The sequence below is a fragment of the Anaeromassilibacillus sp. An172 genome (assembly GCF_002160515.1).
GTDB lineage: Bacteria > Bacillota > Clostridia > Oscillospirales > Acutalibacteraceae > Limousia > Limousia pullorum.
Window position 1 is genome coordinate 1 of sequence record NZ_NFKS01000026.1, and the last position, 43,934, is coordinate 43,934.

The window sequence follows — 43,934 nt, forward strand, 5'->3', positions numbered from 1 at the left end:
CTCTGTTTTTTCTGTTTTTCTCTATCATTTTTATCACCTGCTTCTATTTTACCACTTTTATCGAAAAAAGCCCAGCGAAAGCTGAGCTTTTTCGACAGGCTGAAGCCGTTCCTTAATTGGAGCGGCTTATTTTTATGCGACATTTGAAATGTTTGTGAAAGATTAAAAAAATTATGGTAAATTTAAGACTTCTGTGTTAATATATAAAACAATGAATTTTTTGACAGGAGTTTTGGTTTATGAAATACGGCAAATTTATGAGAAGAATAATTTCTCTGGTAATGTGTATTTTTATGGCGGCGGCTTTTGCCGGATGTTCCACCGATGAAACCACTGAAACAACTCAGGAAAGCACAGAGCCTGTAACAATCACCGGTGAAACCGAAGAAGTTGATCCTGCAACTGTCACTGCTTTGAGAATTTACGATTCTTCAATAGAAAATGTTCTCTATACAGCTACCTGGGCTGACACAGAGGTTACAGACGCTTTCCAGAAGCTTGTTGACAACTATGTGGGTGTTGAAGGTGAGAGAACCGACCCGGCAACATATGTTGTTGAATACGTAGGATACGATGCATATTCAACACGCTGGTATGACTTTTGGTTTGAAGAGGACGGAACAATACAGTTTGCTCAGAACAGAATAAAATCTATGAGCTTTGATGGTTCAGGTACAAGACAGACAAATGTTATGACAGTGGAGGAATTTTACAACCTTACAGGCATTACCCCTGAGGAATAAAATTTGAGAGGTATTATTATGAAATTTAAGATGATTCATGAAAACTACAATGTGTTTGATTTGGATAAGTCAAAGGCTTTTTACAAAGAAGCATTGGGGCTTGAGGAAAAGAGCAGAATTACCGCTGAGGACGGTTCTTTTATAATCATCTATCTTGGAAATGATGAAAGCGATTTCCTTTTGGAGCTTACATGGCTTAGAGATATGGACAGACCATATAATCTGGGTGACTGCGAGTTCCACTTGGCTTTTGAAACAGATGATATGGAAAAATCTCATGAGCTTCACGAGAAAATGGGATGTATCTGTTACGAAAACCCTTCAATGGGAATTTACTTTATCAAAGACCCGGACGGCTACTGGATTGAGATAGTTCCGGCAAAATAAGTTTAATAAAAACACGCTCTGTAAGCGAAAAGCTCTCAGGGCGTGTTTTGTTTTAAATGAGAATTTTAATATCTTGACATTTCGTTTATCTCTTCAGTGCATTGGCGTATGCTTCTGTTTTGAGGAAATTTACTGCTGAGATTTTTTAGAATGGTTTTGGCGTCGATACTTTCTTTTTTAGGGAATAATCCGGTACCAACGGAGTAGGTCAGATTGGTTTTTCTCTGAAGCTTGCAGATATTGCTGAGATTCATAGCATATATAACTGCGATTTCCTCGCTGTCTTTGAATATGTCGTAAATGCCTTTAATTTCCAAAAGAGTTGTTTGACGTTCGGTTATGCTTTGGTCACGGCTTAGATTTCTAAGCCCCTGAACATAAAAGAGTGCAAATGTTTCATTTCTAAAACGTAAATACAGTGCTTTGAGATGTTTTACAGTGTCCTGTTTATCGGAGTAGTCCTGTGTTGTTGAAAGCAAGCTAAGACCAAGGGCATAGTATTCGGCTATTTCACTGTTATATGTGAATTGCTTGTACAGCTTTTCCAGTTCCGAGATAATTTTTTCTTTTCCCTCTGATTTTTGAGTGCTGATAAAGCATGCTAAACACAGGGCATATTTTTTAGCGATTTTACTGTTAAAGGGAAACTGTTCAAAAAGTGTTTTGAGTTTGATTATGGTTTCGGACTTTGCTTCATAGCTTTGCTTTGGGTATAGTTCAAGAAGCTTGCCCGCTTCCTGAACAGCCTGTTCAACGGTGTATTGTTTTGTTGTTGCCTCTTCGCTGTTATGGGGATGAGATTTGCTTTCATATCTTCCGTCTATGGGGTTAAGACATTCTGAACACAGGATACCGCCTGATTCGATATCAATGTAAAAAGTTCTTCCGCCGCAGTTTTTACAGGAGATATATTTTTTCTGTTTGTTTTCATAAGTTTCTTTAAGATTTGATATTCCTAAAGCTTGGCTGCTCACTTCTGACAATGTGGGGTAATTCTCAAAGTCACAGCTTTTGTCAAAGCCGCAGGCAGAGCAGATTGTATTTTCTATTTCCTTTCCGCAAACAGGGCATAAATACATGATGTTCACTTCCTCTCTTGATTTGTAACAGGATTGTTGAATATATTATATCATATTGCATAAAAAAAAACATATATTCAATAAAAATTTTACAGTCTATTTTCTGGATTTTTTAAAGGGATTTCTGAAAAAACTTGATTTTTTTCTTGGGTTATGATAAAATACTAAGGCAAAACGCACGTCGCAGCATGCCGCTGAGGTGATTTGAAAGAATTTCGGGGCGGTAAATTCCGGTCTGTGACGGAGGTTTAACCTAAGGAGGAAATTAAAATGGCAGTAGTATCAATGAAACAGCTTTTGGAAGCAGGCGTACATTTCGGACATCAGACAAGAAGATGGAACCCTAAGATGGCAGAGTACATCTTCACAGAGCGTAACGGAATCTACATCATCGACCTTCAGAAGACAGTAAAGAAGCTTGACGAGGCTTACAACTTTGTTCGTGACCTTTCAACAGAGGGCAAGACAGTTCTCTTCGTCGGCACAAAGAAGCAGGCTCAGGAGTCCGTTAAGGAAGAGGCAGAGCGTGCAGGTGCTTACTATGTAAACGCAAGATGGCTCGGCGGAATGCTCACAAACTTCACAACAATCAAGAGAAGAATTGCAAGACTTAAGCAGCTCCGTGCTATGGAAGCTGACGGCACATTCGATCTCCTTCCAAAGAAGGAAGTTATCAAGCTCAACCTCGAGATCGAGAAGCTTGAGAAGTTCATGGGCGGTATTAAGGATATGCCAGGCGTTCCTGGATGTCTCTTCATCGTTGACCCAAGAAAAGAGAAGATTGCTGTTTCTGAGGCTAAGAAGCTCGGTATCCCAGTTGTTGCTATCGTAGACACAAACTGCGATCCTGACGATGTTGATTATGTAATCCCAGGCAACGACGACGCTATCCGTGCTGTTAAGCTCATCGCAGGCGCAATGGCTAACGCTATCATCGAAGGCAGAGAGGGCGCAATGGGCGCAGCAGCTGCTGAGGCTGAGGAAGCTGAGGAGACAACAGAGGAGTAATTCTCTGATTTGATTAAAAGAAAAGAGATATAAGAATATAAATATAAACATCTTATCTGAAAGGATTGATTAAAATGGCATTTACAGCTCAGGACGTAAAGGCATTGAGAGAGAAGACAGGCTGCGGCATGATGGATTGCAAAAAGGCTTTGACACAGGCTAACGGCGATATGGATGCAGCTATCGACTTTTTGAGAGAGCAGGGTCTTGCAAAGCAGGCGAAGAAGGCTAGCAGAATTGCTGCTGAGGGTATGGCTTATGCTGCAACAAACGATACAAACGACATCGGTGTTGTTATCGAAGTAAATGCTGAGACAGACTTCGTTGCTAAGAACGAGGAGTTCCAGGCATTCGTTAAGACTTGTGCAGCTACAGTTATGGAGAAAAATCCTGCTGATGTTGAGGCTCTTCTTGCTGAGACAGCAGTTGGTTCTGATAAAACAATCGGCGAGCTTCTCCAGGAGAAGGTTCTCGTTATCGGCGAAAACATCAAAGTTAGAAGATTTGAGAGAGTTGAAGGTCCTTGCGTTGCTTACGTTCACGCAGGCGGCAAGATCGGCGTTATCGTAACATTTGAGACAGACTTGGCTTCAAAGCCAGAGTTCGTTGCTTACGGTAAAGACCTCGCTATGCAGATTGCTGCTCTTAACACAGCTTACCTCTGCAAAGAGGACGTTCCTGCTGAGGTTTTGGAGCATGAGAAGAAGATCATGACAGAGCAGGTTATCAACGAGGGTAAGCCAGCTAACATCGCTGAGAAAATCGTTATGGGTAAAATCGGCAAGTACTACAAGGAGAACTGCCTCCTCGATCAGGAGTTCGTTAAGGACAACAAGCAGAACATCCAGCAGTATACAAACGCTACAGCTAAGGCTCTCGGCGGCTCTATCAAGGTAACAGGCTTCATACGTTACGAGAAGGGCGACGGCATCGAGAAGCGTCAGGACGACTTCGCAGCAGAAGTTGCAAGCATGGTAAAATAATTTCCGAATTTCCACGGAAATAACTATAATAAATATCAACCGCAGACTTGTTTTAGGTCTGCGGTTTTTATTTTGGGTGAAATAAACATAAATATTTTTGTATTTTAGTAAAAACACAGAATTTTAAAAAACTGTTGATATTTTTATAGATGTTTGCTAAAATAAAGTTAAATAAATAGTGTTATTTAATAATATAAAAAGTTATTTTTAAAGAAAGAGAGGCGATATTTATGAAGAAAAAAGGCGGTATTTTAGTTGTTATAGTGGTGGTTATCGCTATTATTGCCTTTGGTATATGGATAACCAGCGAGCCGTCAATGCATGAGGAAAATGTGGAGATAAACCTCAAAGGTCTTTCCTTTGATAAAGACACCGGTGCAGGGGGCGAACCATGCGAAATAAAGCTTGTGGGCAAAACCTATATAAGCGGAAATTCTAAACATTTCGACATATGGCTTGCCGGATATCAGACAGACCCGGACAGGGGCGGAGTCTTTATTGACGGAGAAAAATCAGACATAGAACGCTTGTTTCTTTCTGACGATGACAGTGAGTTTTTAATTGTCGGATACAATAGAAATTCTGATAATAATAGCGACGGGACAACAGAATATGAAATTTGCGCAGATGCAGAACTTGAATTTCTCATCATATGCAGCTATGATGAAAACGACGAAATCGATAGACTTATTGTGACTCCTGCTGAAACCAAGGAGGACGCCTTAAAGCTCATAAATGAACTGCTTCCAAAGGTTATTGGAGAGGGAAGCATTCAGGCTGTGGAGGAATGGAAAGCTCTCCTTGAATAATTTGTGTTGTATTTTTTGATGATATATAGTATAGTATAATCAGACACATGAAAGTCACTATAAGGCTTTCATGTGTTTTTTGTAATATGAGGTTTATGTTTCTAAAATAAAAAATACAATAAAAGAGGTGATTGTTTGAAAAAAATTCTGATTGCTGAGGACGAAAAGGAGATTATAGGTCTTTTGTCACTGTATCTGGAAAGCGAGGGATTTTCCGTTATTTCAGCCGAAGACGGGCAAGAGGCTTATGAGCTTTTTAACAGAGAAAGTCCCGACTTGCTTATTGCAGATATTATGATGCCTAAGAAAAACGGATACGACCTGATTCGTGAGATAAGAAAAACAAGTCAGATTCCCATTATAGTTTTATCAGCAAAAAATCTGGGAAACGACAAGGTGCTGGGTCTTAATATAGGCGCCGACGTCTATATAACAAAGCCCTTTGACCCGCTGGAGGTTGTGGCTTATGTTAAGGCAAGCTTGAGAAGGCAAACCTATAAAGGCGAAGAGAAAGAAAGCGGAGCTGTTATAAACTGCGGCAGGCTGTCACTGGATACGGAAAAGCTTATTTTGACAAAGGATGGGGAGATTGTAAATCTTACATCTACAGAGCTAAAAATACTTATGATTTTGATGAAGCATCCCCAGAGAATTTACACGAAAAATCAGCTTTACCAGCAGATTAACGGTGATTACTACGAAAGCGACGACAACACAATGATGGTGCATATTTCAAATCTCCGCTGTAAAATTGAGGACGACCCGGTAAAGCCGGCATATATTAAGACGGTAAGGGGGTTGGGTTATAAATTTGAAAAGAATGTTTAAAGGTAAGAAAAGAAGCATTGTCAGGTTTTGTATTTTTAACTTTGTATTTTATTCCGTTATCGTATTGCTTTTGTTTCTTGTCTTAAATTCCTTGGTTATTCAAAAGCTTAACCGAACTTTTCCCTCAATAAACAATATTCTGGAATATAGGGCTGAGCTTGAAAATGATGACTTTTCATCAATTCCGAAGAATGAATATGAAAACTGCGGATTTTTGGTTTTTGATATTGAGGGAAATCTGCTTTTTACCACCGATGAAGACCTTTCAGAAAGCGTTACAGGTGATGATATCTGGCTTATCAACAGCTATGATTCAGGAACACATTATCAGGTTTCTCAGGTAGAGCTGAATGATGGAAGTATGGGCTATTTTGTAACCTTAAATTTTCGTGATAAGTCTGATGGAACTGAGGAATTGCTGGGTTTCTCTCTGTTGGATGGGAATTACAATATAATTTACGGTGACCTTTTTGAAAACAGCGAAAAGCTTACATATAAAGAATTTGAGTTTATAAACGGAAATTACAACGAGAAAAAAGAGGTTGTAAAGTACGATTATTATAACTCTCAAAGTGATTACAGAACCTTGGTATTTGTTTCAAATCTTTTTACTGAGCAGGCCTACGGAGAAGCTGTGTCCCAGGCAAATCTGATATGGATTGCGGCTTTTCCTGTACTTGGAATTTGTATTGCAATTCAGGTTTTCCTGTTTAGACGTGATATTAAGCGTTCGATTATGCCAATAGAAAAAGCCATAACAGCTTATGGGGAACAGAAAGACCCGGATTTGAATTTGGAGGATATACCGTCGGAATTTAAAAATACAGCTTCAAAATTTCTTGAAATGCATAAAAATCTGGAACAGGAAAAAGAGGAAAAGGAAGAGGCTTACGGAGAAATCAGAAGGCTGATGACAGATATTTCCCACGACATTAAAACTCCCATTACAGTAATACAGGGATATGCCCAGGCTTTTCTAAACGGAAAAATTCCCGATGAGGAAAGAGAAAAATATGCTGAAATGATTTACAGAAAATCAAATGACGCTGTAAAGCTTATGGAATCACTTTTTGAATATATCCGTATGGAGCATCCTCAGTATTCTGTATCACTTTCGGATGTGGATATATGCGAGTATACAAGGGAATATCTGGCTGAAAGATATGAGGAAATACTCAATAAGGAATTTGAACTGGAACCGGATATACCGGAAGAAAAAATTGTTTGCAGAATTGACGAACTGCTTTTTGCAAGGGTTTACGACAACTTGGTAAACAACATTTTAAGATACAATCCGCCGGGAACCTGCATTTATTTCAGTGTAAAAAATTCCGAAAATAAAGTTCTAATTGAGGTTGGCGACAACGGAAAGGGTATTCCGGAAAATTTACGTGACAAGATTTTCCGTCCTTATGTAACCGAGAACAGTGCACGAACAGGCGGAGGCGGCACAGGTCTTGGTCTGTCAATAGCCAAAAAGATAACGGAGCTTCACGGGGGAAACATAACTCTTCAGGAGAAACCGCCTAAAGGCATAAAAACTTTATTTACAATAGAACTTAACCAAAAGGAGAAGGGCTGAGGCTTTTCTCCTTTTCTTTATAAAATAAAAAAGAAACCTTAATAAATCTTAAGATTGTCTGAAGCGGAGTTTAATAAAAGGCATGTATTATATGTACATCGGAGGGAACAAAACTCCGAAAATCTTAAAAAGGATGATTGATATATGATTTTTAACGGTAAAAAAACAGCTAAAGGAGCCGCTGTAATTGTTTTGGCTCTCGTAATGTCAATGACTGCTCTTACAGGCTGCGGTGCATTGAAAAAAACACAGACAAACTCAGTGACACAGACTCAAAAAGAGAATAAAAAGGACGATAAAACTCCTGTGGAAACAGCTGCTCCAACAGAAAATATGAGTTCTGAAGCAAAAGACGGTAAAACAGAAAGCGCAACAGAAGTTAAAAAAGAGAATACAGACGCAAAGAAAAAAACAGTAAAAAAGAAAGCTGCAAAAAAGAAGAGCAGTAACAAAAAGTCAATTTCACTTGGCAAACTTCCCTCATCTAAAAAAGCAAGCAAGTAAATTTATATAGATTTTTCTTTTGCGAACCGTTTATATAGATTGAGTTTTCGCAGTTTTCATTCAACAATACCTTTCATTAAATATACCTCTAATTATACCTATTTGTTAACCTTTCCTTACTAAAATAGTTGTTCTGTTGGTTCGCTTAAAAGAACAGCAAATCCCCCAAAGAATTGTGATTATTGACGCAATTTCTTCGGGGGATTGTTGCTTTAGGACGATTTTTATTTATAAAATACGTAAATCTTTACCAATGGTGAAAAATATCCACATTTATATGTATTTTTACAGAAATAATGTATAATTATAAGAAGTTAATTATTATTATTTATAAAATGTGGCGTACTAAAATGAAAAGAAAATTTCAAATAGCATTGTCGGTAATTTTTATTATCATTATATTTATAGGAATAGACATAAGACCTGACTTTGTTACAGCGGCGGAAATATATGATTATTCCGGATTCTGGAATTGCGGAAACGCAAAAATTTCTGTGGATTCGGCAATTTATTCCTGCGCTTTTTCGGGTACCACGGGTTACGGCGGCGTTGTGTTTCCTTACGGTTCTTCCTTTACTATTTCCTGTGATTATAAGATTTTTGCCGCATGTGCCGCAGGCGGCAGGTTTTACTATTTTACTCAGGTTTCAAATGAAATCACAGACTGCAATATAGTTGTTTACGATTCTAACAGCGGACTTACAGACACTTTTGCTGTTGCTGATATCTCTGTAAGCTCTAATGATATGGTTGCGGCTGACAGCTACGGGAATATCTATTTTGTCAACTCCAATAACGGCAGCTTGGTGAAATGCTTTGCCATGAGCGGACGTCCCTGCACTGAAATATCTCTGGGAGGTTCTGTTTTAAGGCTTACAACAGCAGGAAACGGAAATGTGCTTGCGGTCTGCACAAACGGAAATTATCTTATAAACAGTTCCGGAGGATGTTCCTATGTGGGCGGAGGAAGCGATGTTTTTCCAAGCGGCAACGGATATTTTTCCGATAACTCAGGCGGTGTTTACAACAGCTCTTTAAATATTGTTTACGGAGGCGGTGGAATGTCTGCCTGTGCTTCGAGCGGCTATGTTGTACATAATTCCGGTGTACTACAGCGTGTGGACTCTTCGGGAAAGGCATATGAGCAGGCGGACTGTGTTGATGGAGTCAGCAAGGTTTTTGCCATAGGTGATACGATTATTACCTTTAACGGAGGAGGGGTATTTGATGTTTACACTGTCAATGATTTCTATAAAATACAGGAGGAAACCACCGCTCCCACAACTCAGGTTGTAACAGAGGAAATAACAAGGCCTACGGAAGCCACCCAGGAGGACACGGAAGAAACAGAAATCGAAAGCACGGACACAGAAAGCTTTGTGATGTCATCAGTATACACTATGGACGAAGAAAGGAAATATGTTCTCGGTGTTTTGCCATCCACAAAGGAGGAAGAGTTCATAGGAAACTTTTCCATTAAAAATATTGAATATGATTTACAGCGCAGCAACAATACAAACCAATACATATCAAACGGTGACGTTATAAGCTTTATATCAGAAAATGATACGAATACATACAGGATTCTTGTGAACCGTGACTTTAACTGCGACGGAAAGTTTAATAACGACGATATCGACGCAATGGCGTATCTGCTTTTAAAGGGCGGAAGCATACATCAATGGCAGCAAATGTCTGTAGATGTAAATGAAAACGGAAATGTGGATTTAAGCGACTTGTATGACAGTTATCTCAACAGGTAAAAATCAATTCATTTTTTGTTGCATAAATGACCTTTGGGTGTTATAATACTAAGTAAAGCTGTATTTTTTAGGGAATGAAAAAGTGAAAATATAGAGAAAAGAGGAATTATCATGGCAATTGACATTCTGCACAGCATAGATTTTGTAAACAAGTACGACCCTGAAGTGGGCGAAGCTATGCTTTTGGAACAGAAAAGACAGAAGAGAAACTTGGAGCTTATCGCCAGTGAGAACATCGTTTCTCCTGCTGTTATGGCAGCTATGGGAAGCTTGCTTACAAACAAGTATGCTGAAGGTTATCCGGGTAAGCGTTATTACGGCGGATGCCAGTATGTTGACATTGTTGAGGATATTGCAAGAAAGAGAGCTTGTGAGCTCTTCGGCGCAGAACACGCAAATGTTCAGCCACACTCAGGCGCACAGGCTAACATGGCTGTATATTTCGCAATGCTTAAGCCGGGCGATACTGTAATGGGAATGAACCTTGCAGAGGGCGGACATCTTACACACGGTTCACCTGTAAATATGTCAGGTTCTTATTTCCACTTTGTACCATACGGTGTTGACCCTGTAACACATATTATAGATTTTGACAACGTAAGAAAGATTGCACAGGAATGCAAGCCTAAAATGATTGTATGCGGCGCAAGCGCATATCCAAGAATTATCGACTTTGCAAAGTTCAGAGAGATTGCAGACGAGGTTGGCGCATATCTTATGGTTGATATGGCTCACATTGCAGGTCTTGTTGCAGCAGGCGTTCATCCAAACCCAGTTCCATATGCTGACTTTGTTACAACAACAACTCATAAGACATTGAGAGGCCCAAGAGGCGGCCTTATTCTCTGCCGTGAGGAGTATGCAAAGGCTATAGACAAGGCTATTTTCCCTGGAACACAGGGCGGCCCTCTTATGCACATTATCGCTGCAAAGGCAGTATGCCTGGGCGAGGCTTTGAAGCCTGAGTTTAAGGAGTACGGCAAAAAGGTTGTTTCCAACTGTAAGGCTTTGGCAGACGGACTTTTGAAGAGAGGCTGCAAGCTTGTAAGCGGCGGCACAGACAACCATGTGCTTTTGCTTAACCTTATCGACAGCGATATCACAGGTAAAGAGCTTGAGCATCGTCTTGATGAGGTTTACATCACAGCAAACAAGAACACAGTTCCTAACGAGCCAAGAAGCCCGTTTGTTACAAGCGGTGTTCGTATGGGTACTGCCGCAGTAACCACAAGAGGACTTCAGGAAGAGGATATGGACAAGATTGCAGAGTATGTTGCTCTTGCAATGAACGATTTCGAGAACAGCGCAGACAAGATCAGAGCAGGCGTAGAGGAAATCTGCAAAAAGTATCCCCTTTACGAATAATATAGAAATAACTTAATAAAGTTAAATGGAAAGGTATTTCGCTTTGCGGGATACCTTTCTGTGGTATTAAATCCATAATTAGAGGTGATAAAAATGTCAACTCCGCTTGCCGACAGGCTTCGCCCTCAGAGCCTTGATGATATTGTGGGACAAAAACATCTTTTAGCTCCTGGTAAGCCTTTGAGAAAAATAATCGAAAGCGGCAAAATTCCAAACCTGATTTTTTACGGCCCGTCAGGTGTGGGAAAAACAACCCTTGCCACCTATATCGCCAAAAAGACCGACAGAACCTTGAAAAAATTAAACGGTACAACTGCGTCAACAGCCGATATAAAGGAGATTTTTGCTCAGCTTGACACTTTCTCAGGAGTAAAGGGAATTTTGCTGTATCTTGACGAAATTCAGTATTTTAATAAAAAGCAACAGCAGACATTGCTGGAATACATAGAAAACGGACGTATAACACTTATCGCCTCTACCACTGAAAATCCGTATTTTTATGTTTATAACGCTATTTTAAGCCGCTGTACGGTTTTTGAATTTAAGTCGGTGGAAAAGGATGAAATAAAAAAGGCCGTTTTGCGTGCGGCTAAAATTTTATCGGAGGAGTCCGAATATCCCGTGGATTTTCCCGATGAGGCGGCGGAGATAATTTCAAGGTCCTGCGGCGGTGATGTGCGAAAAGCCATGAACAGTGTGGAGCTTTGCTTTGCTTCCGCAGAGCTTGCGGATGGAGTTCTGCATATAAAACCCGAGGACGCCGCAGAGCTTTCCCAGAAAAGCGCAATGAAGTACGACCGTGACGGCGATGAACATTACGACATAGTTTCAGCTTATCAGAAGAGTATGAGAGGCTCAGACCCCGACGCCGCTTTGCATTATCTTGCAAGACTTTTGGAGGCGGGCGACCTTATAAGCGCCTGCCGCAGACTTATGGTGTGCGCCGCCGAGGATGTGGGACTTGCTTATCCTCAGATTATTCCTATTGTTAATGCCTGCACCGATATGGCAATGAAGCTGGGTTTGCCGGAGGCGAGAATTCCCCTTGCTGACGCCGTTGTGCTTGTGAGCACTGCACCGAAATCAAATTCCGCTTACATGGGAATAAACGGAGCAATAGCGGACATAAGGGCGGGAAATATAGGACCTATACCACGTCAGCTTCAAAATATGCATTACGACGGTGAGGATAATCAGAACAAGGGACAGTTTTATAAATACGCCCATGATTTTGAAAACCACTATGTGGAACAGCAGTATCTGCCCGATGTGCTGAAAAATAGAGTCTACTATAAGTTCGGCGACAACAAAAATGAGCAGGCATATAAGCAGTACTGGGAAAGAGTAAAGGGAAAGAAATTGCCGGGGTGATTTGGTGGATTGTTTTTTAATAGGTAAATTCAGCCTTGATAATGGTGAAAAGAGAAAAACACAACATTCTAAAGGTATGGAACTGCTTTATAAGGGCTTGAGGGAGTTTTATGCAGAACCTGAGCCTGAGAAGTTTTTAATTGAGAAAACCGAAACAGGAAAACCATTTTTTTCTGATAAGCCGGAGTATAACTTTAATATTTCCCACAGCGGTGAACACTGCGCCGTTATGATAAGTGATAAAATATGCGGGGCGGATGTTGAGGAGATAAGAAATTTTCCAAAAAGAGTGTTGAAAAGAATCTGCACCGATGAGGAACTGGAGTATCTTTCCTCATTGCCTGAAGAGGAACAAAAAGCCGCCCGGTGGATGCTGTGGACGCTGAAAGAAAGCTATGTAAAAGCTGTGGGAAAGGGTCTGTCATTTGGTATGAAAAATATTTCCTTTGAAGCTTTGCCGGAGATAACAGCTTCAATCTGTAAAGCTGAAAAATCATTTTATCTTAAAAGGGAAGATATGGAGCATATAGAACACAATCTGGGAGATTTTTATATATTTTTCGACGGAGATATTTGTGTTTCTTTTTGCCTGGCGAATTTTTCAATGGATTGTTAACAACTTTACGATACGCATATGTCGGTTTAATTTAATAAAAAATCAGAATGAAAAGCCCCGTTGTGTCAATACTAAGATTAAAGTATTGATGCAAAGGGGCTGTAATTTTGCAGTACAACAAGGTTGAAATTTGCGGGGTTAACACATCTTCTCTTAAAGTTTTAAAGGAAAGCGAAAAGCTTGAGCTTTTGAAAATTATGAAAACAGGCTCGAAAAAAGAAGCCAAGGCGGCAAGGGAAAAGCTGATAAACGGAAATCTGCGTCTTGTTTTGTCGGTTATACAGAGATTTGCAAACCGTGGGGAAAATGCCGACGATTTATTTCAGGTTGGCGTTATAGGGCTTATAAAAGCCATTGATAATTTTGACCCCACTTTGGACGTAAGGTTTTCAACATACGGTGTTCCAATGATTATAGGTGAGCTTAGACGGCATCTCAGGGATTACAACTGTATAAGGGTTTCACGCTCTGTCCGTGACACGGCTTACCACGCTATGCAGGTTAAAGAAAAGCTTACACTTAAAAACAACAGAGAACCTACGGTGGAGGAGATTGCCAAGGAACTGAATATTCCCAAGGAAAATGTGGTTTTGGCTTTGGAAGCCATTGTGGAGCCTGTTTCCCTTTACGAGCCGGTTTTTAACGACGGTGCGGACACGGTTTATGTTATGGACCAAATAGGTGACAAAAACGACGATACATCATGGCTTGACGAAATATCAATGAAAGAAGCCATGAAAAATCTCTCCGACAGAGAAAAGAGAATTTTAGGTTTGCGGTTCTTTAAGGGGAAAACACAGACTGAGGTGGCAAAGGAAATAGGAATTTCTCAGGCTCAGGTCAGCAGGATTGAAAAGGGCGCTGTGAACCAAATAAAAAGCAGTCTGTTTTAAATTTAATATTTTGTAAAGGCGGCAGAATTCTTATTTGCCGCCTTTTCTTATTATGTGCTTTGATGTTATAATTAAATAAAAATCATAGGGAAGTGAAAATATGACTTTGGAAAATTTTTGCAGGGGAATAGGACTTGAAAAAGCGGCTTTTGAAGAGCTTAAAAAGATATCTATTACGGAGGAAGAATATTCCCTTTATAAAAAGCTTTATTTTGATGACAGGGAAAAGTTTTTCTCTGATTTAGAGGGCAAAGAAAATTTCCGCCTGTTGTTTTTGTACTGCTATTGCAGGCTGGCGGCGGAGGATTTTGAAAAATATGTTGAGAAAAATATACCGGAGCAGGTTTACTGGGATACATTTTCTGATATTTCAATCTGGTGCATGAACTGCTTTAATCAGTTTGGTGAGTACGGATTGCAGGAATACCGCTGGCTTTACCGACACATAGACTTAACTCTGTTTCGACTTGGCAGGCTTCAGTTTGAAAAGGCTGAATCTCCAAAAGCCATTGAAACAGAAAATATTAAAAAAGGCGATAGGGTTATAAACATCCATATACCACAGGGTGAAAAGCTAAGTTTTGAAGCTTCTAAAAAATCTTTGAAATGGGCGTTTGAGGTTTTCGGAAAGGATATTCCGTATTTGTGCTGTTCATGGCTTTTATGTCCCGACCTTAAAAATGTTTTGGATGAAAATTCAAATATTCTTAAATTTCAAAGCCTTTTCAGCATAATTGAAACAAATTACGAAAGCAGAGAGAGCGAGAAACGAATTTTCGGAAACATAAAGGACAATGCATGCGAATATCCAGAAAACACATCTTTGCAGAGAAATGCAAAGTCATATTTGCTTTCGGGAGGCAGATTCGGCGACAGCTTGGGAATTATAAAAAAGGATTTGTTCTAAAAAATACATGATTTTATCAAATCTTTCCATTTGTAATGTTGAATATGCATGAAATGGCTCTTGTTAAAACAGTGCTTATATGATAAAATAATACCAAGTAGTATAATTTTTTCGGAGGTGTATTGTAGATGCTTACAGATATTGAAATTGCAACCAGAGCAAAACTTGTTCCGATTGCGGAAATCGCAAAAAATCTGGGTATTACAGAAGAAGAGCTTGAGCCTTATGGTCGTTTTAAGGCAAAACTCAATGATGAACTTTTTGAGAGATTGAAGGATAAGCCGGACGGTAAACTTATTCTTGTTACAGCTATCAATCCAACACCGGCTGGCGAGGGAAAAACCACAACCACCGCAGGTCTTGGACAGGCTATGGCTAAAATAGGAAAAAATGCCGTTATCGCTTTGAGAGAGCCGTCACTTGGCCCTGTGTTCGGAATTAAGGGCGGAGCTGCCGGCGGCGGTTATGCTCAGGTACTTCCTATGGAGGACATTAACCTGCACTTTACAGGCGATATGCACGCAATCACAGCGGCAAACAACCTGCTTTGCGCAATGCTTGACAACCACATGCAGCAGGGAAACGCTTTGGGCATTGACCAGAGAAGAATTCTCATAAAGAGATGCCTTGACATGAACGACCGTGCTTTAAGAAATGTGGTTGTTGGTCTTGGCGGAAAAGTAAACGGTATCCCACGTGAGGACGGATTTATCATTACCGTTGCTTCCGAGGTTATGGCTATTCTTTGTCTTGCCAACGATATTAAAGACCTTAAAAAGCGTCTTGGTAATATTTTAGTTGCCTATAAATATGACGGAACTCCGGTTTATGCAAAGGATTTGAAAGCTGACGGAGCTATGACCGTGCTTTTGAAGGACGCTATTAAGCCTAACCTTGTTCAGACTCTTGAGGGAACTCCGGCTATCATGCACGGCGGCCCATTTGCAAATATTGCCCACGGATGCAACTCTGTAAGAGCTACAAAGCTTGCAATGAAGCTTGGCGATTACTGCATCACAGAGGCAGGCTTCGGTTCTGACTTGGGCGCAGAGAAGTTCCTGGACATCAAGTGCAGATATGCAGGCCTTAAACCATCTGCAATAGTTGTTGTTGCCACATGCCGTGCTCTCAAATACAACGGCGGCGTGCCAAAGGCAATGGTAGGCGAGGAAAACATGGAGGCTTTGAAAGCCGGTATTGTAAACCTTGGCGTACATATTGACAACATGAGAAAATACGGTGTTTCTGTTGTAGTTGCAATTAACAAGTTCGGCACCGACAGTGAGGAAGAGCTTAAATTTATTGAGGAATACTGCATTTCCAAGGGCGCAGACTTTGCACTTTCAGAGGTATTTGAAAAAGGCGGAGAAGGCGGCGTAGAGCTTGCAAAGAAAGTTTGCGAAGCTGTTGAGAAGCCATCAGATTTCTCTGTTATCTATCCTCTTGACATTTCCTTAAAGGAGAAAATCCTGACTGTTGCACAGAAGATTTACGGAGCAAAGGATGTTGTTTACACAACTGCCGCAGAAAAAGCGATAAAAGAGGTTGAAAGTCTCGGAGGTTCTGAGCTTCCTATATGCGTAGCAAAGACACAGTACAGCCTTTCAGATAACCCTGCACTTTTGGGCGCTCCTAAGGACTTCACCATCACTGTAAGAGACGTAAGACTTTCAAACGGCGCAGGCTTTGTGGTTGTATTTACAGGGGATATTATGACTATGCCCGGACTTCCTAAGGTTCCTGCCGCAGAGAAAATAGATTTAAACGACGACGGTACAATAACAGGATTATTCTGATATGACAAAATTCACATCTAAAAATATATGCGAAACTGAACGAATCGGAGAAGAGATAGGAAAAAAGCTTAAAGGCACTGAGGTAATTGCTCTTTACGGCGGTTTGGGAATGGGAAAAACCGCTTTGACGAGAGGAATTGCCAAGGGCGCCGGATGCGGGGATTGTGTTTCAAGTCCTACATTCGCCATTGTAAACGAATACAGAGGCAGATTTAAAATTTATCACTTTGATATGTACCGTATTGATGGCTGGGATGACCTGTATTCTATCGGATTTTTTGACTATCTTGAAAACGGTGTGCTTATTATTGAATGGAGCGAAAATATTGAAGCTGTTCTTCCTGAGAATTGCATTAGAATAAAAATCCAAGAGGGAAGCACGGAAAACTCAAGAATTTTTACCATAGAAGGGGAGGACTTTCTTGAAAGTTCTTGCAATTGATACATCGGCGTCGCCTGCATCTGCGGCGCTGGTTGAAAACCAAAAAATTATAGGCGAATTTTTTATAAACACAAAACTTACCCACAGTCAGACTATTATGCCTATGGTTGAGTCACTTTTAAACTGCTGTGAAACCAAGCTTGAGGATGTTGATGTTTTGGCGGTTTCCGCAGGCCCCGGCTCATTTACAGGAATAAGAATCGGAATTGCGGCAATTAAGGGAATGGCTTATGGTGCAGAGAAAAAATGCGTGCCTGTTTCAACCCTTGAGGCTATGGCATATTGCCACCTTTATCACAACGGCATTGTATGCTCTGTTATGGATGCAAGGTGCAATCAGGTTTATAATGGTTTGTTTCGTGTGGAAAACGGCAAGGTTATAAGACTTTGTCCGGACAGGGCGATTTCCATTGACGACCTTATAAAGGAACTGGAAAACGTCCATGAAAATATTATACTTGTAGGCGACGGAGCAGAACTTTGCAATAAGGCCATGGCGCAGACGCCGGTGTGCGCACAGCTTGCTCCATTTAATGTAAGATTTCAAAATGCTTCGGCTGTTGCTTTTGCCGCAGAAATTCAGGCACTTGAGGGTAAAACAATAAGCTCAAAGGAGCTTATGCCTGTTTATCTGAGATTACCTCAGGCAGAAAGAGAGCTGAAAAAGAAGCAGGAAGCTAAAAATAGCTGAAATTTTAAATTTTAAAATCAGCAGGAGGAAAAAATGAAGCAGGACATGATTGTTATTTTGGATTTGGGCAGCACAAAAAACACAAACCTTGCACGTGATATCCGTGCTCTCGGTGTTTACAGCGAGATTTATCCGCACGATATCACAGCGGCAGAGCTTAAAGCCCTTCCAAATGTTAAAGGCGTTATCATCAACGGCGGTGTAAACAATGTAGTTGACGGCGTAGCTATTGATGTAAACAAAGAGATTTATTCAGTAGATGTACCTTTCCTGGCAGTTGACCACATCAAAGCAGACTGTTCAAAGCTTGATAAGTGGCCTGAGGACGAAGCAGAGTATCAGAAAATTCTTAAGGATTTTGTATTCGATATCTGCGGAGCAGCTAAGAATTGGAATATGAAAAACTTTATCGACGACCAGGTTGAGCTTATCAGACGTCAGGTTGGCGATAAAAAGGTATTGCTTGCACTTTCCGGCGGCGTTGACAGCTCTGTTGTTGCCGCTTTGCTTATAAAGGCTATAGGCAATAATCTGGTTTGCGTTCATGTAAACCACGGACTTATGAGAAAGAACGAGTCTGAAAGCGTTGTTTCAGTATTTAAAGACCAGATGAAAGCAAACCTCATCTATGTTGATGCAACTGAAAGATTTTTAACAAAGCTTGAAAACGTTGCTGACCCTGAGCAGAAGAGAAAGATTATCGGTGCAGAGTTCATCAGAGTTTTTGAGGAAGAGGCAAGAAAGCTTTCCGATATCGACTTCTTGGGACAGGGTACAATCTATCCTGATATCATCGAAAGCGGAACTAAGACAGTTAAGGCTGTTAAATCCCACCACAATGTTGGAGGTTTGCCGGAGGATTTGAAGTTTGAGCTTGTAGAGCCATTGAAGCAGCTCTTTAAGGACGAGGTTCGTGCCTGCGGCGTTGAGCTTGGACTTCCACACAATATGGTTTATCGTCAGCCATTCCCAGGCCCGGGACTTGGCGTAAGATGCCTCGGAGCTATCACAAGAGAACGTCTTGAGGCTGTTAGAGAGTCAGACGCAATTTTGAGAGAAGAATTTGAAAAGGCTGGCCTTGACAAGAAGGTATGGCAGTACTTTACAATCGTTCCTGACTTCAAGTCAGTAGGCGTAAGAGATAACGCAAGATGCTTTGACTATCCGGTTATCATCAGAGCTGTAAACACAGTTGACGCAATGAGCGCAACAATAGAAGAGCTGGACTGGCCTATTCTCCACAAGATTACAGACAGAATTTTGAAGGAAGTAAAGAACGTAAACAGAGTATGCTACGACCTCTCACCGAAGCCAACAGCTACTATTGAATGGGAATAATATTAAATAAAAGTTAATATTTAAAGGTAAAAGGATGTTATTAACTGTGATGTTAATAGCATCCTTTTTATTTTGGAATAATTATAATAAAACGTAAGTAAAATAAAACATGATATAAAAATTTGATTTGATATTAAAGATTAAATTTAAAGTACAGTTAAATAAGCGTTTTATCGGGATTTTATGAATTATATGTATGAAAAAATTATATATTGTAAAATTCTTAGTGGCTAATTAAAAGTATTGATAATAAAATTTGAAATATTAAGTTTGATTTTTTGAATATATTTATATTTTATAGTTATGTTATATTGCTTTTTAAGCTTAAAATCTAAAACACAAATAAAACAATAGTTATGACAATTGTTATTTACAAAGTGATTTTTCTGTGATAAACTGGTAATCACCGTAAAATTACAGGAATTATTAGATGAGGAGCAAAATTATGGGGTTTACTACGCAAATATTTTTATTTGTATTTTTTCCGATATGTTTATTGCCCTATATTATTATAGACAGAATTTCTGCTATAAAAAGTATTAGTTGGATATTTGAAAAGTTGCGTGTAAAGGATATAATTATTATTGTTTTTAGTTTAGGATTTTATATGTGGTCATCTGTTAATGACCTATTTAGATTGCTATTGTATATTTTTATTGTTTATTTATTTGGATATTTGATTCAAGCAATAAAAACGAAAAAAGTAAATCTCAGAAAAAGTATCTCCTTAGGCATAATTCCTTTGGTAATTGCAGTTTTATTTGTAATATTTAATTTGGTTTATTTTAACTATATGACTTTCCTTGTGGATTGCTGGAATATGATGTCCGGAAGCTATGTGCTTGTAAACTCTTTGGTTGCTCCTATCGGCATATCGTTTATCACATTTTCGGCGATTTCGTATTTTACCGACATTTATCGAGGACATGCAACATCAGGAAGTCTTATTGACTGTTTGTTATATATATCATTTTTCCCTAAGGTTATTTCCGGTCCTATTGTTTTGTGGAAAGATTTTCAGGGACAAATTAAAACCAGAGCTATGTCATTAAATTTAAGCACAGACGGATTAAATAGAATAATGATAGGATTTGCTAAAAAGGTTATTTTAGCTGATTCTTTCGGAGCATGTTTAAACGAAATTCCCATAGATAAAATGGATCAAATTACCGCTTTCGGTACCTTGATTTTATATATGCTTCAAATTTATTACGATTTTTCCGGATACTCCGATATTGCAATAGGTATTGCTAAAATCTTTGGTTTTGAGTTTAAAGAAAACTTTAACTTCCCTTATCGCTCTACTTCAATTTCAGAATTTTGGAGACGCTGGCATATTTCCTTGGGTACATGGTTTAGAGAATACGTGTATATTCCAATGGGAGGAAGCCGCAGAGGACAGTGGAGAACACTGCGCAATTTAGCAGTTGTTTTTGCTCTTACCGGTATTTGGCATGGCGCAGGCTGGAATTATATACTTTGGGGAGGAATAAACGCTGCATTTGCCGTGGTGGAACGTGTGATTCAGAAAAAGAAATTCTATATCAAGACGCCTAAGGCTATTAAATATATAATAACTATGATAGTTGTACTGATGTTTTGGCAGTTGTTTAAATTCCAGGATTTTGCAGATATCGGAATGGTATTTAACGCATTGTTTGGAAATGTTCCGGCGGATACCCTTTCCTATAACTGGATGTACTACTTCGATACCCAGATTATTTTCTTTACTGTAATAGGAATTTTAGGCTCAACCTTGCTGGGTTCTCCAAAAATAATTGCATGGTATAATAAAGCAGTTTCTACAAAAACCGGATATTTGATTCAGGAGCTTGTATTGCTTGCTGTTTTTGTTGTTGCGATTTTATTTATGGTGAATTCCACATATAGTCCGTTTATTTATTTTCAGTACTGATTGTAAAGGAGACGCCGATGAATTTAATAAAGATTTTTACAGCAATTATTTTTTCTCTTATTATACTTGTTCCTGCCGTTACTTTTAATTTTACACCAAATACGGCTTCTGTTATTGACAATAGAATGTTGGCGGAAAATCCTTTTTCACAGGGTCCCTATGAAGACAGCGATGAATTTACAGCGGCTGTGGAAAGTTATGTAAATGATAGAATCGGACTTCGTGACGAAATGATACTTGCTTATACTGTGTTAAACGATAAATTATTCGGAAAGATGGTGCATCCTAATTACACATATGGAAAGGACGGTTATGTATTCGGACAGGGTCTTTCCACTGTAGAGGACGGATATTATCTTTACCATGAGGCTTTTGCCGATATGATAGAGGATCTTCAGGAGTATTGCGAAGCGAGAGATATACCTTTCCTTTTTGTTTTAAATCCTGCAAAACCTGCCGTACTGACAGAATACATTCCAAGCGGAATAAATTACGGCCGCTCATGGCTGGATGAATTTTTTGATGCTTTGGATGAGCGTGGCATAAGATACTTAGACAACACCGTAACCCTTAGAGAAAAAACAGAAGAGGGAGAGGTTGTTTTTAATCAAAAGTATGACGCAAACCACTGGAATGATTTGGGTGCATATTACGGTACAAATGCAATTTTACAGGAATTACAGGAGGATTTTCCGGAAATAGAGTTAAATGATATTGAGGACTTTACCGTTTCGGAAGTGCTTCAAACATCATTGCCTGTTTCACAGTTTCCTATAGACGAACTGATTCCCGAAATTGAAATAGACTTAGATAAGCTGATAAATAATACTGAACTGTTTAAAGAGGAAATTGAAATGGACCCATCTTATCAAACTTTTGGATATTATGAAAACCCCGAGAAAATCGAAGATGGTTCCCCCAGCGCACTTGTTTTCCAGGGCAGCTATATGAATAATTACGGCTATAAGTATCTGGAAAATGCCTTTGGTGAATATGTATACGTACACGACTATCAGAATGTTTTTGATTTGGATTATTACTTTAATATCTTTAAACCTGACTGCGTAATTTTTGAAATGGCGGAGTACACTTTTTCAGATATTTATTTTGAGTATGATAAGATGATGGAACTGGACATGAACCCTACAATTTCTGAAATAGAGTCTTGGGGACTGTCTGAAGATTGGCAGGTATTAGATACTGAAGATATATATGTTGAAAACAAAGAGGAGCTTACAAGAATTTTCTGGGATACCGACGATGTATTCCAATATGTTTGGATTACATTAGACGGTAAAGAATACGATATGATAGAAACAGAAACCGGCTATGAGCTAACGCTGTTGACAGAAAATTATAGTTCAGATATGAATATAGAAATAATAGCCTACGACGGAAGCTCAATAATTATTTATCAATAATCGTAAAGAAGATGTTGTCTGAATATTACAGACAGCATCTTTTTTGTTTTTATGAATACATTTTGTCTATTGAAGCCTAAAATTAAATATGATAAAATCGTATTATAATTTGATTCGTTTTATCGATTTTGTGTACAGGTAATAAAGGTGATTTTTATGGTCGAAGTTGTGTTTAGTGAGAGTGCAGGGGGAAGCCTTGGGTTTGCTGCTATCAATAACAAACATATGGGCGGCGTCAGCACTGCTATAATTGCAGACGAGCAGGATAGCTTGCCGAATCAGGAGAAAATAGAAAAGATAATCAGGGAACAGGAAGAAAAAGAACGGATAAACTGGGAGAGCGCTGTTCCTCTCAACATAAAGCAAAGAGATATTCTTTGTTTTCCTCTGGCTCTCAGTTTTGGCAATATTGATGAGGGTGGAATTGGAAAGCAAAGGGAAGAGGCTCTAAACAGGCTTTTTAGCATTTATCCGGATGAGGTAAAAGGAGCTTCACAGGAGATGATAAAGAGCTCTGAGAAAAACTTAATAGAGCTGATTTCCCGTGCGGAAAAAGGTGAAGAAATTCGTGTTTGGACAAGCGATACGCCTGACGAGGCATGTGGTATTTGCTGGATGATAGAACAGCTAAAGCCTGTAGGCTTTGAAAATCTGAATATCACCTGTGTAAAGCTTCCGGACTTTCATGTTATGCCTGACGGCACTGCTGCGATATATTCAAGCTGGGGAGAGGTTTCTCCTCATCAGTGGGGACATTTGGCTAAGCTTGGGAAAAAGCTTCCTGCTGATTATATGTATGGATTGTCTTTAAGGTGGCAGAAGCTGCAAAAGGAGAATTCTGTACTGAGGGCTGTATTTAATCATCAGCTTGTCAGTGTTTCAGAAAACTTTTATGATGACTTTATTATCAAAGAGATTGATGCTCAGGAAAAGGAGTTTATGGAGGCTCAGGTTATCGGAAATGTTTTGGGTGAATACGCCTTTGGTATAGGGGACGGTCTTATTGCCCTGAGAATAGAAGAGTTTATCAAAAACGGTATGATTGAGACTGTTACCAAGGCGGACAGCGGCGATGTTTCCTATTACAGAATGTTGAGAAAGTGTTATTAAAACCGGAGGTCAGCTATGAAAAAGTGGTACGATGAAGAATATGAATTTGAAATTGAAGTGACAGGCTTTCTACGTGGTGAAAGGACTGAACATTATTGCCGCAATGGTGAAGAGATAGGGGACAAGTACACCTGCACATATGGATGTCCTGTCAATAAGGACGGCTATGGAATTTGTTCAAAAACCATGATGATGCTTTATCCAATTATGGAGGCGGTAAGAAGCGGCGGAGACCTTACAAATATAGGCGGAAGCGGTGAATACTGCAAGGATATTGTTTGTCCTGACGGATGTGTTATGTTCCGTCTTACCGCAAAGAAATTGGGAAACGAAAATTTCTTCAAAGGCAGATTCTTTGAGTAATTAAAAACGATTAAATGAGAAAATCCACATTAGAGCTGCTCTAAAGGTGGCTTTTACTTATTTCATTTTATTCTGATTTCTCCATTCTCTTGGAGAAATTCCGTATATGTTTTTAAATGCTCTTGAGAAGTGGAGGGAGTTGTCATAACCTACGGCTATTCCTATATCGTTTATGGAGAGCTGGGTTAGCTTTAAAAGCTCGGCGGCTTTTGACATTCGGTAGTTCAGCAAAAATTCCTGAGGTGTTTTGCCGACGCCCAGCTTAAAAATTTTTCCGAAATAGCTTCTGTTAAGTCCGCACACAGCGGCGATATCCTCAACACTTATATTGTTTTGATAGTTGTGTTCTACATAGTGTATGGCTTCGTGAATATAGAAATCTCTCAGCTGGCTTCCGCTGGATACTTTAAAGTCTGCGGCAGAACGGATAAGGTAATCAAGAAAAAGATAAAGATGTCCTATAATGTGAAATGGTGAGGAATCTGCATGTTCTATTATGTACTGCATTTCGTTTACCATGTCGTCACGGAGCTCTTTTTTTCTTGCACGGTACACAGGTGAGTTTTGAGTGATTCCTGCGGCTTCAAGCATACCCTTTACACGGAGTCCGTCAAATTCCAGCCACAGGTATTCCCAGGGGATTTCGTTGTCGGCGATATAGGTTGTTATCTGATCGGGAAAAATCATAAAGCCCTGCATACTTTTTATTGAATATGTCTGTGTAATTCCGTCTCTGTCCTGAGCCATTAAGGTGCCAACGCCTGACAGAACATAGTGAAAAAGAAAGTGGTTTCTTGCGGCAGGGCCGAAAGAATGGGAGGGGGAACACTGCTCTCTGCCGAATTGACACAGTCCCAGGTCGATGAAATTTTCAAGAGGAAAAATAGAAAAAATTAGATCACTCATTTAAAACCCCTCCACAAAAGTTGATGTTTTTTATATTATATCACGAAATATACCAAAATGCGATATTATTTTAAAATACAGGGGTAAAAATCGCAAAATGATATAAAACATCATGATTCATGGTATTCAATGATAGCAAAATGGATGATATAATGTATACACACCAGGAAAACAATGAATAGTCGTAAAAAAACATGTGAAAAAGGAGGAAATGTTATGTTTAAACGAAAATTCGCTGTTTTGGCATTGATTGCGGCGCTGATAACAACAAGTTTTGCTGTGGCAGGCTGCTCTTCACAAGGAGGTGAAAACGGAAAGACGGTCATCACAATGCTTCAGTACAAGCCGGAGGCGGTTGCGGCTTTTGAAGAAATTGAGGAACGATTCAACGCAACTCATGACGATATCGAGCTGAGAATCGAATCTCCAAACGAGGCTATGACTGTTCTGAAAACACGTTTGATTAAGGAAGATTATCCTGACATCGTTGGTATTGGCGGAGATATCAACTATTCAAACTTCTTAGACGCTGACTTGTTCATGGATATTTCCGATTTTGAGGGCATAAACGATATAAAGCCGGTATATATGGAAATCGAAAAATCCCTTGAGTTTATTCCGGAGGACGGCGTGTATACACTTCCTTATGTTGCAAACTGTGCGGGTATCCTTTACAACAAGGATATGTTCGAGGAAAACGGCTGGGAAATCCCAACAACATGGAGCGAGTTTACAGCTCTCTGTGAGGAAATTCAGGCATCCGGAATGACTCCTCTGTATTTCGGATTTAAAGATACCTGGACTTGCTTGTCACCTTGGAACTCTCTTGCGGTTTCTTTGTCACCTGCTGATACCTGCGCTCAGGTAAATATGGGAAATACAACATTTACCGAAGAATACTGGGATGTTGCCGAAAAGATGAAGGAGCTTCTCAACTACTGTGAGCCTAATCCATATGCTTACAGCTATAACGACGCATGTACAGCTTTTGCACGTGGCGAGGTTGCTATGTATCCTATAGGAAGCTATGCTGTTCCTCAGATTCTCTCGGTTAACCCGGACATGAACATTGATTCATTTACATTCCCGGCAAATGACAACGAGGAAGATAATATTCTTACTTCCGGTGTGGATTTGCAGTTCTCAATTATGAAGGAATGTAAGAATAAGGAAGCAGCTTATGAGGTTCTTGAGTTCCTTTTTGAGGATGAAAATATCCAGATTTATTTGGATAACCAGAATGCAATTCCCTGCAAAGAGGGCGACTTTACACTTCCGTCTATGCTTGACGGTATGAAGTCTTATATTGAAGAGGGAAGAGTTTCCGACTTCCACGACCATCACTATCCAAGTGAAATGAGTGTTGACGCTATGGTTCAGACATATCTTTTGGACACCAGCGATAACGCAACGGAAACATTCCTTACAAAATTTGATACAGAATGGGTAAGGTACAACAGAGATTTAATAGAGAAAGTTAAAAAATATCAGGAGGGATTACAATGAAAAAGAATAAGAGACTGTCAAAAAAGACCAGAACCTATATTTTGATGGCTCTTCCTGCATTGGTGTTGTTCGCAGTATTCAACACTGTTCCTCTTATCACAGGTTTTGTTTACAGCTTTACAAACTCAAGAGGTTACGGCTCATTTGATTTTGTTGGTTTCAGAAACTTTATAGATCTGTTTCAGGATTCACGTGTAGGTAATTCCTATTTGTTTACTTTTAAATACGCCATTGTTGGAACAATACTTGTAAACGTTATCTCCTTGCTTCTTGCGGTTGGACTTAACAGCAAGATAAAGTTTAAAAATACCCTGAGAGGTATCTACTTTATTCCGAACATTCTCGGCGGTTTGATTGTAGGTTATATTTTCAGCTTTATCTTTACATATATTATTCCGACTCTCGGAACAACTTTGCACATAGGATTTCTTGAAAACAGTATTCTCGCCAGCGAGAGTGCAGCTTGGATCGGCGTTCTTATCGTAGGTGTATGGCAGGCTGTTGCTATGAACACAATTATTTACATCTCAGGACTTCAGGCAATTCCTGCTGATGTTTACGAGGCAAGCGCTATCGACGGCGCAGGCAAGTGGTACACATTCAGAAAGATTACACTTCCTTTGCTTGTTCCGTTTATAACAATCAACTTTATTTTGAGTACTAAAAACATGCTCATGGTATTCGACCAGATCATGTCTTTGACAAAAGGCGGCCCTGCACAGAGCACAGAGTCAATATCCTATCTTATTTACAGAAACGGTATGGATGGCGGACAGTTCGGCTTCCAGTGCGCTAACGCTGTAATGTTCTTCATTGTTATCGTTGTTATTTCTGTAGTTCAGATGAAAATTACAAGCAAAAAGGAGGAGCAACTGTGATGACTAAAACAGCAGACAAGAAAGTTCGCAGATTAAAGGCAAAAACACCCGGAAAATCCAACATTCTTCTTACGGTAATTCTTATACTTGGCTGTATTACGGTTTTGTTCCCGCTTTACATGGCTATAATTATCGCTTTGAAATCTCCTTCCGAGATGACAAACGATATTGCAGGAGCTTTGAGCCTGCCAAGTTCTTTCAGCCTCGATAACTTTGCAGAGGCTATGAGAGTTACAGATTTCTGGCACTCTCTGGCAAACAGCCTTATCATCACCGGTGTTACAATAGTTCTTTCACTGGTTATCCACTCCATGGCAGGTTATGCAATCGGCAAATGCATGATGCGCCACAAGGGTTTCAAGCTCGTTTATTTCTATATAGTAAGCGGTATGTTTGTTCCATTTGCAATTCTTATGATGCCACTTGTTAAAGAGACAGCTATTATGGGAATTGACAACATGTTCGGTGTAATTATTCTTTACGTGGTATTCTACATGCCTATGAATGTTATGCTCTATACCGGTTATCTTAAAAATATACCTCTTGCCATTGAAGAGGCTGCCGAGGTTGACGGCTCTTCTACATGGAGAACATACTGGACAATCATCTTCCCAATGATGAAGCCTATGCACGCGACAGTTGCTGTTTTGACTGCTTTGGGAACATGGAACGATGTTATGACTCCTCTTGTAATTATGTCAGGTTCCGAAACAACCACACTTCCTCTGGCACAGCTCAACTTCCAGACTCAGTTCGGCACCAACTACAATTTGGCTTTTGCTTCTTACATTTTGGCTTTGATTCCGATTTTGATTTTCTACATAATTTGTCAGAAAAAGATTATCGGAGGTATTGCAAACGGCGCCGTGAAAGGATAAAATATTATGGAACTCAACAACAAAATTATGCTTATAACTTATTCTGACAGCATGGGTAAAGACCTGAAAGAACTCCATGAGGTTTTGAATAAGCATTACAAAAACGCCGTAGGCGGCGTGCATATACTTCCGTTCTTCCCGTCATCCGCAGACAGAGGTTTTGCTCCAATGTGCTATGACAAGGTTGACGAGAATTTCGGAACTTTTGAAGACATTGAAAAGCTGGGCAAGGATTATTATCTTATGTTTGACTTTATGGTAAATCACATCTCAGCTCAGTCAGAATATTTTAAGGATTTTTTAAAGAACAAAGATAATTCAGAGTATAAGGATTTCTTTATCTGCTACAAGGATTTCTGGGAAAACGGGGAACCTACCCAGGAACAGGTTGACATGATATACAAGAGAAAGCCGAGAGCTCCGTATATCGAGGCGGAGTTTGCCGACGGAAGCCGTGAAAAAGTATGGTGTACCTTCTGCGAAGAGCAAATTGACCTTGATGTGACCAAGCAAAAGACAAAGGACTTCATTAAAAAGACAATTATTGATATGTGCGGTCACGGAGCTTCTGTTATCAGACTTGACGCATTTGCTTACGCCATTAAAAAGGCTGATACAAACTGCTTCTTTATAGAACCGGATATCTGGGATTTGCTCTATGAAATAGAGGATATAGCAAAAGCTCATCATGCAGAGATTTTGCCTGAAATTCACGAGCATTACACAATCCCGATGAAGATATCAAAGAAGGGCTTCTGGATATATGATTTTGCTTTGCCGGTTCTTGTGCTTCATGCTCTTTACAATCACACAGGAGAGTATCTTAAAAAATGGCTTGAAATGTGTCCTATGAAGCAGTTCACAACTCTTGATACCCACGACGGCATTGGAATCGTTGACGTTAAAGACCTTTTACCGGATGAAGAAATCGACAAAGTCAAGGAACAGATGTACAGCCAGGGAGCAAACGTAAAGAAAATTTACAGCTCTGAAGCTTACAACAACCTTGACATCTATCAGGTAAACACAACTTATTATTCGGCTCTGGGTAATAATGACAAGTCCTATCTTTTGGCGAGAGCTATTCAGTTCTTTGCACCGGGTATTCCTCAGGTTTACTATGTGGGAATGCTTGCAGGCAGCAACGACACCGAGCTTATGGAGAGAACCAAAAACGGCAGAGATATTAACCGTCATTACTACACAGCCGATGAGGTTGAGCAAGAGCAAAACAGAAAAATAGTAAGGGATATTAAAGAGCTTATGGAGCTGAGAAATTCACATCCTGCATTTAATCTTGACGGTGAAATCTCAGTTGAAGCCAATGACGACAAGCTTGTTATTACAAGAAAATACAAGGACAGCAAAATAACATTGGAGGCTGATTTGTCCACTTACGATTTTAATATCCTGTAATTGTGAGGAGTTTATTATGTCAATCAGCGTTAACGAAAAGGAAAAATTTTTTAGCGTAAAAACAGCCAATACCGAGTATCAAATGAAAGTTGACGAATTTGGGGTTTTAAAGCATATATGGTATGGCGAAATTACAAATAAAAATATGGAGTATCTTTTGGACTATCCTAACGTGGGATTTTCCGGCAGTATATACGAGGCTGGTACAAGACAGACCTATTCGCTTGATACATTGCCCCAGGAATATTCCTGCGAGGGTACGGGGGATTACAGAATTTCTTCATTGTCCGTACTCAATAAGGATGGTGACAGCTCGGTTGACTTGAGGTTTAAAGGCTGGGAAGTTAAAAAGGGAAAGTATTCTATCCCGGGACTTCCGGCATCCTATGATAACAGCAACGAAGCAGAAACTCTTGAGATAACTTTGGAGGACAAGGTTTCAAAAATAGAGGTTGTGCTGAAATACGGAGTTTTTGAAAATACCGATATTATCACAAGAAGCGCAGTTATCACCAACAAAGGAGATAACAGTGTATATCTCAAAAATGCTTCAAGCGTTTGTCTTGATATTCCTTTCGGAAACTGGCAGTGGGTACACTTCCAGGGAAGACACGCAATGGAAAGACAGCTTGAGCGTGCGTCACTTATACACGGTGTTCAGGAAAGCTCCAGTAATCGAGGTGCTTCAAGCCACCAGCAAAACCCCGCAATAGTACTTTGTTCAGCTGATTGCACGGAAATTTCAGGAAGCTGTATAGGAGCAATGCTTATGTACAGCGGAAGCTTTAAAGCGAGAGTTCAGCTTGACCAGATCGACCAGGTGAGAATGGTCATGGGAATAAATCCTGAAATGTTTAAATGGAATCTTAAAGCAGGGGAGAGCTTCTACACTCCCGAGGCATTTTTAAGCTTCAGTTCACAGGGCTTTGAAAAGCTCTCCCACTGCTTCCATAAGTTTATCAGAAACAACGTATGCAGAGGCAAGTATAAGCTTGAGTCACGTCCGGTTCTTATAAATAACTGGGAAGCCACTTACTTTGACTTTAACGAAGAGATACTATATAATATAGCCAAGCAGGCTTCTGAGCTTGGAGTTGATATGTTCGTTCTTGACGATGGCTGGTTCGGACAAAGAAACGGCGAAACAGCCGGACTTGGTGATTGGTTTGTAAACGAGGAAAAACTCAGCGGTTCTTTGAAAAAGTTTGTTGATAAGGTAAAAGCCATGGGAATGAAATTCGGCCTTTGGTTTGAACCTGAAATGGTTTCAGAGGACAGCGACCTTTACAGAAATCATCCGGACTGGGCTATTAAAATTCCTGACAGAGCGCCTGTAAGAAGTCGTTGTCAGCTTGTGCTTGATATGTCGAGAAAAGATGTTCAGGATTATATATACGAAGCTGTAAGCAATGTTTTGAAATCTGCCGATATATCCTATGTGAAATGGGATATGAACCGCAGTATTTCGGATTGGTTCAGCCATGGTCTTAATTCTGAGAATATGGGGGAAATGCCTCACAGATATGTTTTAGGCGTTTATTCTCTCCTTGAAAGACTTACCTCTTCATTCCCTGATGTGTTGTTTGAAGGCTGCTGCGGAGGCGGCGGACGATTTGACGCAGGTATGCTCTATTATTGCCCGCAGATTTGGTGCAGCGACGATACTGATGCTTATGAAAGAACAAAAATACAGTACGGCACATCCTTTTTCTATCCGATTTCTGCCGTGGGTTCTCACGTGTCTACAGTGCCTAACCACCAGACCGGAAGAATTACACCTATTGAAACCAGAGCGGTTACCGCTATGGCAGGAAGCTTCGGTTATGAGCTGGATTTGAATACACTCAGCTCTGAGGAAAAGGAAAGTGTTAAAAATCAAATAAAGCGTTTCAAAGAATATCAGCCTCTTATCCACAATGGTGAATACTACAGACTGAGCAATCCTATGGAGGATGAGTACGCCGCATGGGAATTTGTTTCAGAGGATAAATCCGAAGCTCTTATTCACGGAATGGTATTTTTCACAAAGCCGAATTTTGTGAGATATCTTATAAAGCCGAGAGGCCTTGATGAAAACGCAGAATATGTAATCAACAACGGCAGTGAAACATACACCGGCAAGGCTCTTATGAGCGGCGGCGTGCTTGTTCCAAAAACCTCAGGAGATTACAGCCCTATTGAAATGCACATTGCCAAACTACTTTCCTGATGTATCATTGACTTGATAAATATGACTTCTGAAACATTATGCAAAGCTGATTTTATAAGGAGAAAAAATTACTATGCTTAAAGTAGGTATTAAACTTTACGGGGTTGAAGAAGTTAAAAAGTTTGTCAACACAATTTCACAATATGAATTTGATTTCGATTTGACATCGGGACGTTATATAATAGATGCTAAATCCATGATCGGTATTTTCAGCCTTGACCTGAAAAACGATCTCACACTTGTTATTCACTGCGATGATAAAGCGGTGCTTGATGAGGTTCTCGGAAAGCTTGATGAATTTATCATAAAGTAAACGGATAACATTTTAACTTATTCATTAAAACAGACTTCTATCTCACTTTTTTAAATTTGAAATAATGCACACAAAAACCGCCTGTAGGAACAGCCACACCTACAGGCGGTTTTAAGATTTTTAAGACTATAAATATTATTTGCCTTTTACATACTTTGCTTTCATCATTTTTGTATTTACTATGTTTAAAAAATCGGCGGTTTCATCTGTGCTCATAGAGGATTTATCCATTATTATCATGGAATTCTGTTTTGTAAACATGGTGAAATAATTTGAAGTTTCCACAACTCTTGAAATTATCTGATAATTTATAGGGAGGGTTCCGTTGGTTGCTGAATTTGCAACAATCATTTTGTCGTCTAAAAATTCCACGGTTCCATCCACCTTTTCAGTGCCGTAAAGCTCCCTTATATTCTTTAAATTCTTTTTTACAAGAAGGTTTTCAAAGAATATTATCTCGAAAAATAAAACAAATGCGATAACAAGTATTATTGCAGCCTGAAAATATACCTTAACTGCAAAAAGAATAATAGCCAATATAAAAAATACAATGGCGGAAACAATACATGTTGTTTTTAATTTCCTGCTTAAAATGTGTTTTTTTACCTCTCTTAAAGAGTTTATGTCTATAATTGTATGTAATTTCATTTGAACCTCCATATTATTAAGCCTTTGCAAAAGCGACGCAGAACACGTCCTTGGCTCCGGCTTTTTCTAAAACTTTACAGCACTCGCTGAGGGTTGAGCCGGTGGTTAAAACATCGTCGCACAGCAGTATGGTTTTACCCTTGATAAAATCCAGTGATTTGCTGTCGGCACGAAATGTATTTTTTATGGTTTTTATTCTTTCGTCCCTGTTGAGCTTGTGCTGGGGTTTGTTGTACTCTGTCTTTATCAAAAGATTTTTCATAGGAAGTGACAGATTTTTGGCTATTGAGGAAGCCAAAAGCTTTGAATGATTGTAAAGGGATTTCCTCTTTCTTTTTCTGTGCATGGGGACAAAGGTCACCACGTCAAAGCTGTAATCCGAAAAGCTTTCCTTTATGGCGTCGGTCATATATTTCCCCATAGCCCAGGAAATCTGTCCGCAGCTGTTGAATTTTAGTTTCAGAACTGCCTGTTTCGGTAGACCGCTATATCTAAATGGTGATGTGCAAAGCCAGCGGTTTCCTATAAAATATTTTCCCGTCTGAATTTTTATTTTTGGCCGGCAGTTATCGCAGCAGGTGACAAAGGGCTGTGACACATTTCCGCAGAAGGGACAGCGGCTGGGATAGAAAAAGGACAAAAGATAGGAGAGAGGTTTTGAAAATTTCATAATTATCCCTCCTTAAAGTTTTGTATACCTTATTATATCACAAAATAATGTTTAATAAAATAAAAAAACCTGCCTTTTCAGACAGGTTTTTGGCTGGGCTAGCTGGATTCGGACCAGCGAGATGACGGAGTCAAAGTCCGTTGCCTTACCGCTTGGCTATAGCCCAATATTCAAATTAACCCCCGATTTGGTACATCGGGGGTTATTGGTGACCCATCGGAGATTCGAACTCCGGACACCTTGATTAAAAGTCAAGTGCTCTGCCAACTGAGCTAATGAGTCAAATGGGGTGGATAGTCGGATTCGAACCGACGGTCTCCAGTGCCACAAACTGGCGCTTTAACCAACTAAGCTATACCCACCATATGGCGCGCCAAAAGGGACTCGAACCCCTGACCTACTGCTTAGAAGGCAGTTGCTCTATCCAGCTGAGCTATTGGCGCATTGGTTATTGACACGCTGTTGCGTTGTCAGCTTGTACATTATACCGCACCTATATGCATTTGTCAATACCTTTTTGGAAAAAATATTGTTTTTTACGGGAAATAGCTTAATATTAGTATTCCCGGAATGTTTTTATTATTCCGGGAATAAAATTTTATTTATTTTTTACAAGGTCAAGGCTCTACAAAGGGAACTCCAAGGTAAAGGGCGATACCTTCGGCGAGATTTTTTCCTATTTCGTTTATATTGTCACGTATCCACTGGGCTTGGGTTGGATTGTCGTGGTAAGCTACTTCCGCAAGTACAGCAGGCGCTTTGGTGCGCTTTACCTCCGCCAGTGTTGTGGTGGGGATTATCTCCACGTTGGAGGGGTTGGGATATATTTTTTTGTAATTCTCGGAAATGACCGTCGCCGCTTCCTTGCCTTTACTGCTGGTGGGGTAAAAATAAAAATCAGCACCGCTGAGCTTGCCGGCGAGATTTTCCGGCGCAGCGTTGGAATGTATGGCGAAGTGTAAATCATAGTTGCCTTTGTTGGACTGCTCAATGGCTTGGGTGAGGGTTTGCTCAGGGGAGTTTCTGTCAAACTCAATATTGCTTGCCCTCAGGTAAGGTTCCATTGCGTCGGCTATCAAATTCATGTAGTATTCTTCGTTTCCTCCGTCCACATAGGGGTTCCATTCCTGGAGAGAGGGGCTTAAAAATATTTTGGGCATAGAAATTCTTCCTTTCATAAACATAAAATAAACGGCGCAAAGTGATGCCGTCAGAAAATATATAAAAATCTTTTTGGCAAGCTTTTTGTTTAATACTATGTTGATTTTCATTTTTCAAGACCAATTCTTTTCAGTATCTCTTCTGCTGAGTTTTCCGGCGTCACTATGTATCTGCCTAAGCCGTACAGGCTGTCACTGTCAGATGTTATTGTGTTCAGTTTTTCCGTACATATGAGGGATGCGGAAAAACCAAGCTCTTTTACAAGCTGCTGTGAATAGTCGTCAAAAGCTCCGTAGGGATATGTAAAACAGACTGGATAAAATCCCAGATTTTCATAAATCAGTTCTTGAGCTTTTGAGATATCTTCTCCTACTGTGTTTTTATAGCTTTCATAACTTTCACCGGGAAGCTTTGAAATCCCTTTTCTGCCTTTCAGAGAATGTAAATTAAATGTGTGGTTTTCCACAGAGAAAGTTCCATCTTCTATGGCGTTTTTAAGCTCTTCCCAGCCTGCGCAGCCGTAAACAGGGGATATTGAGTCTGTATTTGAATATTCGGCTGTACAGCTCACTATGGGGGAAATCACGGCGGTGTAACCGTATTTTTTAAGTATGGGACTTCCGTAAAGTATGTTGTTGTAGTAGCCGTCATCAAATGTAATCATTATAGGCCTTGGGGGCAGGGGAGTTCCGTTTTTAACAAAGGCTATAAGCTCTTTAAAAGTGACAGATGTATATCCGTTGTTTTTAAGGTACTTCATATCTCTTTCAAAATCATCCGGGGATATTACATATGTACCCTGAGATTTGCTGTCCTTTTGCAGGGAATGATACATAAGTATTGGAAGCGAGACTTCTTTTTCCGTGTTTTCTTTTGACGTAAATATAAAACCGCACATGGTTAAAATTAAAGAAAAAAATGTAAGTACGGCTATAAGTATACCTGCCGGCTTTAATCTAATATTTGCGTACAAACTGCATCACCTTTTTTCAGATATTATATGTATATTTTTGAAAATTAAAAAATATTACAAAAAAGTCTTTACAAATCAATTCCGATGTGGTATGATAAATTCAACAAATTCAGTAATAATTATTGATTTGAGGTGATTTTATCAGGCGGTTAAATTTCAGCAGTAAAAGACTTGCTATTTACAATGTTATCTGTAGTACAGACTGCCATCCCAGCGCAAGGTGGGTCTATGACAATCTTAAAGATGACCGCCCTGATCTGAGTTTGGGAACAGTTTACAGAAATATCAGCCTGTTCAAAGAACAGGGTATAGTTAAGTACGTGGCAACTGTTGACGGTGAAGAGAGAATAGACGGTCGCACAGACCCACATGCTCACTTTGTCTGCAACAGATGCGGAAGAATTTACGATGTAGAGGATAACGAACCGACTGCGGCTGAAACTGCCCTTATTGGGGACGGATTCAATGTAGAAAGCAAAAGCGTCACCTACTACGGTGTATGCGATAAATGTAAATAAGCGGCTGGTTTGATATCAATAAATTTATTAAAACAAAAAATTAACGAAATTTAGGAGGATTTATATTATGGCAAAATGGGTTTGCAACGTATGCGGTTATATTCACGAAGGTCCAGAGGCTCCGGAGGTATGTCCTCAGTGCAAAGCTCCTGCATCAAAGTTCACACAGGTTCAGGAAGGCGCTACATATGCAACTGAGCACGTTGTAGGTATCGCACAGGGCGCTTCTGAGGATATCATGGAAGATCTCAGAGCTAACTTCAACGGCGAGTGCGCAGAGGTTGGTATGTATCTTGCAATGTCAAGAGTTGCTGAGAGAGAGGGCTATCCGGAAGTTGCTGAGGCTTTCAAGAGATACGCATTTGAAGAGGCAGAGCATGCAGCAAAGTTTGCAGAGCTCCTCGGCGAAGTTCTCACAGACAGCACAAAGAAGAACCTGGAGATGAGAGCAGAGGCAGAGGCTGGCGCTTGCATGGGCAAGTTCGACCTCGCTAAGAGAGCTAAGGCTGCTGACCTCGACGCTATTCACGACACAGTTCACGAGATGGCTAAGGATGAAGCTCGTCACGGCTGCGGTTTCGCAGGTCTCCTCAAGAGATATTTCTAATTAAAAAATATAGCTTGGCATATAGCCAATAAAAAAGAAGCTGTTGTAAAGTTAATCCTTTACAACAGCTTCTTTGCATTTCAGGGAAGTTGGGACAAAAATCAAGTTAATTATTATCAACGATAACAGACCGTGGATTGAGTCTTATATTGTTTAATGTTTTTCTTAGCACTTAAAAACCTGTGTGATAAAATATTTAATAATATGTTATAAAAAATAAGTGCCAAAAGGTTGGCGTACATCAACTCCCCTGTCACATTGATTATATCACATATTTATAAAAATGTCTACTATCATAGACAATTATTGTGCATTTTCTGCTTACACTAATCCCAAGGGAGGTTGTCATTGATGATAGAATTTAATAAATATGCGGTAGGTGTGGTAATTCGCCGTCTTAGAAAAGAGCGGAAATTATCACAGGAGGTTTTAAGCGGCCTTGCAGGTCTTGCCAGAAGCCATTTGGCAATGATAGAAAGCGGAAACAAAAAAGCAAATCTTGAAACTATCTGGAAAATAGCAAATGCTTTGGGGATTACACCACACGAGCTTGTAAATCTTATTGAGGAAGAAATTTCAAACGGACATAATCAGGATATTGGTTTAGAATATAAATAATTACAAAGATACAAAATTTAATTTTATGAAAAAATTTTTAAAAGCGGTGCGTTTTTGTCTACGATAGTTGACAAAAACGCACCGCTGTGTTATAATACGGTTAATAAAAAGATTGTAATTTTTAATCTTTTTATTAAATAATAAAAGGGAAGGAGGCTCTATTTATGGGTTTCATGGCATGGGGCGTTGGATATCTTGTTCTCAATGTTGTAACAAAATGTGCAGGTTGGTGGTAATCTGCAATAGTGTGGTATAATGTATTATATGTCTAAAATAATCAGCCTTTAGTATGATATTAAGAACATACATTATTATCATTGAGACAAAAAGAAACGAGCGATGGCTTTTTGGTTGTCGCTCGTTTTTCTTTAGTTGATAAAATATTTATTGGTGTTTTTTATCTTTTTCATCGTCCTTGGGCAAAAGGAAATTTTCGCTGCGGCTTCCCTTATTGAAAATATAGAAAACATCTGCGCCAAGCATTATAATTCCTCCGAAAAACAGCAGGTGGATTTTTAAAAGTCCTCCTGTTATCATTACGGCTATGGACAAAGCGGCGAAAAGGGAAGCGAATCCGAAAAGTCTGGAAAGCTTTTTAACGTTGGTTCGTTTTTTCATCTCATCAGAAAGCAGGCGGTATTTAGGTATAAGAAAATTGCATTTTCCGCTTAGATACATAAGTCCCAGTACAGCAAATATACAGATAAGTATTATTTCTACAATAACATCATTAAGTCCCATAAAATCCTCCGTTACGGTAATTTTTATCATTATATCATGTAGTTATTTTAAATGTAAACGCCTTTTTCCCTTTAATACGATAGTTTTCCGTGTTATAATGTTAAAAAACATGAAGAAACGGAAAGGATGATGCATTGTGAAAGCTTTGATTACCGGAGCAAGTTCTGGAATGGGCAGGGATATGGCTTTTTATCTTGCTTCATTGGGATATGATGTTATACTTGTTGCAAGACGTGAACAGCGCCTAAAAGAAATTGCCAAAGAAATCAACAGCAAGGACGGGGGACAGGCATTCTATGTGGAATGTGATTTGTCCAAAAGAAAAGAGTGCGTAAGACTTTACAAGCTCGTAAAAGGTGAGAAAATAGACCTGCTTATAAACAACGCAGGTTTCGGATATCACGGATATTTTTCTGAGATACCTCTTTCAAAGGAGCTTGAGATGATTGAAACAAACATTGCCGCTGTGCATATTCTTACAAAGCTTTTCTTAAAGGATATGATGAAAAGAAACAGAGGTCAGATTTTGAATGTTGCATCCTCTGCGGGATTTCTCCCGGGACCTATGCTGAATACATACTATGCCACTAAAAATTATGTTTTGAGATTTTCAGAGGGAATTTACGAGGAATTAAGACGACAGGGCAGTGCTGTTAAAATCAGCGTACTTTGTCCCGGCCCTGTAAAGACAGAATTTGACAAGGTTGCCCATGTGAATTTCAGCCTCAGCGGCATGAAAAGTGAGGCTGTGGCAAAGTATGCAATTGACCAGACACTTAAAGGAAAGCTTGTGATAATTCCGGGAATTACAATGAAGGTCGGATTATTTTTCAGAAGATTTGTAAGTGAAAAAATCCTGCTTAAGGCTTCTTATAATATTCAAAAAAGAAAAAGCTAAACTTCCATCGGAAATAATCACAGAATATTAGCGTTTTTCATGTATTACGCTGAATATTTATTCAAAAATTCTCTTTTTCTATTGACAACTGTGACGTAAAAGTGTAAATTATAACGTAGACATTTTATTTGTCTGAATATAAAAAGTAGATATAATAAGTTTGGGGGACTAACAAAATGAAGAAAGTTATTTCTATCGTTCTCGCAGTTGTTATGTGCTTGAGCCTTGCAGCATGCGGAGGAAATTCTGCTCCTGAAAACACTGTAAACAGCAAGGAAGATCTTGCAGGAAAGACAATCGGTGTTCAGATCGGAACAACAGGCGACACAGTTGTTGCAGCTGACTATGCAGCAAACGAGGGCGCAACAGTTTCACAGTTCAACAGCGGTATCCTCGCTGTTCAGGCTTTGAAGCAGGGCAAGGTAGACTGCGTTATTATCGACGAAGAGCCTGCAAAGAACTATGTTGCTTCTAATGACGGCATTAAGATTTTGGAAGATACTTTTGAGCCGGAAGATTACGCTATCTGCGTAAAGAAGGGCAACACAGAGCTTCTCGACAAGTTCAACACTGCTTTGGCAGAGCTTGAGGCTGACGGAACTCTCCAGAAGATTAAGGACAACTACATCGGCGATAACGCTGGTAAAACACCTTATGAAACTCCAGAAGGAACAGAGTATCCTAACGGCAAATTGGTAATGGCTACAAACGCTACATTCCCACCATATGAGTTCATCCAGGACAACAAGGTTGTAGGTATTGACGCTGATATCGCAAAGGCTATCTGCGACAAGCTTGGATATGAGCTTGAAATCCTTGACATGGAATTTGAGGGAATCATCGCAGCTGTTGATTCAGGTAAGGCTGACTTCGGCGCAGCAGGTATGACTGTTACTGAGGAAAGACTTGAGAGCGTTGATTTTACAAACACATATACAACATCAAAGAACGTAATCATCGTTAGAGAGTGATTTAAAAATTTCATATCTTTCTAATGACAGATGTGTAAATCTAAGAGGCTGTCGTTTCGGCAGTCTCTTTTTTTTAAAGGTTTTATATTCGGACGATTTTTTAATTAAAGGAAAAGGGTGAGATGATTGAATTTTTTTGATTCCATCGGCGCATGGTGGCAAGACAGTGTCGTTGACCCGTTTGTAGCAACCTTCATCACACAGGACAGATACAAGATGATTCTTGAGGGTTTGGGAAACACACTTTTAATCACTTTGTTTGCTGCTATAATCGGTATTGCTTTGGGCTTTATTATAGCTGCTGTAAGAACAACACACGACTTGAGAAAGGAAGAGCTTACAAAGAAAAAGGGTTTGGGAAGCTTTTTGCTTAAATTCTTTAACGGAGTTTGCAAGCTCTATCTTACAATTTTCAGAGGAACTCCTATTGTTGTTCAGCTTTTGATTTTGTACTTTATAATACTTACCAGCGTGGTAAACGCTTTGGCGGTTGCTATTGTTGGTTTCGGTCTTAACTCAGCTGCATATGTTGCAGAGATTTTCCGTTCCGGTATCATGTCAATCGACCGTGGACAAAATGAAGCCGGAAGAAGCTTGGGACTTAATTATTTCCAGACAATGATATTTATCATACTTCCTCAGGCAATTAAAAACGTTTTGCCTGCTCTTCTCAACGAGTTTATAGCTTTGCTCAAGGAAACATCAGTTGTAGGTTACATTGCAGGTACAGACCTTACAAGAGCGGCTATGAAGATTCAGACCGCAACTTACGAGCCTTTCTTCCCATATATCAGTATTGCGGTTATTTACCTTGTGATAGTTATTATCCTCACAAAGCTTGTGGGAATAGTTGAAAGGAGGCTGCGTAAGAGTGAGCACTGATGCATTGATTACAGTAAAAGACCTTGTAAAAAGCTACGGACAGCTTCACGCATTGAACGGAGTAAGCACAGAGATTAAAAAGGGCGAGGTTGTAGTAATTATCGGCCCGTCCGGTTCAGGTAAATCTACATTTCTGCGCTCCTTAAACCTTTTGGAGGTTCCCTCATCAGGACAGATTATTTTTGAGGGCGCAGACATAACAGACCCAAAGGTTGATATCAACAAGCACAGACAGAAAATGGGAATGGTTTTCCAGCAGTTCAATCTTTTCCCTCATCTTACAATACTTAAAAATATGACATTAGCTCCTATGAAGCTTTTAAAGAAGAGCAAGGCTGAGGCAGAGGCCAAGGCAATGGAGCTTCTCAAAAGAGTAGGTCTTGAGGACAGAGCAAACGCTTATCCTTCACAGCTTTCCGGCGGTCAGAAGCAGAGAATAGCTATCGTCCGTGCATTGTGCATGGAGCCGGACGTAATGCTTTTTGACGAGCCTACATCAGCTCTTGACCCTGAAATGGTTGGAGAGGTTTTGGACGTTATGAAAGCCCTTGCAAAATCCGGAATGACAATGATAATTGTTACCCACGAAATGGGCTTTGCAAAGGAAGCGGCAACAAGGGTTATCTTTATGGACCAGGGAAAAATGATAGAGGAAAACACACCTCAGGAGTTTTTCACAAACCCGAAAACCGACAGATGCAAAAACTTCCTCAACAGCATTTTGTAATTTTAATAGTTTATTTTCGGCAGAACCCTGTTTTCGGGGTTCTGCTTTTTCATTTATATCTTTTATAATTGACTTTGTTTATTAAGGTGCTATAATAGAATTAAAAGCAAATTCTAAATGAGGAGGAATAATAAGTGAAAAATCTATTAAAAAAAGGATTGCTTTTATTTTTGGTTTTTTCATTGATTGTAAGCGCATTGCCTGTGACAGCTGCTGCGGCAGATGATTTCCCCGATAATGCCCTTATAATTGTGGGCGGAAAAACAGTAACAAAGGATATGGGTCTTTCCGATGTTAAGAAGCTTTTCGGAGAGCCTAAGCTTGAAACCGTGTCTCCTTTCGGAGGAAAGGCATGTACTTTCTATGGTGATAACTACAGTGATTATCTCTATATAGAAACAAATGCTCAGGACGGAATAGCAGCTTTCGGAAGTATTTCCGAGGGTTACAGAACTCCCAAGTACAGCTTTGGGGATAAGGATGACTATTATGTTTCAGGCACAAGGATGACCGACGACAATGAGAATATTCTGGGTTATATTGGATATTATTATCCGAATATAGATTTGTCACAGCAGGCATATCAGGATAAGTTTTTCTCTGATATTGATAAGTATGACACAGCTTTGTGCCGCCATTCTGTTTTGATGTTCAACGGAGTTTCAAAGCTGTACGGCTATGATACACCGGTGGTATTTGATGAAAATACATATGCTTATAATCTTCAGCTTGCGGAAAACGGAAGCGATTTGATTGAGTATGCGGAAAATACAGGAAAAGAAGGATATGTAAAATACAGTGTAATGGGAATGTCAGGCCCTTACAGAAGCTTTTTTAATCCCCTTGATTTTGCAAGAGGAGCAAGAAGATACAAGGTTCCGGATAATATAAATAATGCCGCATTTATATTCTATCTTAAAGACGACACAGCTTATTATGTGACAGGATATGTAAATCCTGATATGTTTGATTTAACAGAAGTGGAATATACCGATGAGGAAAAAGAAACAATAAGCAAAATGCACGATATATATGTTGAATCAGTTGAGCTGTACAACTCCGGTGTAAGTAATTATTATGTGGAGCAGCCATCCTATGATACTCTGCCAATAACAGCGGGAAAGATAAACGAAAACGTGCTTAAAGGTGCTGTGTTGTTCTTAAACTGCATAAGAGTGGGAGCCGGACTTAGTGAGCTTCAGATGGATGAAGAACTTTGTCAGGGAGCACAGGCAAAAGCAACATATACCGCTTATCTTTCCAGAAACGGCATTTCAAACCCGTCGCCTCACAATCCGCCTAAGGTTGAGGGCATAAGCGACGAGTTTTATGAGCTTTGTCAACTTGGTTATGGCGAGAACCTTTTCTGGGGAGAGGCTTTGTCAAGTATTTATAAGGCTTTGGATGATTCCGCAGGCGACCCGATAAATGCAGGCCACCGCTATAATCTTCTTGACCCCAGTTACACAAATATAGGAATTGGAACATCTACTTCAAACAGTATGTCCTCTCAGGGCGTTCACAAGTTTTCCGGAAATCAGAAATCCGATGTGGATTTGATAAGCTGGCCGTCAAAGGGCGTCACACCAGTAGGCGCATTTTACAGGGATACATTTAACTGGACTACAGTATTTTATTCTGATTACAGCCTTACTGACAGCTCTTCTGTTAATGTAAAGCATCTCAACACAGGAAGAGAGTGGAATTTTAGTGACAGCGAGGAAAATACAAACTCTCACTATTTCTACAGAACAGGTTCTCAGATGAGCTTTTATGACTCAGGTCTGTCGGTTTCAGAGGGTGACGTTTATCTTGTTACTTTGAAAAATGTGAAGGATAAGGCTACAGGAGAGATTGTAGATTATTCCTACCGTTCTGTTATTGCAGATGTGTATTCAGAGGGCGGAAAAAGCGAAATTACATCAATTAAGCTTGATAAAAACAGTGCTGACATGGCAGTTGGTGAAACCTTAAAGCTTGGTGCGGCATTACAGCCTACAGCGCCGAAAAACGCTATGGTTTATTGGAGCACATCTGACGAAACAGTTGCCAAGGTAAGCCCAAACGGTGTGGTAACTGCTTTGAAAGACGGCACAGTCACAATAACCGCAATGTCAGAGGACGGAGGGCTTAAGGATACCTGCGTTATAACTGTTGGAAAGAAAGAAGAAACTCTTATGGGTGATGTAAATCTTGACGGTGTTCTTTCCATAGCAGACGCCACAATGGTTCAAAGCTATCTGGCGCAAAGCGTAAGCTTTAATGACAAACAGATTGCGGCTGCTGATTTTAACAACGACGGTTCTATAAGTGTTGCGGATGTAACTGCAATTCAAACTGCTATAGCAAATAGCTAATTCTATAAAAACAGGGCTGTGCATTTGCACAGCCCTCAGCCTGTCGAAAAAGCTCAGCTTTCGCTGGGCTTTTTTCGATAAAAGTGGTAAAATAGAAGCAGGTGATAAAAATGATAGAGAAAAACAGAAAAAACAGAGAGCAA

Annotated in this window: 43 protein-coding genes and 4 tRNA genes; 36 read left to right on the forward strand and 11 right to left on the reverse strand. The window is 39.7% G+C overall.

Annotated elements, in window-relative coordinates; translation table 11 throughout:
- Positions 1–239 precede the first annotated feature (239 nt).
- Positions 240–743, forward strand: coding sequence for a hypothetical protein (locus B5F08_RS10860; protein WP_087379215.1), 504 nt, complete (start codon positions 240–242; stop codon positions 741–743).
- 18 nt (positions 744–761) lie between these two features.
- Positions 762–1,130: a VOC family protein gene (locus tag B5F08_RS10865; RefSeq protein ID WP_087379218.1), complete on the forward strand. Its 369-nt coding sequence runs from the start codon at positions 762–764 to the stop codon at positions 1,128–1,130.
- Positions 1,131–1,195: 65 nt separating this feature from the next.
- On the opposite strand, the gene B5F08_RS10870 is transcribed toward B5F08_RS10865, so the two are convergent.
- Positions 1,196–2,209, reverse strand: a complete 1,014-nt coding sequence (locus B5F08_RS10870) for a TFIIB-type zinc ribbon-containing protein (protein ID WP_087379221.1) — start codon at positions 2,207–2,209, stop codon at positions 1,196–1,198.
- A 270-nt stretch (positions 2,210–2,479) separates the two neighbouring features.
- Here B5F08_RS10870 and rpsB point away from each other — a divergent pair, with 270 nt between their 5' ends.
- The 20 genes from rpsB to B5F08_RS10970 all read left to right on the forward strand — a co-directional run bounded on the left by rpsB (position 2,480) and on the right by B5F08_RS10970 (position 23,914).
- Positions 2,480–3,217 (forward strand): 30S ribosomal protein S2, encoded by a 738-nt coding sequence (rpsB, locus tag B5F08_RS10875; RefSeq protein ID WP_087379224.1) that lies wholly within the window; start codon positions 2,480–2,482, stop codon positions 3,215–3,217.
- A 74-nt stretch (positions 3,218–3,291) separates the two neighbouring features.
- A complete protein-coding gene (gene tsf / locus B5F08_RS10880) occupies positions 3,292–4,200 on the forward strand; it encodes a translation elongation factor Ts (protein ID WP_087379227.1) in 909 nt (302 codons plus the stop codon).
- A gap of 230 nt (positions 4,201–4,430) precedes the next feature.
- The gene (locus B5F08_RS10885) at positions 4,431–5,009 is read left to right on the forward strand and encodes a hypothetical protein (RefSeq protein WP_087379229.1); all 579 of its coding nucleotides are present in this window, start codon (positions 4,431–4,433) and stop codon (positions 5,007–5,009) included.
- Positions 5,010–5,144: 135 nt separating this feature from the next.
- On the forward strand, positions 5,145–5,837 hold the full coding sequence (locus tag B5F08_RS10890) for a response regulator transcription factor (RefSeq protein WP_087379232.1): 693 nt from the start codon (positions 5,145–5,147) through the stop codon (positions 5,835–5,837).
- Positions 5,830–7,419, forward strand: coding sequence for a sensor histidine kinase (locus B5F08_RS10895; protein ID WP_087379235.1), 1,590 nt, complete (start codon positions 5,830–5,832; stop codon positions 7,417–7,419). The genes B5F08_RS10890 and B5F08_RS10895 overlap by 8 nt, the downstream gene beginning before the upstream one ends.
- 144 nt (positions 7,420–7,563) lie before the next feature.
- On the forward strand, positions 7,564–7,923 hold the full coding sequence (locus tag B5F08_RS10900) for a hypothetical protein (RefSeq protein ID WP_087379238.1): 360 nt from the start codon (positions 7,564–7,566) through the stop codon (positions 7,921–7,923).
- Positions 7,924–8,273: 350 nt separating this feature from the next.
- Entirely contained in the window at positions 8,274–9,686 is a 1,413-nt protein-coding gene (locus B5F08_RS10905; RefSeq protein WP_087379241.1) for a hypothetical protein, read from the forward strand.
- Between the two features lie 111 nt (positions 9,687–9,797).
- Positions 9,798–11,051, forward strand: a complete 1,254-nt coding sequence (gene glyA / locus B5F08_RS10910) for a serine hydroxymethyltransferase (RefSeq protein ID WP_087379244.1) — start codon at positions 9,798–9,800, stop codon at positions 11,049–11,051.
- 93 nt (positions 11,052–11,144) lie between these two features.
- Positions 11,145–12,422: a replication-associated recombination protein A gene (locus B5F08_RS10915; protein WP_087379247.1), complete on the forward strand. Its 1,278-nt coding sequence runs from the start codon at positions 11,145–11,147 to the stop codon at positions 12,420–12,422.
- A 4-nt stretch (positions 12,423–12,426) separates the two neighbouring features.
- Positions 12,427–13,038: a 4'-phosphopantetheinyl transferase family protein gene (locus B5F08_RS10920; RefSeq protein WP_087379250.1), complete on the forward strand. Its 612-nt coding sequence runs from the start codon at positions 12,427–12,429 to the stop codon at positions 13,036–13,038.
- A gap of 107 nt (positions 13,039–13,145) precedes the next feature.
- Positions 13,146–13,931 carry an RNA polymerase sporulation sigma factor SigG gene (gene sigG, locus B5F08_RS10925; protein ID WP_087379253.1) on the forward strand — a complete coding sequence of 262 codons (786 nt, stop codon included), beginning with the start codon at positions 13,146–13,148 and terminating at the stop codon, positions 13,929–13,931.
- Positions 13,932–14,031: 100 nt separating this feature from the next.
- Positions 14,032–14,838: an acyltransferase domain-containing protein gene (locus tag B5F08_RS10930; protein ID WP_087379256.1), complete on the forward strand. Its 807-nt coding sequence runs from the start codon at positions 14,032–14,034 to the stop codon at positions 14,836–14,838.
- A 128-nt stretch (positions 14,839–14,966) separates the two neighbouring features.
- Positions 14,967–16,634 (forward strand): formate--tetrahydrofolate ligase, encoded by a 1,668-nt coding sequence (locus B5F08_RS10935; RefSeq protein ID WP_087379259.1) that lies wholly within the window; start codon positions 14,967–14,969, stop codon positions 16,632–16,634.
- Between the two features lies 1 nt (position 16,635).
- Complete coding sequence (tsaE, locus tag B5F08_RS10940) at positions 16,636–17,076, forward strand: tRNA (adenosine(37)-N6)-threonylcarbamoyltransferase complex ATPase subunit type 1 TsaE (RefSeq protein WP_087379262.1); 441 nt, start codon at positions 16,636–16,638, stop codon at positions 17,074–17,076.
- Positions 17,057–17,767, forward strand: coding sequence for a tRNA (adenosine(37)-N6)-threonylcarbamoyltransferase complex dimerization subunit type 1 TsaB (tsaB, locus tag B5F08_RS10945; protein ID WP_087379265.1), 711 nt, complete (start codon positions 17,057–17,059; stop codon positions 17,765–17,767). The genes tsaE and tsaB overlap by 20 nt, the downstream gene beginning before the upstream one ends.
- 33 nt (positions 17,768–17,800) lie before the next feature.
- Positions 17,801–19,105 carry a glutamine-hydrolyzing GMP synthase gene (gene guaA, locus B5F08_RS10950; protein WP_087379268.1) on the forward strand — a complete coding sequence of 435 codons (1,305 nt, stop codon included), beginning with the start codon at positions 17,801–17,803 and terminating at the stop codon, positions 19,103–19,105.
- Between the two features lie 607 nt (positions 19,106–19,712).
- Positions 19,713–21,020, forward strand: coding sequence for an MBOAT family O-acyltransferase (locus B5F08_RS10955; protein ID WP_330395819.1), 1,308 nt, complete (start codon positions 19,713–19,715; stop codon positions 21,018–21,020).
- A 17-nt stretch (positions 21,021–21,037) separates the two neighbouring features.
- A complete protein-coding gene (locus tag B5F08_RS10960; protein WP_087379274.1) occupies positions 21,038–22,441 on the forward strand; it encodes an alginate O-acetyltransferase AlgX-related protein in 1,404 nt (467 codons plus the stop codon).
- A gap of 156 nt (positions 22,442–22,597) precedes the next feature.
- The gene (locus tag B5F08_RS10965; RefSeq protein ID WP_087379276.1) at positions 22,598–23,551 is read left to right on the forward strand and encodes a DUF3658 domain-containing protein; all 954 of its coding nucleotides are present in this window, start codon (positions 22,598–22,600) and stop codon (positions 23,549–23,551) included.
- A gap of 15 nt (positions 23,552–23,566) precedes the next feature.
- Positions 23,567–23,914 carry a TIGR04076 family protein gene (locus B5F08_RS10970; protein WP_087379279.1) on the forward strand — a complete coding sequence of 116 codons (348 nt, stop codon included), beginning with the start codon at positions 23,567–23,569 and terminating at the stop codon, positions 23,912–23,914.
- Positions 23,915–23,971: 57 nt separating this feature from the next.
- On the opposite strand, the gene B5F08_RS10975 is transcribed toward B5F08_RS10970, so the two are convergent.
- A complete protein-coding gene (locus tag B5F08_RS10975) occupies positions 23,972–24,820 on the reverse strand; it encodes an AraC family transcriptional regulator (protein WP_087379282.1) in 849 nt (282 codons plus the stop codon).
- A 216-nt stretch (positions 24,821–25,036) separates the two neighbouring features.
- Between B5F08_RS10975 and B5F08_RS10980 the strand changes: the two genes are divergently transcribed.
- The 6 genes from B5F08_RS10980 to B5F08_RS11005 all read left to right on the forward strand — a co-directional run bounded on the left by B5F08_RS10980 (position 25,037) and on the right by B5F08_RS11005 (position 32,020).
- Positions 25,037–26,326 carry an ABC transporter substrate-binding protein gene (locus B5F08_RS10980; protein WP_087379285.1) on the forward strand — a complete coding sequence of 430 codons (1,290 nt, stop codon included), beginning with the start codon at positions 25,037–25,039 and terminating at the stop codon, positions 26,324–26,326.
- Positions 26,323–27,204: a carbohydrate ABC transporter permease gene (locus B5F08_RS10985; protein ID WP_087379288.1), complete on the forward strand. Its 882-nt coding sequence runs from the start codon at positions 26,323–26,325 to the stop codon at positions 27,202–27,204. Before B5F08_RS10980 ends, B5F08_RS10985 begins: the two co-directional genes overlap by 4 nt.
- Entirely contained in the window at positions 27,204–28,082 is an 879-nt protein-coding gene (locus B5F08_RS10990) for a carbohydrate ABC transporter permease (RefSeq protein ID WP_087379291.1), read from the forward strand. Before B5F08_RS10985 ends, B5F08_RS10990 begins: the two co-directional genes overlap by 1 nt.
- A 6-nt stretch (positions 28,083–28,088) precedes the next feature.
- A complete protein-coding gene (gtfA, locus tag B5F08_RS10995; protein ID WP_087379294.1) occupies positions 28,089–29,498 on the forward strand; it encodes a sucrose phosphorylase in 1,410 nt (469 codons plus the stop codon).
- A gap of 16 nt (positions 29,499–29,514) precedes the next feature.
- Positions 29,515–31,707 carry an alpha-galactosidase gene (locus B5F08_RS11000; protein ID WP_204245195.1) on the forward strand — a complete coding sequence of 731 codons (2,193 nt, stop codon included), beginning with the start codon at positions 29,515–29,517 and terminating at the stop codon, positions 31,705–31,707.
- Positions 31,708–31,780: 73 nt separating this feature from the next.
- On the forward strand, positions 31,781–32,020 hold the full coding sequence (locus B5F08_RS11005; RefSeq protein WP_087379297.1) for an HPr family phosphocarrier protein: 240 nt from the start codon (positions 31,781–31,783) through the stop codon (positions 32,018–32,020).
- A gap of 135 nt (positions 32,021–32,155) precedes the next feature.
- On the opposite strand, the gene B5F08_RS11010 is transcribed toward B5F08_RS11005, so the two are convergent.
- From B5F08_RS11010 to B5F08_RS11045, 8 genes are all read right to left on the reverse strand, one after another.
- Positions 32,156–32,668: a YcxB family protein gene (locus B5F08_RS11010; protein WP_158096291.1), complete on the reverse strand. Its 513-nt coding sequence runs from the start codon at positions 32,666–32,668 to the stop codon at positions 32,156–32,158.
- A 16-nt stretch (positions 32,669–32,684) separates the two neighbouring features.
- Positions 32,685–33,338, reverse strand: a complete 654-nt coding sequence (locus tag B5F08_RS11015) for a ComF family protein (RefSeq protein ID WP_087379303.1) — start codon at positions 33,336–33,338, stop codon at positions 32,685–32,687.
- A 90-nt stretch (positions 33,339–33,428) separates the two neighbouring features.
- A tRNA-Gln gene (locus tag B5F08_RS11020) sits at positions 33,429–33,504 on the reverse strand.
- A 40-nt stretch (positions 33,505–33,544) separates the two neighbouring features.
- Positions 33,545–33,620 (reverse strand) — tRNA-Lys (locus tag B5F08_RS11025).
- 3 nt (positions 33,621–33,623) lie between these two features.
- A tRNA-His gene (locus tag B5F08_RS11030) sits at positions 33,624–33,700 on the reverse strand.
- Positions 33,701–33,704: 4 nt separating this feature from the next.
- A tRNA-Arg gene (locus B5F08_RS11035) sits at positions 33,705–33,781 on the reverse strand.
- Between the two features lie 174 nt (positions 33,782–33,955).
- Entirely contained in the window at positions 33,956–34,498 is a 543-nt protein-coding gene (locus tag B5F08_RS11040; RefSeq protein ID WP_087379333.1) for an N-acetylmuramoyl-L-alanine amidase family protein, read from the reverse strand.
- Positions 34,499–34,605: 107 nt separating this feature from the next.
- A complete protein-coding gene (locus B5F08_RS11045; protein ID WP_087379306.1) occupies positions 34,606–35,472 on the reverse strand; it encodes a polysaccharide deacetylase family protein in 867 nt (288 codons plus the stop codon).
- 140 nt (positions 35,473–35,612) lie between these two features.
- Here B5F08_RS11045 and B5F08_RS11050 point away from each other — a divergent pair, with 140 nt between their 5' ends.
- From B5F08_RS11050 to B5F08_RS11060, 3 genes are all read left to right on the forward strand, one after another.
- Positions 35,613–35,990 (forward strand): Fur family transcriptional regulator, encoded by a 378-nt coding sequence (locus tag B5F08_RS11050; protein WP_087379309.1) that lies wholly within the window; start codon positions 35,613–35,615, stop codon positions 35,988–35,990.
- 67 nt (positions 35,991–36,057) lie between these two features.
- A complete protein-coding gene (locus tag B5F08_RS11055) occupies positions 36,058–36,597 on the forward strand; it encodes an NADH peroxidase (protein WP_087379312.1) in 540 nt (179 codons plus the stop codon).
- A gap of 351 nt (positions 36,598–36,948) precedes the next feature.
- Positions 36,949–37,215, forward strand: coding sequence for a helix-turn-helix domain-containing protein (locus tag B5F08_RS11060; RefSeq protein ID WP_204245196.1), 267 nt, complete (start codon positions 36,949–36,951; stop codon positions 37,213–37,215).
- Positions 37,216–37,599: 384 nt separating this feature from the next.
- Here the strand turns inward: B5F08_RS11060 and B5F08_RS11065 are convergent, their stop codons facing one another.
- A complete protein-coding gene (locus B5F08_RS11065) occupies positions 37,600–37,956 on the reverse strand; it encodes a DUF3784 domain-containing protein (RefSeq protein WP_158096292.1) in 357 nt (118 codons plus the stop codon).
- 136 nt (positions 37,957–38,092) lie between these two features.
- Between B5F08_RS11065 and B5F08_RS11070 the strand changes: the two genes are divergently transcribed.
- From B5F08_RS11070 to B5F08_RS11090, 5 genes are all read left to right on the forward strand, one after another.
- On the forward strand, positions 38,093–38,854 hold the full coding sequence (locus tag B5F08_RS11070; protein WP_087379318.1) for an SDR family NAD(P)-dependent oxidoreductase: 762 nt from the start codon (positions 38,093–38,095) through the stop codon (positions 38,852–38,854).
- Positions 38,855–39,030: 176 nt separating this feature from the next.
- The gene (locus B5F08_RS11075) at positions 39,031–39,825 is read left to right on the forward strand and encodes a transporter substrate-binding domain-containing protein (RefSeq protein ID WP_087379321.1); all 795 of its coding nucleotides are present in this window, start codon (positions 39,031–39,033) and stop codon (positions 39,823–39,825) included.
- 216 nt (positions 39,826–40,041) lie between these two features.
- A complete protein-coding gene (locus B5F08_RS11080; RefSeq protein ID WP_087379339.1) occupies positions 40,042–40,707 on the forward strand; it encodes an amino acid ABC transporter permease in 666 nt (221 codons plus the stop codon).
- Positions 40,708–40,711: 4 nt separating this feature from the next.
- Complete coding sequence (locus tag B5F08_RS11085; RefSeq protein ID WP_143256401.1) at positions 40,712–41,434, forward strand: amino acid ABC transporter ATP-binding protein; 723 nt, start codon at positions 40,712–40,714, stop codon at positions 41,432–41,434.
- A 134-nt stretch (positions 41,435–41,568) separates the two neighbouring features.
- A complete protein-coding gene (locus B5F08_RS11090) occupies positions 41,569–43,791 on the forward strand; it encodes an Ig-like domain-containing protein (protein ID WP_087379327.1) in 2,223 nt (740 codons plus the stop codon).
- Positions 43,792–43,934 lie beyond the last annotated feature (143 nt).

What these genes read in the sequence shown, in the direction of transcription:
- B5F08_RS10860 (WP_087379215.1), top strand. Translation starts at nt 240, where the DNA reads ATGAAATACGGCAAATTTATGAGAAGAATAATTTCTCTGGTAATGTGT.
- B5F08_RS10865 (WP_087379218.1), top strand. Translation starts at nt 762, where the DNA reads ATGAAATTTAAGATGATTCATGAAAACTACAATGTGTTTGATTTGGAT.
- B5F08_RS10870 (WP_087379221.1), bottom strand. Translation starts at nt 2,209, where the DNA reads ATGTATTTATGCCCTGTTTGCGGAAAGGAAATAGAAAATACAATCTGC.
- rpsB (WP_087379224.1), top strand. Translation starts at nt 2,480, where the DNA reads ATGGCAGTAGTATCAATGAAACAGCTTTTGGAAGCAGGCGTACATTTC.
- tsf (WP_087379227.1), top strand. Translation starts at nt 3,292, where the DNA reads ATGGCATTTACAGCTCAGGACGTAAAGGCATTGAGAGAGAAGACAGGC.
- B5F08_RS10885 (WP_087379229.1), top strand. Translation starts at nt 4,431, where the DNA reads ATGAAGAAAAAAGGCGGTATTTTAGTTGTTATAGTGGTGGTTATCGCT.
- B5F08_RS10895 (WP_087379235.1), top strand. Translation starts at nt 5,830, where the DNA reads ATGTTTAAAGGTAAGAAAAGAAGCATTGTCAGGTTTTGTATTTTTAAC.
- B5F08_RS10900 (WP_087379238.1), top strand. Translation starts at nt 7,564, where the DNA reads ATGATTTTTAACGGTAAAAAAACAGCTAAAGGAGCCGCTGTAATTGTT.
- B5F08_RS10905 (WP_087379241.1), top strand. Translation starts at nt 8,274, where the DNA reads ATGAAAAGAAAATTTCAAATAGCATTGTCGGTAATTTTTATTATCATT.
- glyA (WP_087379244.1), top strand. Translation starts at nt 9,798, where the DNA reads ATGGCAATTGACATTCTGCACAGCATAGATTTTGTAAACAAGTACGAC.
- B5F08_RS10915 (WP_087379247.1), top strand. Translation starts at nt 11,145, where the DNA reads ATGTCAACTCCGCTTGCCGACAGGCTTCGCCCTCAGAGCCTTGATGAT.
- B5F08_RS10930 (WP_087379256.1), top strand. Translation starts at nt 14,032, where the DNA reads ATGACTTTGGAAAATTTTTGCAGGGGAATAGGACTTGAAAAAGCGGCT.
- B5F08_RS10935 (WP_087379259.1), top strand. Translation starts at nt 14,967, where the DNA reads ATGCTTACAGATATTGAAATTGCAACCAGAGCAAAACTTGTTCCGATT.
- tsaE (WP_087379262.1), top strand. Translation starts at nt 16,636, where the DNA reads ATGACAAAATTCACATCTAAAAATATATGCGAAACTGAACGAATCGGA.
- guaA (WP_087379268.1), top strand. Translation starts at nt 17,801, where the DNA reads ATGAAGCAGGACATGATTGTTATTTTGGATTTGGGCAGCACAAAAAAC.
- B5F08_RS10955 (WP_330395819.1), top strand. Translation starts at nt 19,713, where the DNA reads ATGTGGTCATCTGTTAATGACCTATTTAGATTGCTATTGTATATTTTT.
- B5F08_RS10960 (WP_087379274.1), top strand. Translation starts at nt 21,038, where the DNA reads ATGAATTTAATAAAGATTTTTACAGCAATTATTTTTTCTCTTATTATA.
- B5F08_RS10965 (WP_087379276.1), top strand. Translation starts at nt 22,598, where the DNA reads ATGGTCGAAGTTGTGTTTAGTGAGAGTGCAGGGGGAAGCCTTGGGTTT.
- B5F08_RS10970 (WP_087379279.1), top strand. Translation starts at nt 23,567, where the DNA reads ATGAAAAAGTGGTACGATGAAGAATATGAATTTGAAATTGAAGTGACA.
- B5F08_RS10975 (WP_087379282.1), bottom strand. Translation starts at nt 24,820, where the DNA reads ATGAGTGATCTAATTTTTTCTATTTTTCCTCTTGAAAATTTCATCGAC.
- B5F08_RS10980 (WP_087379285.1), top strand. Translation starts at nt 25,037, where the DNA reads ATGTTTAAACGAAAATTCGCTGTTTTGGCATTGATTGCGGCGCTGATA.
- B5F08_RS10985 (WP_087379288.1), top strand. Translation starts at nt 26,323, where the DNA reads ATGAAAAAGAATAAGAGACTGTCAAAAAAGACCAGAACCTATATTTTG.
- B5F08_RS10990 (WP_087379291.1), top strand. Translation starts at nt 27,204, where the DNA reads ATGACTAAAACAGCAGACAAGAAAGTTCGCAGATTAAAGGCAAAAACA.
- gtfA (WP_087379294.1), top strand. Translation starts at nt 28,089, where the DNA reads ATGGAACTCAACAACAAAATTATGCTTATAACTTATTCTGACAGCATG.
- B5F08_RS11000 (WP_204245195.1), top strand. Translation starts at nt 29,515, where the DNA reads ATGTCAATCAGCGTTAACGAAAAGGAAAAATTTTTTAGCGTAAAAACA.
- B5F08_RS11005 (WP_087379297.1), top strand. Translation starts at nt 31,781, where the DNA reads ATGCTTAAAGTAGGTATTAAACTTTACGGGGTTGAAGAAGTTAAAAAG.
- B5F08_RS11010 (WP_158096291.1), bottom strand. Translation starts at nt 32,668, where the DNA reads ATGAAATTACATACAATTATAGACATAAACTCTTTAAGAGAGGTAAAA.
- B5F08_RS11015 (WP_087379303.1), bottom strand. Translation starts at nt 33,338, where the DNA reads ATGAAATTTTCAAAACCTCTCTCCTATCTTTTGTCCTTTTTCTATCCC.
- B5F08_RS11040 (WP_087379333.1), bottom strand. Translation starts at nt 34,498, where the DNA reads ATGCCCAAAATATTTTTAAGCCCCTCTCTCCAGGAATGGAACCCCTAT.
- B5F08_RS11055 (WP_087379312.1), top strand. Translation starts at nt 36,058, where the DNA reads ATGGCAAAATGGGTTTGCAACGTATGCGGTTATATTCACGAAGGTCCA.
- B5F08_RS11060 (WP_204245196.1), top strand. Translation starts at nt 36,949, where the DNA reads ATGATAGAATTTAATAAATATGCGGTAGGTGTGGTAATTCGCCGTCTT.
- B5F08_RS11065 (WP_158096292.1), bottom strand. Translation starts at nt 37,956, where the DNA reads ATGGGACTTAATGATGTTATTGTAGAAATAATACTTATCTGTATATTT.
- B5F08_RS11075 (WP_087379321.1), top strand. Translation starts at nt 39,031, where the DNA reads ATGAAGAAAGTTATTTCTATCGTTCTCGCAGTTGTTATGTGCTTGAGC.
- B5F08_RS11080 (WP_087379339.1), top strand. Translation starts at nt 40,042, where the DNA reads ATGATTCTTGAGGGTTTGGGAAACACACTTTTAATCACTTTGTTTGCT.